This window comes from Pseudomonas sp. NFXW11 (assembly GCF_049887815.1).
Classification (GTDB): domain Bacteria; phylum Pseudomonadota; class Gammaproteobacteria; order Pseudomonadales; family Pseudomonadaceae; genus Aquipseudomonas.
Genome location: NZ_JAGEKI010000016.1, coordinates 1 through 53,167, shown reverse-complemented (window position 1 = coordinate 53,167; position 53,167 = coordinate 1). Strand labels below are relative to the sequence as shown.

General features: G+C 56.0%; 64 protein-coding genes and 2 pseudogenes. 54 read left to right on the top strand and 12 right to left on the bottom strand.

The features are described 5' to 3' along the window. Positions 1-227: 227 nt before the first annotated feature. Both J4P02_RS22730 and J4P02_RS22725 read right to left on the bottom strand, forming a co-directional pair. Positions 228-1,583, bottom strand: coding sequence for a hypothetical protein (locus J4P02_RS22730; RefSeq protein WP_426194458.1), 1,356 nt, complete (start codon positions 1,581-1,583; stop codon positions 228-230). Positions 1,584-1,647: 64 nt separating this feature from the next. Further along, positions 1,648-2,409, bottom strand: a complete 762-nt coding sequence (locus J4P02_RS22725; protein WP_426194456.1) for a S24 family peptidase — start codon at positions 2,407-2,409, stop codon at positions 1,648-1,650. A gap of 57 nt (positions 2,410-2,466) precedes the next feature. On the opposite strand from J4P02_RS22725, the gene J4P02_RS22720 reads away from it, so the two are divergent. The 12 genes from J4P02_RS22720 (at position 2,467) to J4P02_RS22665 (ending at position 11,466) form a co-directional block, all read left to right on the top strand. Continuing rightward, the gene (locus J4P02_RS22720; RefSeq protein ID WP_426194454.1) at positions 2,467-2,727 is read left to right on the top strand and encodes a transcriptional regulator; all 261 of its coding nucleotides are present in this window, start codon (positions 2,467-2,469) and stop codon (positions 2,725-2,727) included. 54 nt (positions 2,728-2,781) lie between these two features. Next, positions 2,782-3,399 carry a hypothetical protein gene (locus tag J4P02_RS22715; protein WP_426194452.1) on the top strand — a complete coding sequence of 206 codons (618 nt, stop codon included), beginning with the start codon at positions 2,782-2,784 and terminating at the stop codon, positions 3,397-3,399. A gap of 193 nt (positions 3,400-3,592) precedes the next feature. Next, entirely contained in the window at positions 3,593-4,351 is a 759-nt protein-coding gene (locus J4P02_RS22710; RefSeq protein WP_426194450.1) for a phage antirepressor KilAC domain-containing protein, read from the top strand. Position 4,352: 1 nt separating this feature from the next. After that, positions 4,353-5,324 carry a phage replication protein gene (locus J4P02_RS22705; protein WP_426194448.1) on the top strand — a complete coding sequence of 324 codons (972 nt, stop codon included), beginning with the start codon at positions 4,353-4,355 and terminating at the stop codon, positions 5,322-5,324. Continuing rightward, positions 5,311-6,111, top strand: coding sequence for a hypothetical protein (locus tag J4P02_RS22700; protein WP_426194446.1), 801 nt, complete (start codon positions 5,311-5,313; stop codon positions 6,109-6,111). Before J4P02_RS22705 ends, J4P02_RS22700 begins: the two co-directional genes overlap by 14 nt. Further along, complete coding sequence (locus J4P02_RS22695; RefSeq protein ID WP_426194444.1) at positions 6,104-6,691, top strand: DUF1367 family protein; 588 nt, start codon at positions 6,104-6,106, stop codon at positions 6,689-6,691. Before J4P02_RS22700 ends, J4P02_RS22695 begins: the two co-directional genes overlap by 8 nt. After that, the gene (locus J4P02_RS22690; protein WP_426194442.1) at positions 6,691-7,281 is read left to right on the top strand and encodes a recombination protein NinG; all 591 of its coding nucleotides are present in this window, start codon (positions 6,691-6,693) and stop codon (positions 7,279-7,281) included. The genes J4P02_RS22695 and J4P02_RS22690 overlap by 1 nt, the downstream gene beginning before the upstream one ends. Then, the gene (locus J4P02_RS22685) at positions 7,278-7,973 is read left to right on the top strand and encodes a hypothetical protein (protein WP_426194440.1); all 696 of its coding nucleotides are present in this window, start codon (positions 7,278-7,280) and stop codon (positions 7,971-7,973) included. Before J4P02_RS22690 ends, J4P02_RS22685 begins: the two co-directional genes overlap by 4 nt. A 175-nt stretch (positions 7,974-8,148) precedes the next feature. Beyond that, positions 8,149-9,063, top strand: coding sequence for a hypothetical protein (locus J4P02_RS22680; RefSeq protein WP_346625053.1), 915 nt, complete (start codon positions 8,149-8,151; stop codon positions 9,061-9,063). Between the two features lie 304 nt (positions 9,064-9,367). Then, positions 9,368-10,222: a putidacin L1 family lectin-like bacteriocin gene (locus J4P02_RS22675; RefSeq protein WP_426194437.1), complete on the top strand. Its 855-nt coding sequence runs from the start codon at positions 9,368-9,370 to the stop codon at positions 10,220-10,222. Positions 10,223-10,362: 140 nt separating this feature from the next. After that, a complete protein-coding gene (locus J4P02_RS22670) occupies positions 10,363-11,004 on the top strand; it encodes a hypothetical protein (protein WP_426194435.1) in 642 nt (213 codons plus the stop codon). 129 nt (positions 11,005-11,133) lie between these two features. Next, on the top strand, positions 11,134-11,466 hold the full coding sequence (locus J4P02_RS22665; RefSeq protein WP_305949609.1) for a hypothetical protein: 333 nt from the start codon (positions 11,134-11,136) through the stop codon (positions 11,464-11,466). Positions 11,467-11,791: 325 nt separating this feature from the next. Here the strand turns inward: J4P02_RS22665 and J4P02_RS22660 are convergent, their stop codons facing one another. Then, positions 11,792-12,727: a hypothetical protein gene (locus tag J4P02_RS22660; RefSeq protein ID WP_426194433.1), complete on the bottom strand. Its 936-nt coding sequence runs from the start codon at positions 12,725-12,727 to the stop codon at positions 11,792-11,794. Positions 12,728-12,900: 173 nt separating this feature from the next. Here J4P02_RS22660 and J4P02_RS22655 point away from each other — a divergent pair, with 173 nt between their 5' ends. Together J4P02_RS22655 and J4P02_RS22650 are read left to right on the top strand one after the other, a co-directional pair. Next, positions 12,901-13,230, top strand: coding sequence for a hypothetical protein (locus tag J4P02_RS22655; RefSeq protein WP_022639557.1), 330 nt, complete (start codon positions 12,901-12,903; stop codon positions 13,228-13,230). Beyond that, entirely contained in the window at positions 13,227-13,571 is a 345-nt protein-coding gene (locus J4P02_RS22650; protein ID WP_426194431.1) for a hypothetical protein, read from the top strand. Before J4P02_RS22655 ends, J4P02_RS22650 begins: the two co-directional genes overlap by 4 nt. A gap of 69 nt (positions 13,572-13,640) precedes the next feature. On the opposite strand, the gene J4P02_RS22645 is transcribed toward J4P02_RS22650, so the two are convergent. After that, positions 13,641-14,093: a hypothetical protein gene (locus J4P02_RS22645; protein ID WP_426194429.1), complete on the bottom strand. Its 453-nt coding sequence runs from the start codon at positions 14,091-14,093 to the stop codon at positions 13,641-13,643. Between the two features lie 66 nt (positions 14,094-14,159). Here J4P02_RS22645 and J4P02_RS22640 point away from each other — a divergent pair, with 66 nt between their 5' ends. The 10 genes from J4P02_RS22640 to J4P02_RS22595 all read left to right on the top strand — a co-directional run bounded on the left by J4P02_RS22640 (position 14,160) and on the right by J4P02_RS22595 (position 22,060). Continuing rightward, the gene (locus tag J4P02_RS22640; RefSeq protein ID WP_426194427.1) at positions 14,160-14,783 is read left to right on the top strand and encodes a putative metallopeptidase; all 624 of its coding nucleotides are present in this window, start codon (positions 14,160-14,162) and stop codon (positions 14,781-14,783) included. 32 nt (positions 14,784-14,815) lie between these two features. Continuing rightward, positions 14,816-15,277, top strand: a complete 462-nt coding sequence (locus tag J4P02_RS22635; RefSeq protein WP_426194425.1) for a DUF2280 domain-containing protein — start codon at positions 14,816-14,818, stop codon at positions 15,275-15,277. Next, the gene (locus tag J4P02_RS22630; RefSeq protein WP_426194423.1) at positions 15,264-16,565 is read left to right on the top strand and encodes a terminase large subunit domain-containing protein; all 1,302 of its coding nucleotides are present in this window, start codon (positions 15,264-15,266) and stop codon (positions 16,563-16,565) included. Before J4P02_RS22635 ends, J4P02_RS22630 begins: the two co-directional genes overlap by 14 nt. Continuing rightward, positions 16,562-18,025 (top strand): DUF4055 domain-containing protein, encoded by a 1,464-nt coding sequence (locus J4P02_RS22625; protein WP_426194421.1) that lies wholly within the window; start codon positions 16,562-16,564, stop codon positions 18,023-18,025. The genes J4P02_RS22630 and J4P02_RS22625 overlap by 4 nt, the downstream gene beginning before the upstream one ends. After that, positions 18,000-19,091 carry a minor capsid protein gene (locus J4P02_RS22620; RefSeq protein WP_426194419.1) on the top strand — a complete coding sequence of 364 codons (1,092 nt, stop codon included), beginning with the start codon at positions 18,000-18,002 and terminating at the stop codon, positions 19,089-19,091. Before J4P02_RS22625 ends, J4P02_RS22620 begins: the two co-directional genes overlap by 26 nt. Positions 19,092-19,121: 30 nt before the next feature. Then, on the top strand, positions 19,122-19,433 hold the full coding sequence (locus tag J4P02_RS22615) for a hypothetical protein (RefSeq protein ID WP_426194417.1): 312 nt from the start codon (positions 19,122-19,124) through the stop codon (positions 19,431-19,433). Positions 19,434-19,517: 84 nt separating this feature from the next. Then, the gene (locus tag J4P02_RS22610; protein WP_426194415.1) at positions 19,518-20,234 is read left to right on the top strand and encodes a hypothetical protein; all 717 of its coding nucleotides are present in this window, start codon (positions 19,518-19,520) and stop codon (positions 20,232-20,234) included. Between the two features lie 11 nt (positions 20,235-20,245). Next, positions 20,246-21,193, top strand: a complete 948-nt coding sequence (locus J4P02_RS22605) for a major capsid protein (RefSeq protein ID WP_426194413.1) — start codon at positions 20,246-20,248, stop codon at positions 21,191-21,193. Positions 21,194-21,244: 51 nt separating this feature from the next. Continuing rightward, a complete protein-coding gene (locus J4P02_RS22600) occupies positions 21,245-21,553 on the top strand; it encodes a hypothetical protein (protein ID WP_426194411.1) in 309 nt (102 codons plus the stop codon). 3 nt (positions 21,554-21,556) lie between these two features. Next, positions 21,557-22,060, top strand: a complete 504-nt coding sequence (locus J4P02_RS22595; RefSeq protein ID WP_426194409.1) for a DnaT-like ssDNA-binding protein — start codon at positions 21,557-21,559, stop codon at positions 22,058-22,060. 1 nt (position 22,061) lies between these two features. Here J4P02_RS22595 and J4P02_RS22590 read toward each other — a convergent pair whose 3' ends face one another. Next, the gene (locus J4P02_RS22590) at positions 22,062-22,370 is read right to left on the bottom strand and encodes a hypothetical protein (protein WP_426194407.1); all 309 of its coding nucleotides are present in this window, start codon (positions 22,368-22,370) and stop codon (positions 22,062-22,064) included. A 22-nt stretch (positions 22,371-22,392) separates the two neighbouring features. On the opposite strand from J4P02_RS22590, the gene J4P02_RS22585 reads away from it, so the two are divergent. The 11 genes from J4P02_RS22585 (at position 22,393) to J4P02_RS22535 (ending at position 30,639) form a co-directional block, all read left to right on the top strand. Then, positions 22,393-22,761: a hypothetical protein gene (locus J4P02_RS22585; RefSeq protein WP_426194405.1), complete on the top strand. Its 369-nt coding sequence runs from the start codon at positions 22,393-22,395 to the stop codon at positions 22,759-22,761. Beyond that, a complete protein-coding gene (locus J4P02_RS22580; RefSeq protein WP_426194403.1) occupies positions 22,758-23,414 on the top strand; it encodes a hypothetical protein in 657 nt (218 codons plus the stop codon). The genes J4P02_RS22585 and J4P02_RS22580 overlap by 4 nt, the downstream gene beginning before the upstream one ends. Beyond that, complete coding sequence (locus tag J4P02_RS22575) at positions 23,411-23,827, top strand: phage tail terminator-like protein (protein ID WP_426194401.1); 417 nt, start codon at positions 23,411-23,413, stop codon at positions 23,825-23,827. The genes J4P02_RS22580 and J4P02_RS22575 overlap by 4 nt, the downstream gene beginning before the upstream one ends. Before the next feature lie 72 nt (positions 23,828-23,899). Then, positions 23,900-24,553 carry a phage tail protein gene (locus J4P02_RS22570; protein WP_426194399.1) on the top strand — a complete coding sequence of 218 codons (654 nt, stop codon included), beginning with the start codon at positions 23,900-23,902 and terminating at the stop codon, positions 24,551-24,553. 3 nt (positions 24,554-24,556) lie between these two features. Continuing rightward, entirely contained in the window at positions 24,557-24,937 is a 381-nt protein-coding gene (locus tag J4P02_RS22565; RefSeq protein ID WP_426194397.1) for a phage tail assembly chaperone, read from the top strand. Between the two features lie 65 nt (positions 24,938-25,002). Continuing rightward, positions 25,003-25,251, top strand: coding sequence for a DUF1799 domain-containing protein (locus tag J4P02_RS22560; protein ID WP_426194649.1), 249 nt, complete (start codon positions 25,003-25,005; stop codon positions 25,249-25,251). After that, entirely contained in the window at positions 25,248-28,493 is a 3,246-nt protein-coding gene (locus J4P02_RS22555) for a phage tail tape measure protein (protein ID WP_426194395.1), read from the top strand. The genes J4P02_RS22560 and J4P02_RS22555 overlap by 4 nt, the downstream gene beginning before the upstream one ends. Positions 28,494-28,496: 3 nt before the next feature. Next, a complete protein-coding gene (locus tag J4P02_RS22550) occupies positions 28,497-28,835 on the top strand; it encodes a phage tail protein (RefSeq protein ID WP_426194393.1) in 339 nt (112 codons plus the stop codon). A gap of 11 nt (positions 28,836-28,846) precedes the next feature. Then, positions 28,847-29,599 (top strand): phage minor tail protein L, encoded by a 753-nt coding sequence (locus J4P02_RS22545; RefSeq protein ID WP_426194391.1) that lies wholly within the window; start codon positions 28,847-28,849, stop codon positions 29,597-29,599. Between the two features lie 2 nt (positions 29,600-29,601). After that, positions 29,602-30,366, top strand: a complete 765-nt coding sequence (locus J4P02_RS22540; protein ID WP_426194389.1) for a C40 family peptidase — start codon at positions 29,602-29,604, stop codon at positions 30,364-30,366. Between the two features lie 24 nt (positions 30,367-30,390). After that, positions 30,391-30,639, top strand: coding sequence for a hypothetical protein (locus tag J4P02_RS22535; protein WP_426194387.1), 249 nt, complete (start codon positions 30,391-30,393; stop codon positions 30,637-30,639). Here the strand turns inward: J4P02_RS22535 and J4P02_RS22530 are convergent. Both J4P02_RS22530 and J4P02_RS22525 read right to left on the bottom strand, forming a co-directional pair. Then, positions 30,625-30,840, bottom strand: coding sequence for a hypothetical protein (locus J4P02_RS22530; RefSeq protein WP_426194385.1), 216 nt, complete (start codon positions 30,838-30,840; stop codon positions 30,625-30,627). The two genes, J4P02_RS22535 and J4P02_RS22530, sit on opposite strands and share 15 nt — an antisense overlap. A gap of 84 nt (positions 30,841-30,924) precedes the next feature. Continuing rightward, positions 30,925-31,275, bottom strand: coding sequence for a hypothetical protein (locus J4P02_RS22525; RefSeq protein WP_426194384.1), 351 nt, complete (start codon positions 31,273-31,275; stop codon positions 30,925-30,927). Positions 31,276-31,520: 245 nt separating this feature from the next. On the opposite strand from J4P02_RS22525, the gene J4P02_RS22520 reads away from it, so the two are divergent. From J4P02_RS22520 to J4P02_RS22480, 9 genes and pseudogenes are all read left to right on the top strand, one after another. After that, positions 31,521-31,856 (top strand): hypothetical protein, encoded by a 336-nt coding sequence (locus J4P02_RS22520; RefSeq protein ID WP_426194382.1) that lies wholly within the window; start codon positions 31,521-31,523, stop codon positions 31,854-31,856. Further along, positions 31,853-32,236, top strand: coding sequence for a hypothetical protein (locus tag J4P02_RS22515; protein WP_426194380.1), 384 nt, complete (start codon positions 31,853-31,855; stop codon positions 32,234-32,236). Before J4P02_RS22520 ends, J4P02_RS22515 begins: the two co-directional genes overlap by 4 nt. Before the next feature lie 62 nt (positions 32,237-32,298). Then, positions 32,299-32,910 (top strand): tail assembly protein, encoded by a 612-nt coding sequence (locus J4P02_RS22510; protein ID WP_426194378.1) that lies wholly within the window; start codon positions 32,299-32,301, stop codon positions 32,908-32,910. Positions 32,911-32,969: 59 nt separating this feature from the next. Beyond that, entirely contained in the window at positions 32,970-36,428 is a 3,459-nt protein-coding gene (locus J4P02_RS22505) for a host specificity protein J (protein WP_426194376.1), read from the top strand. Further along, positions 36,425-36,763: a hypothetical protein gene (locus tag J4P02_RS22500; RefSeq protein WP_426194374.1), complete on the top strand. Its 339-nt coding sequence runs from the start codon at positions 36,425-36,427 to the stop codon at positions 36,761-36,763. Before J4P02_RS22505 ends, J4P02_RS22500 begins: the two co-directional genes overlap by 4 nt. 1 nt (position 36,764) lies before the next feature. Then, the gene (locus J4P02_RS22495; RefSeq protein WP_426194372.1) at positions 36,765-37,424 is read left to right on the top strand and encodes a hypothetical protein; all 660 of its coding nucleotides are present in this window, start codon (positions 36,765-36,767) and stop codon (positions 37,422-37,424) included. A gap of 58 nt (positions 37,425-37,482) precedes the next feature. Continuing rightward, positions 37,483-38,670 (top strand): hypothetical protein, encoded by a 1,188-nt coding sequence (locus tag J4P02_RS22490; RefSeq protein ID WP_426194370.1) that lies wholly within the window; start codon positions 37,483-37,485, stop codon positions 38,668-38,670. A gap of 41 nt (positions 38,671-38,711) precedes the next feature. After that, positions 38,712-38,801: pseudogene (locus J4P02_RS22485) on the top strand (glycoside hydrolase family 19 protein); the annotation flags it as partial. A gap of 398 nt (positions 38,802-39,199) precedes the next feature. Further along, complete coding sequence (locus tag J4P02_RS22480; RefSeq protein WP_426194647.1) at positions 39,200-39,394, top strand: tail fiber assembly protein; 195 nt, start codon at positions 39,200-39,202, stop codon at positions 39,392-39,394. A gap of 16 nt (positions 39,395-39,410) precedes the next feature. Here J4P02_RS22480 and J4P02_RS22475 read toward each other — a convergent pair whose 3' ends face one another. Then, the gene (locus tag J4P02_RS22475) at positions 39,411-40,529 is read right to left on the bottom strand and encodes an acyltransferase family protein (protein ID WP_426194368.1); all 1,119 of its coding nucleotides are present in this window, start codon (positions 40,527-40,529) and stop codon (positions 39,411-39,413) included. 50 nt (positions 40,530-40,579) lie between these two features. On the opposite strand from J4P02_RS22475, the gene J4P02_RS22470 reads away from it, so the two are divergent. After that, positions 40,580-41,200: a glycoside hydrolase family 19 protein gene (locus J4P02_RS22470; protein WP_426194366.1), complete on the top strand. Its 621-nt coding sequence runs from the start codon at positions 40,580-40,582 to the stop codon at positions 41,198-41,200. Continuing rightward, positions 41,197-41,712: a lysis system i-spanin subunit Rz gene (locus J4P02_RS22465; RefSeq protein WP_426194364.1), complete on the top strand. Its 516-nt coding sequence runs from the start codon at positions 41,197-41,199 to the stop codon at positions 41,710-41,712. The genes J4P02_RS22470 and J4P02_RS22465 overlap by 4 nt, the downstream gene beginning before the upstream one ends. Positions 41,713-41,761: 49 nt before the next feature. On the opposite strand, the gene J4P02_RS22460 is transcribed toward J4P02_RS22465, so the two are convergent. Then, complete coding sequence (locus J4P02_RS22460) at positions 41,762-43,309, bottom strand: sensor domain-containing diguanylate cyclase (protein ID WP_426194362.1); 1,548 nt, start codon at positions 43,307-43,309, stop codon at positions 41,762-41,764. A gap of 178 nt (positions 43,310-43,487) precedes the next feature. After that, a complete protein-coding gene (locus J4P02_RS22455) occupies positions 43,488-44,195 on the bottom strand; it encodes an SOS response-associated peptidase family protein (protein WP_426194360.1) in 708 nt (235 codons plus the stop codon). A gap of 113 nt (positions 44,196-44,308) precedes the next feature. Here J4P02_RS22455 and J4P02_RS22450 point away from each other — a divergent pair, with 113 nt between their 5' ends. Then, the gene (locus tag J4P02_RS22450; protein WP_426194358.1) at positions 44,309-44,602 is read left to right on the top strand and encodes a hypothetical protein; all 294 of its coding nucleotides are present in this window, start codon (positions 44,309-44,311) and stop codon (positions 44,600-44,602) included. 265 nt (positions 44,603-44,867) lie between these two features. Here the strand turns inward: J4P02_RS22450 and J4P02_RS22445 are convergent. Beyond that, positions 44,868-45,252, bottom strand: a pseudogene (locus tag J4P02_RS22445) (hypothetical protein); the annotation flags it as partial. Positions 45,253-45,430: 178 nt separating this feature from the next. Between J4P02_RS22445 and J4P02_RS22440 the strand changes: the two are divergent. The 5 genes from J4P02_RS22440 to J4P02_RS22420 all read left to right on the top strand — a co-directional run bounded on the left by J4P02_RS22440 (position 45,431) and on the right by J4P02_RS22420 (position 50,353). Further along, positions 45,431-45,748, top strand: coding sequence for a hypothetical protein (locus tag J4P02_RS22440; protein WP_426194356.1), 318 nt, complete (start codon positions 45,431-45,433; stop codon positions 45,746-45,748). A 1,687-nt stretch (positions 45,749-47,435) separates the two neighbouring features. Next, the gene (locus J4P02_RS22435) at positions 47,436-47,777 is read left to right on the top strand and encodes a hypothetical protein (protein WP_426194354.1); all 342 of its coding nucleotides are present in this window, start codon (positions 47,436-47,438) and stop codon (positions 47,775-47,777) included. Positions 47,778-48,257: 480 nt separating this feature from the next. Continuing rightward, a complete protein-coding gene (locus J4P02_RS22430; protein ID WP_426194352.1) occupies positions 48,258-48,773 on the top strand; it encodes a hypothetical protein in 516 nt (171 codons plus the stop codon). After that, positions 48,770-49,159 (top strand): hypothetical protein, encoded by a 390-nt coding sequence (locus J4P02_RS22425; protein ID WP_426194350.1) that lies wholly within the window; start codon positions 48,770-48,772, stop codon positions 49,157-49,159. Before J4P02_RS22430 ends, J4P02_RS22425 begins: the two co-directional genes overlap by 4 nt. An 843-nt stretch (positions 49,160-50,002) precedes the next feature. Further along, positions 50,003-50,353 (top strand): hypothetical protein, encoded by a 351-nt coding sequence (locus tag J4P02_RS22420; RefSeq protein WP_426194348.1) that lies wholly within the window; start codon positions 50,003-50,005, stop codon positions 50,351-50,353. Between the two features lie 69 nt (positions 50,354-50,422). Here the strand turns inward: J4P02_RS22420 and J4P02_RS22415 are convergent, their stop codons facing one another. Further along, positions 50,423-50,860 (bottom strand): hypothetical protein, encoded by a 438-nt coding sequence (locus tag J4P02_RS22415; protein WP_426194347.1) that lies wholly within the window; start codon positions 50,858-50,860, stop codon positions 50,423-50,425. 1,087 nt (positions 50,861-51,947) lie between these two features. On the opposite strand from J4P02_RS22415, the gene J4P02_RS22410 reads away from it, so the two are divergent. Continuing rightward, positions 51,948-52,532 (top strand): GNAT family N-acetyltransferase, encoded by a 585-nt coding sequence (locus J4P02_RS22410; protein WP_426194345.1) that lies wholly within the window; start codon positions 51,948-51,950, stop codon positions 52,530-52,532. A 95-nt stretch (positions 52,533-52,627) separates the two neighbouring features. After that, positions 52,628-53,020, top strand: a complete 393-nt coding sequence (locus J4P02_RS22405) for an MliC family protein (RefSeq protein ID WP_426194343.1) — start codon at positions 52,628-52,630, stop codon at positions 53,018-53,020. The last annotated feature ends 147 nt before the right edge of the window (positions 53,021-53,167 follow it).

The window sequence follows — 53,167 nt, the reverse complement described above, 5'->3', positions numbered from 1 at the left end:
ATCGGCCAGCTCGGCGTCCATCAGATTGTTAAAGAACGGCGCGGCTTTCGCTGCTGGGCCGGTATTGCGTTGGCTTGAGAGTGATATTAGGCATAGGCTAATTTTATGTAAATAGGTAATGCCTATTTATTTTCTGTTAGGCATGAAAAAGCCCGCATTAGGCGGGCTTTGGTAGTGCCAGCGATGGAAGGTCGCTCGTTACCGACGGTGGCAAGCTTGCAGAATTTCTAAGCCATGAGGCGGGCCGAAAGGTCACTGAGTAATGGCGCACCTCTTCCAGAAACACGCTGACAAATCTGTTGCGCGTCTTCACTGCTTGAGCTTATGAAGGAGAGAGCAGAGGCCTTTATGTTGGGGATTCTTGAAAAGTTTGAATCCCTGACCCTGATTGATCTCCAGGCACCCGTTTCAGCTGCAGAGTTTATCTGGACGATTAACTCAAAACAATCTTTGGGTAATAAAAGGTTATTAGTGATCTCGTCTAACTCATTGACATGTTCAATAAATGAGTTTGCCGTATCAAAATGGTTTGATCCTGCAAGATTGAGCAGATTCTTGGCTAGCAAGTCATAGAGGTTTTCTTGTGGTAGGCCAACTTTAAGAATCAACTTGCTATATGGGAACTTTTCTATGAAAGACTGGAATTCACTGAGGAGGTTTTCAGTAATAAAGAGAGCCATATCCTGTTCAACTATTGATCTAAAAAAGGAGGCAGGATGATCGAAAAGGGTCTCTGAAGATGAAGGGTTTTTATTTGATATCGCTTCTGAAAGTAGGGGCTTGATTCTTGAGAGGGTGACATTGTGAATATTTTTTAGAAGTTTTGCATTTGCGCATATGGAGGAGAAAATTATATTGTGGTAGTTTTTGTTTGTTATCTTTTTCTCAATCAATCGCAATTTTATTTCTGTGCAGATGTCTTCTCTGTCTATCCTGGCGAGGCCATTTATAAAGAACTCGCAATTGCGGAGCGTGGAGCTTTCTGATGTTAAATATTTATCAATAATTTTTTCTAATAAATAAGGGACTGCAGTTTCGTGTACGTTAGAGATTTCCTTTTTAACCGTCTCCGTTGTGGCCGAAATTAAATTAGACGGGAAAAAATTACTATCTCCGATGCGTGATAAAATTTCATCACACGCTTGGGTCGTCGAGAAATTAGGGTGGCACATGAATCTTGTGATTGACTCGTAGATTACAAATCTCGCTTCTTCAGCGCTACACCTATGCCCAGAAGGGTGAGCCGACTTATTTCTAAGGGTCTTGATTATCTGATAGAAATCATGATCGATAGCTGGTATTAGATTATTGGCTTTTAGCTGATCAAGGAGGTAGCTTTCAAAGATGTCTTGCTCGTTTTTTCTTTTTTCAATTTCCTGGCTGATGGATCTAGCCTTTTTGTTGATTTTTCCTAGTTCTTCGAGCTTTTTTGAAATGTCTTCGAACATTGCGATGAAGGTAAGTACAATGCATGCTCTATATGCTCCCGCCATATAGCAAGACATAGCTTCGCGCATGTAGTTTTTCATTTCTGTGTTTCGAATACTAGAAACTAACTCTTCCAAGTCTCTCAGGTGTGCCATTTACGATCCTTGTAATCGAATTTCTAATGAGTCTATTTTTAGGAAGGGGATAGTTTTCTTTGTTTTAGCGAGCAAACATCCCCCACCAGAACACATGGCCCAGGATCGAAATTTGCTGTTCCTGGACTTCTTGGAACGTGTAGTCCTCATCCGGGTGTTCGTCACGATTGAAGCTTCGCAGGCGCAGTCCAGTGGGTAGGCGATAGACCTGCTTCACACGAAGCTGGCCATTGTGGTTGATCGCATAGAGGTCGCCATCAACGATATCGCCGAGCGAGTTCTTGCCAGTGTTCACGCCGACCGTGGCGCCATCACGTAGCACGGGGAACATGCTGTTGCCGCGGGCGATCACGCACTTGGCATTGCTGAACTGCACATTGTTACGGCGCAGATCGCTCTTGAAGAAGCGCAGCTTGGCGGTGTCACTTTCCTCGATCACAAACCGGCCAGAGCCGGCTGCCAGCTCTACTTCGCGAAGGAAGGGGACGTAGACCTCGTCGTCGGGAAGGGGAGTCGCGTCGTCCCAGGTCTCGATGTTTGAAAGCTTGACGCCTGCCTTTGGTGAGGAGTCGTTGGTCGCTGGAGCTTCAGCGACGCTCAGAATATCTCCCATGCGCTCACTCAACCCCCAGTGCGCAGGGGTGACGACATCCGAGAAATACTCAATCAGCTCCATGAGCTTGGATTTATCGATGCGGCCCGTCTTTACCCAGCCTTGGACGGATGGGCCGGCCACGCCGAAATCTTCGGCGAGCCTCTTCTTTGTTACGCCTTTGGCGACCCGAGCTCGCTCGATGGCTGCGCCTAATTCTATTCCTGTAAGCATTGCCTAATTAAGCCTAGCTGATTGTTGGTTAGGCAATGGCTTGTTCGTGATTAGCTAATGCCTTATATTTGGTGCATGACAAACCGGAGTTTCCTTATGACACCAGCAGAAGCGGTTCGGAAGGCAGCCGGGATATTGGGCAGCCAAACAGCGCTGGCCAGCCGTCTTGATGTTCGAACCCCGACTGTTAGCCAGTGGTGTTCAGGAGATCGGCCCGTTCCGGCAGCAAGGGCGCTTCAAATCGAGGCGCTTACAGGTGGCGAAGTTAAGAGGGGGCAGCTTTGCCCTTCGTTTCCCTGGGGCGAGATGGTCGCTTGAGCGACTGTCCCGTTCATCTCCTCAGTACGTCCAGATTAGAAGAGAGCAGTCCCCATGGAAACGTCCAATCCAAGACACAACGCACAAACCCGTGACCAGGTGCTGGTAGCGCATGCCGCAAACCAGGTCGCCCGCACCAGCCTGAGTCAGGACGACTTCGCCCAGGCGTTGTGCCGGGAGATCTACACGAGCATTCCTGGGACACGGATCAAGGAGGCCAAGGTTCCAGACTTCGAGGAGCTTGCGCGCCTGAACGATGTGAGTGAGTTCGTGAAGGCCGCCGGCCGCTGGCTGAAGCGTGTGCAGCGCTGGCTGTCAGGCGATCAGGAAATTCCGTCCTGGCTGGAGGAGCCATGGGTCAATGCTCTGGAGCCTGAATTCCGCGACCACTGCATCAACGAGCTCGCCAGCCGTCACGGCTTGATAGGGGCTCGCCAGATGCAGAGTCAGCAATGTGCGAACAAGAGCTTTGGTGCATTGGTTCGCGCCCTCGGTGATGTTATCGACACCGGCAGCGAGGTTTTTGACGACCAGGTGATGAGCGAGGAAGACCTACCGCTCCTGCCGGCGTTTGCGAAGCAGTGTCGGCAGGTTGAGGCGCGGGCAGGGGAGTTGAGGCGTAAGGCTGAGCAGTTAATCGCTTCGACCCGGCCGTTGAAGTCCATTGCCTGATTTTTCCGCGCATGCGCGGGGTTTTGGGGGAATGAGCACAGTGAATGTCGTTGTGATTAACCGCTTTTGCAAAGCGCGCCATTCAAATAGGGGGCTTTACCGGGCCATTAAGAAGTAGAAGCCACCGAAAATCCAGGCACAAAAAAGCCGACGGTCGAGGTCGGCTTATTCGTAAAACTAGAGAGACCTGATTATGCAGAGCCAACCCAATTCGAGCAATACCCTCAGCAGTGCCGCGCCACGTTTTCAGAACTCGCAAAATGTGGCGCGGAGTATTTCGAGTATCGAGCTCCGCGACATGGTGAACGCCGCCCGCACTCAGGCCGGCGAGACGAAGGTCCGCAATGATCAGTTCATCATCCGGGTTCAAGACGAGCTCGGCGATGAGTTGGGGGAGTGCAAATTTATTGCACACCCCCAAAGCGGCGTTGAGATGGCTTGTTATGACCTGACCCTGGATCAGGGCATGCTCGTCGGGATGCGTGAGTCCAAGGCGGTCCGACGTACCGTCCTGCAAAAACTGAAAGAGCTGGAAGGGCCGCGCGTCATCGCGACTCTGCCGGACTTCACCAATCCTGCTGCAGCTGCTCGTGCCTGGGCCGAACAGTTCGAGCTTCGGCAGCAGGCCAGCCTGGCGCTGATCGATGCGGCACCGAAGATTGCTTTCGTTGATCGCTATGTCGACGCCACCGGCCTCAAAGGCTTCCGTCAGGTGGCCAAGCTGCTCAAGGCCAACGAATCGCGATTCCGTGAGTTCTTGCTGGACAGGAAAATCATGTACCGCATGGGCGGGGAGTGGCAGGCCTATCAGCCCCATATCGATGCTGGGCGCTTTGAAGTGAAGACCGGCACCGGGGGCAACGGGCACGCCTTCAATCAGTCCAAATTCACCCCCAAGGGCGTTAATTGGGTCGCTGGGCTGTGGGCTCAGTACAAGTTGGCCGAGGCCTGACATGCAATACACCATCACGATCAATCAGGTGAAGGCACTCGAGTGGGGGCTGAATTCTCAGCAGGCCCTGCTGTTCGCCTTTATCTACGGCTGCCCGAGCTGGACCAAGCCAATCAAGACTGATGACGGGATCTTTTTCGCGTTGAGCAAGGCCAAGATCATCGAAGAATTACCGCTTCTAACCGATAAGCCTGATACCGCATATCGCATGCTGAAGGCGTTGGAAGAGGCCGGCCTGATTGAGCTTTCCAGCACTTCGAACATTACCTTGTTTCGCTTGACCGAAAAGGCGATTGAGTGGAATCAGAAGGTTGATGGCTCGGAAAAATATCCGACCCCTCCAGAGCACGCAGCTCGGAGAAAAATCCGATCTACCTCGGATAAAACTCCGGGCAAGGTCGGAAAAAAATCCGATCCTGGATCGGAAAAAAATCCGACAAATCAGGATACCAACCATCAGGATACCAATCAGGAAACCAGTCAGGACTTGCAGAGCGGCTCCGGCAAGCCGGCCCGCAACCTGGTGCTGGTGGTGGATCGTACCAATACGCCACGGGTTGAGATCCCCGCTGACATGCCGGGCCCCAAAGACCAGTCCTGCAAAACCTTCAAGGTTTGGGCGAACTACGCAATGGCCTACCGCAAGCGCTACAGCACTTGGCCGGTATGGAACGCCAAGGTCGGTGGCCAGCTCGGCCAACTGGTCGATCGCCTCGGCGCCGATGTTGCCCACCACGTCGCTGCTCACTACCTGAAAACCAGCGACGCCTCCGTCCTACGCAAGTGCCACAGCCTCAACGAACTGCTCGCCAACGCCGAGAGCTACCACACCCAGTGGGTGACTGGTCAGCGCGTCAATGGCGCTACCGCTCGCCAGCAGGAGCGCACTGAGGCAAACCTTTCCGCCGCTGAGCAGGCCGCTCAATTGGTCCTGGCCAGGCGCCAGTCGGGAGAGCGCAATGAGTACCTTTGAAATGAACGACGCCCAGGTCGCCGGTCTGTCGGCTGCAATCGTTGCCACTGCTGAGGCAATGGGGCATGAGATGAGCCCTGGGACCGCGGCGATCATGGCCGAGGATCTGTGCGCTTATCCGGTGTTTGTTGTTCGTGCAGCGCTGAAGGCCTGCCGACATGAGGTGAAGGGCAAGCTGGTCATGGGCGAAATCATGCAGCGCGTCCAAGCAGCCGATGGGCGCCCGGGAAAGGATGAGGCATGGTCAATTGCACTTACTGCTGCCGATGAGATTGAGACCGTGGTGATGACTTCGGAGATTCAGCAGGCCATGACCGCCGCAGCGCCAATCCTCAGGTTGGGTGACAAGGTGGGAGCTCGTATGGCGTTCATGGACGCATACGCGCGCCTTGTGAAGACCGCCCGAGCTGAAGCGGCCCCTGTGTCCTGGTCTGTGTCCCTGGGTTTTGATCCTGGTCGCCGAGTTCTCGCTATCGAGTCAGCTGTCCGGATGCAGTTGATCACTCAACAGGCAGGCACCCAGTACCTGGCCGACCTGCGCATTGCGCCGATCACCTCTGACGGTCAGGCCATAGCCGGTCTGCTCACTGGTTCCCCAGTTGAAGCTTCACCCAGCCTGCGCAAGAAGCTTGCCGAGGTTCGTGAGATTGTCCACGCGGCCAAGGCCCGAAATGAGCGCATGCGCCTCAAGAAGGTCAAGGCTGCGCGAGTCGACACATATCTGCGCAAGCGCAAGGCTCGAAAGGCTATCGCTGCCGCTCTACGCAAGGAGGCCAACCATGGCTGAGCTCGCCCTTATTCGCACCGCCCAGGGCCTGGTGCCGGCCACCGAGGCAGACCGGGAAACCATCCAGTGCTGGAAGGCGGGCCAGGTCATACATGGCAAGTTCACCAAGATGAGGAACGCCCGGTTCCACGGCAAGTTCTTCGCAATGCTGGATCTGGCCTGGGAATACTGGGAGCCTGTCGGGGGCCTGATCCCGCGCCAGGAGATGCGTGGCATCCGCGGCCTGGCCAAGTTCTTCGAGGCGCAGAACGGAAAACCAGGGCAGCTATCGAATGCGGTTGATGCCTACATCGCCGGGCTTGAGCAGGCCCGCGCAGAGCGCTTCCCCGCTGTCGACAAGTCCCGCGAAGCCTTCCGCGAGTGGGTGACCATCGAGGCCGGCCACTTCCACCTGGTGCGTACTCCCGACGGCGTCCGCAAAGAGGCCAAGTCCATCAGCTGGGCGAGCATGGATGACACCCAGTTCGAGCCCCTTTATCGCGACGTCTTCAACGCCTGCTGGCGCCTGGTGCTGTCCGCGCACTTTGATACCGAAGGCGCTGCCCTGGCCGCGGCTGACCAGATCGGGAGTTTTGCTTGATGCGAGTAGCCCTGAAGGCCACCAAGACGCCCAAGCCTAAGAAGTGCAAGAACCCATCCTGCGGCATCAGTTTCGCTCCGCAGCGCCTGGGTCAGGCGGTGTGTAGTCCACGTTGCGGCCTGGCCATCAAGGACGTGAACCAGGGGCGCGCGCATAAGGCTCTGGCCCAGCTCGAGCGCCGGGAGATCAAGGCCAGCAAGGAAAGACTGAAGAGTAGGGCGGATCATCTCCGAGAAGCCCAGGCCGCCGTTAACGAATGGGTACGCCTGCGCGACGCCGATCTGCCTTGCGTCAGCTGCGGACGGCACCACGACGGCCAGTATCACGCCGGCCATTACCGAACCGTAGGCGCGAACCCAGAAATCCGCTTCGAACCCTTGAACGTCTGGAAGCAGTGCGCCCCATGTAACACGCACCTGTCCGGCAACTTGGTGAACTACCGGCTTTCGCTCCTGCTGCGAATTGGCGCCGAGAAGTTGGCCTGGCTGGAAGGTCCGCATCCAGCACGCAAATACACCGTCGAAGAGATCAAGGCCATCAAGGCCGAGTACCGCGAAAAGATCAAAGAACTGAAGAGGGCTGCAGCATGATCTACCCAGGCGTTCTAAGCGCAGTTGTTTCGGCCCTCGCCGCCGAAGCCATCGACAACACCAGTAAGCAGGCGTGGCAGAAGTTGTACAACTCGGCCGATGAGGAGGAGGGCGGTGATCTGGCTACCCTGGTTCGTTCCCGCGGAGCCGAAACCATCGACCGCACCCATGTGGATTGCTGGGTATCGGCCAGACTGCACCATGGACTAGAGCCTAAATACTGGAATGCGCTTGTGGCCAAGTACAGCACCCACAAGGGGCGGAAGGTGCAAGCCATCTCGGCATTGCAGGCTCTGATCAGTACCCCGGCACCGAAGCTGTTCCTGTTCAAGGCGACCACTGCCTGGGCCATTCCCCAGCTCAAGGGGGCGCGGCAGAAGGTGGCGACGTCCGTGTCGGTCGAGATCCCGCTTGATGCACCGGCGTGGCGCCAGGAGTCGATGGTGAAGGCGGCAGTGGCGGCCGGTCAGGCCAAGGCGAAGAAGGAAGAAACTCGCTCTGCCGACATGATTGTCCTGAAGGACAGCTTCTACGACATGAACACCTGGGATAACGACGGCACTCCGGAGTCGACCCGGCGCCGGTGGCGTCTGGATATCGGTCGAGCCGCAGACGATCTAGTCAATGAAGCCCTGGCACACGCTGCTGACATCCTGGAGGCCGAAGGCCTGCTGATTGAGCGGGCTGCGTAATCGTCTGTTGACATCAGTGAGCGGATGAGCGAAATTAATCCCATCCTGTTATTCCTGCGCGTTGTTGAGGAGTAGCAATCAAACCCGGCGAATATGCCGGGTTTTTCGTTTGCAGGACCGGATGGCATTTTGCTGGCAGGGAAGGTAAATTTCTGCCTCTTGCAAGGAGAGCGCCGTGTCTGAGCCGATAACCTTTACTTTTCCCCTCTCGTTCTACTACGAAAGCAAACAGCCAATTCCGATCGATGAGATCGTCAAATCCCTCCTTGCACTGGAGCGGCTTGCAGCTAAGGTTCCCCTGCTGCTTGGTGAGTTGAGTGGGACAGAAATCGATCTTCACTCGCTAAAGGTGGAGAAGATCGAGTCCGGAAGCCTTAAAGAGCTTCTGGAAATGTCTATCTCCTTCTTGTCAGAGGAGGACAAGAAGAAGTTTCAACAGTGGCTTAAGGGGACGAAAATGGGTCAGGCAGCGAAGGTTGCGGCGCTAGGAGGGCTGGCTTCTCTGGCGGTCCTGCTGATCGCCAGCCAGGCGATCACGGCTTACGACACATTCACCAAGACCGATACACCCAGTATCCAGGCGAACCATAACGTCATTATCAACATCGGCGCAGATGCGACTGGCGTGTCCAAAGAACGTCTGTCTCAAGCGATTGACGCCTCCATGACGGGCGACAAGAAGAAGGTGGTCTCAGCTGCATTGAACTTCGTCAGCCCAGCAGCGGGCGAGGATGGCGGTGGTCTGTACGTCGGCAAGGACAAGTCCTCAGGCATTTCCTTCTCTCACCAAGCTGCTACCGATGCTCCGGCACAAGCAGACTTCAGGGTCCGCGATGTTGATCACCGTTACGAAAAGGTTGAGGTAGAAATCAAGGTTCTTGACCGGGATAAGATTGAGTCAGGGTGGAAGGCGAGCCTACCAACGATCGCTGCTGATAAGCGACTGCCGCTCTACTTTGCTGACGGCTTGGAGCCCGGGAAAGCGGCAACTGACGCAAAAATTAAAGCGGATATCGTCGTAACGTATGCTCAGGATTTCAATCGAGGTTCTATGATCCCGAAAAGCATTTTGATTCAACGCATTTATTAGCGACCCCCCTACCAATCAAGGCCCCGCACTTGCGGGGTTTTTTTATTTCTGCTCCCCGCACCCTTTGCTCCGAGCTGCTAATACAGGTGGGCAAACAGGATTCAAGATACTGGTTGCATGTACAGTATTTTGTTGAGATAGTCATTCAACTCCTCGGGAGTGCAGGACGCGAGTGTCAGCTTGATGTCGGCGCTGATCTGCATGTCTCCGAGTGAAGGCCGCGAGCCTCGAGCAATCGCCTATGAGCGACATGAGTGCAGCCAAGGCTGTGCAAACAAATCATTCGACTTTATAGGTGAGCAATATGGCTACTTTTTCCGTTGCACCATTTACCAATAACGGCAACCCTGTCTTGCCGCCGCGTCACTTCATGGTTCCAGGCCAATATCTTGAGTCGCCGAGCAAGCGTTTTAAGCTGCTTCTGCAACCAGATATCAACCTTGCACTTTACGATAACGGCGCGCTGGCTTGGGTGGCTGACAACAACCCCTACACCACGACCAGCAGAAATCCCAATAACGATCTTGTGAACTGCTTTTATGTTCATACTACAGGGATTCTTGTAGACCACTCGCGTGGCCGGGCCTGGATGACCACAAACGGCGTTCCAGTTGGTGGTGACAAAGGGTCTGCGGAGCGTACATTCGTACAGGTCCAGGACGACGGCAATCTGGTGATTGTTGAATCGGTTCCGCTTTGGGCGAGTAATGCGGCCCTTCTCCCAGACTTTACCCAACCATCATTGGCCATTCCGGGCGGCACCACCCTGGAGGTCGAGAAGCGTTATGTTGTTGGCGGCACGACTATGGTGTTTCAGTCGGACGGCAACTTTGTGGTTTCGAACGGGCCTTTGGGAGTTCTCTGGGCCAGTTGGACCCAGAACAAAGGGGCAACGCGCGCGGTCATGCAAACTGACGGTAACTTTGTCATCTATGGCGCAAACAACACCCCACTCTGGTACACGGGTACAGCAGGGCAACCTGGTGCAGAGCTGAAGCTGCAGGCCAACGGGCGTTTATCCGTGGTTAAAGAACTCCCAGTTTGGGCACGATTTGGCTATACCCCTACGGTTCGCCCGCGTCGACGTGTGATCTACCCAGGTAGCACTATTGAAAACTGGAAGGTCAAGGACTTCACGTTTGATAACGTCTGGGGCTGAGAGTTCGCGTTCTTCAGGCCGCACTCGGGTGGCCTGAACAATCATCAGCAAGAAAGCCAAGAGCTTCAATTCATCGCCTTTGAGCGACATGAGAGCGGAATTCTCCGCGACAAATCATTCGACTCAATAGGGCAATCCAAATGAAAAAGACTACCAGTGTTTCCCTGCTCGGTTTGTTGGCGCTTTTTGGTGCCAGCATGAGTGCCTTTGCCGACACAGCAATGTCCTGGAACTTGGCAAGGGATGTAATTCTGGCAAAGGAGAGTGCCCCACAAGGTTCTCCTTGGTCGTTTATGCAGAACTCGTCTGGTGCGAACAAGGCCGAAAACTACGTCCCATTGCCGTACTTCAAAGCCGACTCATGCAGCAACCTCCCGGCTACATGCTGGATGGATCAAGTGTCTGGGGCACACGTGTCGGTTCACCTGAAACCTTACACTTACACTGCAAACGGCAGCTTTACCATTGCAGCTGGTGACGTGGCATTTCACCCAGGCCAGAACAGCCAGACGGTCATTCGCTGGGCCAGTCCTGTGGTGGGCGAGATCAACATTCTCGGGCGAGTCAGCAGCATTCACAACAGTTGCGGTGATGGCGTTTCCTGGTCTTTGAATCAGGATGACACGGTTCTTCAATCGGGTAGCTTGGTCAGAGGCAATGGCGCGGTCTTTTCGGTCAGCAAAGTGCCTGTCACCAAATCGTCCGCTATCTACTTGGTTCTCGACAAGAAGGCCAACTACACCTGTGACACCAGCACTATCGACATGCTCATCACCAAGTAAACGATGGTGCTCAGCCGTATCAGGCTGTAGTAGCCAACTGACTGAAAGCCAAGAGCTTCAACTCATCGCCTTTGAGCGACATGAATGCGGAATTTTCCGCAACCAATCATTCCATTCAAAGGTAACAAAATGAACGCAGTAACTATGGGTAAGCACTTCACTACACTGCACCCGAACGGGATTGTGGAGATTGTATCGGCAGCACAAAATACTGGTGGTCTGATCATCCAGACCGGCCTGATCGCCCCCTCGAACGGTACCGTTGATCTATATGTCGGGCCGACCGGTTCTTCCCTTGCTGATTCAGCAATCATCTTCTCCGCCAACGGTTCTCGTATCACGAATAGCAACTCGGAGGTTGTTATGCCGTACCCGATTCGCATCCCTGCGGGTAAGGCGCTGTGGACATACTCGTCTACTCCGGGTGGCGCAATCGCATTGACATGGGATTTGCTGGCTTAACGGTGCCTCCTGATCCATAAGCCTGGATGAAATAGAAAGCCCGGACCTGTACCGGGCTTTTGTGCCTCTGAGGAAAGCCGCTACCGAAGTGGGAGTTTTCCCGGATGTCTTTCGGATTCCCTGCAGCGAGGGCAGCCTCACGGAAGGCCTGGACACTGATAAGCCGGTAAGTGCAGTGCAACTGGCAACGGAAAAACACCGGCAGCCCGCGCACCCTTACCTCATCATCGCTGTCGGGGTGGCGCGAGACTGGTCCTGGCGAGATCTGGGCAGTCGGATGCCAGAGGTGAAGAAACCTCTGGCGAAAGGAAAGTTGGCTATGCAGCTAGCCTTCATTTACGAAGGGGCCGAATTGAACGTTTACCACATGCACTCGTTCCTCGTTGTCGTTTGCCCCTAGGTTTACTGATACTCCTCCTCCGAGTTGTTTCGCCTTGATGGAAAGATCGACATTTCTGTCTTCGGAGAACGAAGTATTTTCCTTGAGCTCTAGGGAAGCGTCGGTGCAACCACCGTGCTCTCTAGCGAACAGAACTGCTTTCCACGAGGGTTCGAACGCCAGCCAGAAGAACCCGCTGCGATCTAGTGTTCTCGAGGTACTCCATGTACAGCCATTGAGATTGAATACTCTGGTATCCAATGTGCCGCTTGCATGCTGCGAATTGCTCCCGTAACCCGCCTCTGCTGCTGCGATGGGACCAGCATCTATTGAGCCGCCAGCTTTGAGGAGGCTGCCACTTCTGTTGGAAGTGTTTTTTGTGATGCTTATTCGAGTCGCTCCAAGAGATACCAGGAGTCTTATGAGCTCAGATTCTCTTTCCTCCAGCACGTGAGCATCGTAGCCCTCACTTGGTATGTACAGATGCTCGGTTTCGGCTCCAGAGAAGTCTGCAAGAGGGTGCCTCCGGTAGGATTTTCCAACCATCGGATGACCAGGCTGAAAGCGGTAACCTTCAGACTTTGCCTGCTTTGGAGAAAAGGTGGCGTTATCGACATATGCAGCGAGCAATCGCTCCTTCTCTGCATGAGCTTCTTTGTCTTCATCCTTGTCACCGGATACAACGCTAGCAAGAGAGGGCATTGCGCTGACTGCAGCTAGAACAAGTGAGGTCGGAAGTATGGAGAGCGTTGGTGTTAGCGGTGAGATATAGGACAGTCCCGGGTGCTCTCGCCCAGGCATGGTGAAGTTTTGAGTTGATTCACTGCCAATCGACTTAGGTTTGGCCAGGTACTCGTCAATGATGTGAATGGTGTCCAGCATATTCAGCTCCATCTCAATACTTGTGGGTCACGGACAGCCATCGTAAACGATGATGATAATTGGCGCGTAATGAGTCGGTTGGAGACGGCTGGCCGTAACCCTGAGTGGAAGTTTCTTTTTATGGGCCTAGCAGAATGCGGGGCCTTTTCATGTCCAGCTTCGGAGTCGAGCGCATGGAGTTTCTGTACCGCCTGCTCGACAGGCTTGATACGTGGTTTACCGCGGGGTTGGTTGGCGCATTCGCCGCGAGCTGGTGGCACCGCGACGACCTGGTAGACCGAAAGGCCTGGGCCGTATTCATTTTCTCGGGCGCTGTCTGCGCCCATTACCTGACCGGACTGGTGAGTGCTTACCTGGGAGTGGTTGAGCCCCGTAGCGTTGCCGGTATCGGTTTCTTGCTCGGCACCTTCGGTGGCTCGTTGATCGCCGCTATCACCCGGGCAATCAAAGCTGCTGACCTTTGGGCGTTCATTCGTTCGAAGTTCGGGGGAGGTGGCACATGATCCTGGAACACGTTGCAACGTGGTCGGCTGGACTGATCGCGCTATGGGCGACCTGGTGCTGCTTGAGCGAGAAGGTCCGCGATGGGGTGCTGGGGAAGTTGATCTACGCGACTATCGCCCTGAGCGGCTACGCGCTCCTGGTGCGCAACGACAGGCTGATCATGTCCCAGTCGGTGGCAGAGGCGACCCTGTACGCCTCTCTGGCCCTGGCCGGCGTTCGGCACGTCTTCATGGCCACGTACTGGCAGCGGGTGAAGGTCTGGCTGTGCAGGGCGCTGAACTGCGAGCACTGTCTGCGCTGTAATACGCGCAAGGACAGTGTCGAGCGCAGGAAACCATAGGTCACGACACGTTTCGCGAATACTCAAACTGTGTCGCGATATTCAGATGCAGGGGTACTAAATTATTGTTTAGCTCGTCCAGTTCATCGCTGCGTTGACAGCTAAGCCGTAACCCTTGCTCAACACTTCGCCAGCCAGCTCTTTCAGTTTTCCGGTGGCACCGTCCGCGGCTGCAGCTGCCAGTCTGCCGCCGAGTGTTTCACCGCCTACGCTCTGAGGTACAGCCTTTAGAACCTCCAAGGCTTTGGCGGTTAGGGTGCATGACTCAAAGGTATAGCGGTATGACGAGATGTGGCGGGAGACAACATACCCAGACTCGATCAGCCACTGAATTGTATTGTCGAAAAACTCAAGCGGTTCACCGCCCTGGGACAGTTCGTCCTCGTTGAGTGGCTTGTCGTAAACCAAGGCATCAGCAAACTGCATTACGTGCAGATCAATGGCAATCGGGAAGCTTTGATACAGCTTCGAGAAGACCAGGCCAGTCAGTTCGTCAAATCGTTCGATATTTGAATCTGCCATTTTTAACTGATGCTCCCAGTAGGTTGTTTCGTTCTAATGTCGAAAATTTAAAGTTTGAGGTGGAGCATGGGAAGGCCGCATCCTCCGACATCACTCCTTGAACTTTCGGATTTGTCTGGATTTGGCATTCGCTTGGTCCCAGGGCCTGAAGTGTGGAGTTGGATTCAGCTTGAGATTCTCGCCGACACCGGCAGCATCCACAACGAAGATCATGCCCACCTACTGGATGCAGGCATCCAGGTCATGTGGGCATCATCGAGCTTCGAGAAGCAGGGTCGAACAGTCCTGGGCCAGGCCGAGCAGGTAGCGTTCCGCGCTGGTGGTTGGCAGAAAGCCCGGATGGAGCAACAGATGCGTGATTGGTTCGGCGAGGTGCCGGCCTTCATCATCACTCTGGCTGCCGACTACTGTGCTCAGTGCAGCGACCTTGAGTTCTGCGCGCTCATTGAGCACGAGCTCTACCATATCGCCCAGGCGACCGATAAGTACGGTCAGCCGGCATTCACCCAGGAAGGCGCACCCAAGCTGAAGTTACGCGGACACGACGTCGAAGAGTTCGTCGGTGTGGTCCGCCGCTATGGTGCGAGCCCTGACGTTCAGGCCCTGGTAGACGCTGCAAACAATCCTGCTGAGGTGGGGAAATTGAACATATCGAGGGCCTGCGGAACCTGTCTGCTCAAGTCGGCCTGATCCTTGACAGGACCTTGACGGAATAAACCCATATGGCAGCCCTGAAAGATGAGGTGAAGCGCTTCATTGTGCAGGCGTTGGCCTGCTTTGATACGCCAACGCAGGTAGTGCAGGCGGTCAAGGAAACATTCGGGCTTGATGTAACTCGACAGCAGTGCGAGTTGTACGACCCCACCAAGTATGCCGGGCGTGATCTTGGGGTGAAGTGGAGGACGGTATTCGAAGATACCCGCAAGCGCTTCCGAGAGGACACGGCTGATATCCCGATCGCCAACCGCGCGTTTCGTCTCCGCGGCCTGGCAAGGATGGCCGAGAAGGCCGAGAGCATGCGCAACCTGGCCCTGACCGCCCAGCTTTACGAGCAGGCCGCCAAGGAGTGCGGCGATATGTACGTCAACCGCGCCCGCAAGGAAGAGCCGGACGACGAGCCGCTGATCCCGACCCGCATCCAGGTCGACGTGGTGGATGCGAGGAAGCCGAATGCCGAGCCTTAACATTCCTCAGGCTCAGTTCCTCACGCTGCCCCACAAGTTCCGCGCTTTTGTTGCTGGCTTTGGGTCGGGGAAGACCTGGGTAGGTTGCTCCGCGCTGAGCAAACACTTCATGGAGTGGCCCGGCGTCAACGCTGGCTACTTCGCGCCGACCTATCCGCAGATCCGGGACATCTTCTATCCGACCATGGATGAAGTGGCCTACGACTGGGGGCTGAAGACCAAGATCAACCAGGCGAACCATGAGGTTCACATCTACAGCGGACGGCAATGCCGCGGCACTGTGATCTGCCGGTCGATGGAGAAGCCGCAGACCATCGTCGGCTTCAAGATCGGCCACGCCCTGGTGGATGAGCTGGACGTGCTGACGTCGATCAAGGCACAGCAGGCCTGGCGCAAGATCATTGCCCGGATGCGCTACAACCTGCCGGGCCTGAAGAACGGTGTAGACGTCACCACGACGCCTGAGGGCTTCAAGTTCGTCTTCCAGCAGTTCGTGAAGCAATTGCGCGACAAACCGGCGCTCAAGGAGATGTATGGCCTGGTCCAGGCCAGCACCTTCGACAACGAGCTGAACCTGCCCGACGACTACATCCCGTCGCTGATGGAGTCGTACCCCGAGCAGCTGATCAGGGCCTACTTGAATGGCCAGTTCGTCAACCTGACCTCGGGCTCGATCTACCACGCCTACGACCGCAAGCTGAACCAGTGCTTCGACACGGTCCAGGCTGGCGAGCCGCTGTTTATCGGGATGGACTTCAACGTCGGCAAGATGGCAGCAATCACCCACGTCAAACGCGACCAGGGGCTGCCCAGGGCCGTCGATGAGCTGATCGATGGCTACGACACGCCGGACATGATCCGCCGCATCAAGGAGCGCTACTGGCAGCACGACGGCAACGACTTCAAGAAGACATGCGAGATCAGGATCTACCCGGATGCTTCGGGCGACTCGCGCAAATCGGTCAACGCCAGTATGACGGACATAGCCATGCTCAAGCAGGCCGGCTTTTCGGTCATCGCACCCGCGGCCAACCCGCCGGTCAAGGACCGAATCAACGCCATGAACGCCATGTTCTGCAACGCCCAGGGCGAGCGGCGCTACCTGGTGAACCCGTTTACCTGTCCGACCTACGCCGACGGCCTGGAGCAGCAGGTATGGGCGCCCAACGGCGAGCCCGACAAGTCACAAGGAAACGACCACGCCAACGATGGCGGCGGGTACTTCATCCACAAAGAGTTCCCGATCGTGAAACCGATCACCTCGCTGAATATGGGATTCGCCCGATGACAGACGTCACCTTCACCCGCCCCGAGTATGACGCGGCGCGAAACCGCTGGCGCTTGGTGCGCGACGTCTGCAAAGGGTCGGAAACCATCAAGGCTGCCAGCGAGCGATACCTGCCGCGGCCCAATGCTCACGATAAGAGCAAGGAGAACCTGGAGCGTTACAGCGGGTACAAGCAGCGCGCAGTGTTCTACAACGCCACAGGCCGGACCAAGCACAGCCTTGTGGGGGCAGTCTTTCGCACCTGGCCGACGCTGACGATTCCAGGGGCTCTTGATTACGTGGCCAAGGATATCGATGGCCAAGGCGTGAGCATCTATCAGCAGTCTCAATCGGTGATTGGGCATCTACTTGAGGTTGGCCGCCACGGGCTCCTGGTGGACTACCCGCAAGTAGACGGCCAGGCCGTGAGCCTTGCTGACATGACCTCAGGTCGGGTTCGCGCGACCATCAGTAGCTATCCCACTGAAGCGATCATCAACTGGAAGACCCGCAAGGTAGGCGGCCAGCACCTGCTGAGCCTGGTGGTTCTACGCGAGCAGGTCGACGTTGATACCGATGAAGGCTTCGGCAGCAAGCAGGTGGTTCAGTATCGCGTGCTGCGACTGGATGCTGCGGGTATCTACACCCAGGAAGTGTGGGAGGAGGGCTCAGGCAAGGCAGCAGTTGTGGTTCTGCCGTTCACTCCGCTGAACGGGGCCGGCCAGCCCTGGAAGGTGATCCCTTTTCAGTTCCTGGGCAGCGAGAACAACGACGCGAGCATCGACGACTCTCCGCTGTACGACATGGCCGAGATCAACATCGGGCATTACCGCAACAGTGCCGACTATGAGGATGCGGCTTACCTGATGGGCCAGCCCCAGGTGTACATGGCCGGCCTTGATGAGCAGTGGGTGAAGATGCTGGAAGAGAAGGGGATCTACTTCGGTTCCCGAGCCATTCTGCCTCTGCCTCAGAGCGGTACCGCCGGAATTCTCCAGGCCCAGGCCAACACCATGATCAAGGAAGCCATGGACACCAAGGAGGATCAGTTGATCGCTCTCGGCGCCAGGCTGATCGAGCGTGGCAGTGCGGTGAAGACCGCCACCCAGGCCGACAACGACAGCGCTGCCGAGCACAGCGTGCTGTCCTTGATCGTGAGCAACGTCAGCGAGGCTTATTCGCAGTGCCTGGAATGGATGGGCGAGTTCCTGAACGTCGCCGGCGAGTCGCTCTACAAGCTGAACCAGGACTTCACGCAGATCAGCCTCGACCCGACGATTCTTTCTGCACTGTTCAACGCTGTGCAGGGTGGCCGGCTGCCTGAGGCTGACTTCTGGCAGTACCTGCGCGACCGCGGCGTTATCGATCCGGAGAAGACCGACGACGAGATCCGGGATGAACTGCAGACTGCTGAAGCGGGCCCGCAACTGGATGACCTGACCGGAGGGGCTGGCGATGGCGGCAAACCAAGCGATCCTTGATGCCACCATCCGGCATGCCGTGTTCCTCGAGCAGTTGAAGTCGGGGGAAGTCGAAAAGTTCGGCCCCTTCCTCAAGGAGATCGACAGGTCGATCCGTGACCGCCTGGCTCGCGTGGACCTCACCGAGTACACCGCCCGGCGCCTTGAAGTGCTGCTGCAGGAGGTCGACAGCCTGCTGCTGGGCATCTTTGACCGGTACAGCGAGAAGCTGAATCTGGACCTGGTCGACATCGCCAACTATGAGGCGCAGTTCGAGGCTACCAGCCTGACACGGGCGGCGCCGGTGGGTGTGTCCTTTGAGGCTGCTGTCCCAGGCGCTGCAGTGATCAGAACGGCGATCCTATCCAATCCGCTCAGTGTGCGCGGTGTGGATGGCGGGAAGCTGCTCAAGTCGTTCATTGATGGCTTCACCGCCACCGAGCGGCAGCGCCTCACCGGTGCGATCCGGCAGGGCTTTTTCGAAGGCCAGACCAACTTCCAGATCATCAAGAACATCCGCGGTACCAAGGCGCTCAACTACAACGACGGCATCCTGGCCACGACCAACCGTAACGCCGGCGCCATCGTGCGGACCGCGGTGCAGCACGTCGCCACCCAGGCGCGCATGGAGACGCTGAAAGAGAACTCCGACGTCGTCCAGTCGGTGGAGTGGGTCAGCACACTGGATTCGAAGACCACGCCTCAGTGCCGAACGCTCGACAAGCGCCGGTTCAAGCTGACTGAGGGGCCTAGGCCACCGATCCACCTCAACTGCCGCTCGACGGTGGTGGCGGTGACCAGGTTCAGCGCGCTGTTCGCTAAGGACGCCACGCGAGCTTCTGTCGGTGGGGATGGCCCGCAGCAGGTAAGGGCCGACCTTAGCTATTACGAGTGGCTCAAGCAGCAGCCGTCGGCGTTCCAAGACAAGGCTATTGGTCCTAAGCGCGCAAGGTTGCTCCGCGAGGGCGGTCTGAGCGTGGAGCGCTTTGCAGAGCTGCAGCTTGATCGCAACTTTACACCCCTGAATCTTACGCAAATGAGGGCTTTAGAGCCGCTGGCGTTCGAGAGAGCAGGACTGATAATGTAGACCAATCTCAAGGGGATAAGGCATAGGGACATGTTGGCAAATTTAACGGCGCAAGAGCTTGTTCAAATCATTAATAAATTTGAAGAGGCGGTACGATTTATAGACACTCCTCAGGTAACAGTAAGGAAGGCGAGAGAGATATTTGCGATCACCGCGCATGCGCAAAAGGAGGAGCGACTCGAGAATATGGAGTTGGTCATGATTTTTCAGCTTTTCCTTAATCACCCTTTTCTTCAACAGTCCGTTCAGAAGAACTTAATTCTTACTGTGATCAATGAAACATATGGATATCGGCCCTATTCCGTCGATGCTATTTCTTTAATGCACATGACTAAGGTTTAGGGCTTTTTATTCGAATAACCCGCTGCGGCGGGTTTTTTTATGCCCGCAGGCAGGGCCTGCACCTACGTCTCCGGGAGACACCCAATGCTGAAATTCCAACTGGATACCCTGGAAGGGGTAGACGAATCCGTGCGCGCTTTTTATACCGAGAAGGACGGCAAGTACGTCCTGGGCATTGAAGGGTTGCCACAACCAGAAGACGTATCCGGCCTGAAGTCGAAGGTTGAAGAGTTGCTAGCCGAGAAGAAGGCCGAGGCTGACAAGCGCAAGGCTGCTGAAGAACAGGCTCGCCTGGAGCGCGAAGAAGCGCTGCGCAAGTCCGGCAACGTCGAAGAGCTCGAGAAGTCTTGGTCCGAGAAGTACAGCCGCCGCGAAGCAGAGCTGAATGGCCAGCTGGAGTCGGAACGCAGCACCCTGCAGGGCCAGATCCGGGATCTGACCGTAGGGCGCACGGCTACCGAGATCGCAACCACCCTGGCCATCCCAGGCAGTGCAAAGGCACTGCTCCCTCATATCGAACGCCGGCTGAGCGTCGAGCAGCGCGATGGCAAGCCAACCGTCGTGGTGCTGGATGCGGCCGGCAAGCTCTCCGCAACCACGCTGGAAGAGCTGAAAAATGAATTCACCAAAGACCCTGCGTTCGGTCCTCTGATCGCAGGCAGCAAGGCATCAGGCGGCGGGGCCGGCGGTGCTGGAAATGGCGGTGGGGCCGCTCTGAAACGCTCTGAAATGTCCTCTGTCGCCAAGCGTGAGTTCATCACTGCAAACGGCCAGGACGCCTACCTGAAATTGCCCAAATAATGGAGTAACCCATGGGGACTACCGTCACCTCGGACATGATCGTTTACAACGACCTTGCCCAAACCGCTTACCTGGAGCGCATCCAGGATGTGATCGACATCTTCAATACCTCCTCCAACGGCGCCCTGGTTCTGGACAACGAACTGATCGAGGGTGACCTGCGCAAGCGCGCCTTCTATAAGCTCGGCGGTTCCATCGCTCACCGCGACGTGAACTCGACTGCCGCGGTAGCCGGTCAGAAGATCGGCTCTGGCGAAATGGTCGGGGTGAAGGTGCCGTTCAAGTACGGCCCTTATGAGACCACCGAGGAGGCCTTCAAGCGCCGCGCGCGGTCGCCTGAGGAGTTCTCCGAACTGGTGGGTCAGGACTACGCCGACGCAGTGCTGGAGGGATACATCCAGTACGCGATGGCTGCTCTGAAGGCTGCTATTGGTGCCAACGCCAATATGGTCACCAAGGCCAGCTTTGCCTCTGACGGCAAGAAGGCGCTGACCAAGGGCATGCGCAAGTTCGGCGACCGCTTCGGCCGTATCGCGCTTTGGACCATGGACTCGGCGACCTACTTCGACATGGTCGACCAGGCCATCACCGAGAAGGTCTACGAAGAAGCCGGCGTGGTTATCTACGGTGGCCAGCCCGGCACCATGGGCAAGCCGGTTCTGGTATCGGACACCATCCCGACCGAGACCATCTTCGGCCTGCAGGCTGGCGCAATCAAAATCACCGAATCCCAGGCTCCAGGCTTCCGCTCGTACCCGATCAACACCCAGGAAAACTTGGCGATGGGCTTCCGCGCTGAAGGTACCTTCAACCTGGACCTGCTCGGTTACAGCTGGAAGGACACTACTGGCGGTGTGAACCCGAATTTGGCTGCGATCGGTACTGGTGCCAACTGGACCAAGTACGCCACCAGCGACAAGGTCACTGCCGGCGTGCTGATCGATCTGTCCGCGCCTTAATCAGCGCTTTCCTCAATAGGCGGCTCGCCCTGGGTCGCTTTGGAGATACCCATGGAATTGACCTACTCTGCGCAAACCACTGATTTCGATCCTGACAAGCGCTATCGCAACCCGCAGTACTTCGACAGGCCGGAGGCCGGCGTAACCAAGATCGTGGTGGTGGGGCAATGGCCGAATGTGGTCGATGCTTACAAGGCCCTCGATGTCGAAGTGGACATCGTCGAAGCGGGCGCCTCTAGCGAGACCGATCCTACCAAGATGGGCGTCGCAGATCTGCGTGATTGGCTCACTGCCCAGGGCATTGAGTTCGATCCGAAGGCGCCCAAGGTCGAAATTGTGAAACTCATTCCAGCGAGCTGATTTATGGCACTCATAGTCGAGGATGGTACCGGTAAGCCTGACGCCGAAAGCTACGCATCCGCCGAGGATCTGGCCATGTACGCCGTGAAGTTTGGCATGACCATCCCCGCCGAGGTGCCTGCCCAGGAAGCATTGCTTCGCCGCGCGGCTCTGGCAATGGATGGCATGACCTGGAAGGGCCGCAAGACCAGTGGCGAGCAGGCTCTGGCCTGGCCGCGTCGGGAAGTGCTGTTGGATCAGGAGATCAAGCCTAACAACTACCTACCGGCGCGGATTCAGTACGGCCAAATGGCTCTGGCGGTCGAGATTTATCAGGACGACATCGACCCGATCGAGAAGCGCAAAGGTGCGGTAACCCTGGAGCGTGTCGAAGGGGTGGTAACTCGCGAGTACGCCACCATCCCGAACACCAGTGGCCGGCTGTTACCGGCGGCGCCGGACCGGCCGAGCGCCACGCAGTTTGCTGACTACCTACAACGGCGCGGGTTATTTGCGGTGCGGGCCTAAATCAACACTTCACCATTTGCCCATTTTTATAATGGGCATAAACATTGAACAAATCGTCCTCGCTATCACCAGATAAAAGGTTAGTCAAAGTGGCAAAGTCGCTTGAGTTGAGTGGGACAGAGTGTTGAGTAAGTTTTGCTATTAGGTCGTCGGTGAACTCTTCTGCTCGTGTTCCAGCTAATACGGTGCGAATTGCCAGTATTAGGGCGGCTCTCGCTGGGCATTCGTCGACTCTACTGAAGTCCGCCAATGCATTATTTAGGCGCTCGGCAGCCTCAATCAATAACAATGCTTTTTCGCCATTAGTCATCAAAGGTCCTTAGGGTAGCCAAATGGCATTCTACGAAGAAATGGCCATTATGGCTCTGGAGATGATCACAGAGTTCGGCCAAGCCGTAACCATCCGCAAGATCAAGCCCGGTGAGTACGACCCTGAAACAGGGTTCGCCGGGCCCGACACCATCACCGAGCAAACCACCCAGGGCATCCTGCTCGACTTCACAGGACTGGAGTTCCAGAACAACAGCCTCATCAAGCAGGGCGACAAGAAGCTCAAGGTCGCCGCCCAGGGGCTGGAGTGGGCGCCGGATCTGCTGAACAAGGTGATAATCCAAGGCCGCACCTGGTCTATCGTTCCGCCGCTGAAAGAGATCAACCCCGCCGGTACGCCGATTCTGTACGAGCTGCAGGTGCGGTCATGAACCGCTATGCGGGCAAGAACGGCAGCTTCGCCGAGAACATCCGCCAGTTCGCCGAGCAGGCCCAGGCCGGCATTGATGCCACCTTTCGCGAGATCGTGATCGAGATCGGCAGCAGCGTGATTCGCATGTCGCCGGTGGGCAATCCGGAGGTCTGGGCCGCCAACGTGGCGCTCCGTGCGGCCAACACGCGGGCAGCTGACGACTACGACTTCAAGGTCTCGGTGCGCAACACGCTGATCAACCTGGACGAAAGCAACTTCACCAAAGCCGGCAAGCTGCGCCGCGGCGTGAAGTACGCCAAGCCCCTGACCAAGACCGAGCGCGACCAGAGCTTCAATGTGAACGGGCTGGTGGCCGGCAAGGACTATGTAGGCGGTCGCTTCAGGGGCAACTGGCAGTTCTCGATCGATACGCCGGCTGATGGCGTGCTCGATCAGGTTGATCGTTCCGGTAACGTCAGTATTGCGGTGTTGAAAGCTCAGGTCGAAGCACTAACGATTGGGCAGACGGCGTACATCGTGAACAACCTCCCGTACGGGATCGCCCTAGAATATGGCCACAGCAAACAGGTTCCTCCCGGCGGCATGGTTCGTACGACTCTGGCCCGTTTTCAGCAGATCGTCGATGAAGCCATCAGGAACAACCAGGTATGAGTCACAACATCATTGCCTCGATCTTCGAGGCGCGTGTTATCGCCTGGGCGAAAGCCAGGGTTCCACCGCTGAAAGTGGTTGTCGAGAACGAGGCCTACACGCCAAAGGACGGAGAAACCTACCTCCGTACCTACACGCTGCCGGCGGACACTGCGAGCAACACCCTGGGCGGCGATCATCGGCTGTACACCGGTGTCTTCCAGGTCAGCGTAGTAGTGTCATCGGGTAAGTACCGCGGTCCGGCCGGCGGCCTGGCTGGCGACATCAGCGCGCTGTTTCCGCTGTATGAGCGGAACGAGAAGGCCGGCTTGACGGTGGTCACCATGACCCCGCCAGGCCAGGGCCCAGGCATTCAGGGCGACACCACCTATACCGTCCCCGTGTCCTTCCAGTACCGAGCCGACACCAACTGATTCTGCCCATCGGGCAACCCAACGAACCCGCCACTGAGCGGGTTTTGTTATTTCTGAAGTGAGGAAAACCCAATGGCATACCGAATTCCCAACGGCGGCAACTTCCAGCATGCCGCGACCTACGCTCCGGCTTTGGCTTTCACTGCAATAACCAACGCTTCCGAGGCGGTGGCCACCGTTGCAGATGCTGATCTTGCCGCTGGCGATATCGTGCTGCTGACCTCCGGCTGGAGCAAGCTGGATAACAAGGTGGTGCGCGTGAAGGCGGCCACCAAGGTGGCGATTACCCTGGAAGGGATCGATACCACCGATACGCAGCTGTTTCCGGCTGGCAACGGTGCTGGGACCATGAAGAAGATCCTCACCTGGGTACTGATTCCGCAGGTCACCGACCTGGCTTTCTCCGGTGGGGAGCAGAACTACCTCGACGTCACCTTCCTCGAGGATGACCAGGGCAAGCAGATCCCGACTGACAAGTCGGCGGCGAGCATGGTGCTGACCATCGCAGATGATCCGGCCCAACCCTTCAACGCGGTGCTGATGTCGGCTGATGCGGGCAAGAAGGTGCAGGCTGCACGGCTCAACCTCCCGGGCAATGACACTCTGCTGTACGGGGCCTACACCTCTTTCTCCAAGCAGCCAGCGGTGTCCCGTAACAACCTTCTGACCCGCACCGTCAACCTGGCGCTGCAGTCCGAGCCAACCCGCTATCTGACTTCGGTGTAACCCATGGCCAAGTTCTCCCTGATCCAAAATCCAACCTTCAAGGCCGACGTGCTGATCCCGCAGCTGGGCGGCGAGCCGGTGAAGGTCGGGTTCGAGTTCAAGTACCTGGACCGGACCGGCCTGGCCGAGCTCTACGCCAAGTGGGGCGAGCGCCACAAGGCCCTGGGGTTGAAGGCTGACGAGATGGACCTGAAAGCCTTCACCGCAGCCCAGATCGACCTGCAGGTGGATCAAGTGAAGGCTGTGGTGGCCGGCTGGGACTTCGAAGAAGAGTTCAACGACCAGAACATCCGCGTCCTGGTCTCCTCGATTGTCTCGGTGCCCAGCGCGGTACTGGCGACCTATTCCGAGGCCTTCAACCAGGCCCGCCTGGGAAACTCCTAAGCGCCGCGCGTGCCCTCTATCAGCAAGAGCCTTTGGCTGAGGAACTGAAGGTCTTTGGCTTTCGGGTGGGCGACCTCACGGGCGATTGCGAGGTCTGGCCGGACAACTGGCCTGCCTTCACCGTCTTCGAGGCAATGGGCACCCAGTGGCGGGCGGGCGCGTGCGGCGCTACCGGTCTGGACTACGGCGTCCTGCCGAGCGTCATTCGAATGTGTGGCGTGCCGGCCAGTTCCAGGCAAAGCATTTTCAGTGACATCCGGCAGATGGAGGCTGAGGCCCTGGCCGTTATGGCTGAACAGAGAGACAACAAATGAGCACTACCTTCGCTTCGCTTGGCATTGCGGTTGAGTCGTCTCAGGCGGTCAAGGCTGCCGATGACCTGGATAAACTGGTCGACGCGGCCGAAGGGGCGGAGAAGGCCGTCGACGATCTCGGCAAGGCTGGGGAAGGTCTGGCCAGCACCGGCAAGAAGATCAGCCAAGCGGAAGCGGAAGCTGCTCAGGGCATCGATAAAGCGACCAGCGCGAAGGAGCGCCAGGTCGACGCCAGCCGCAAGGCGGGGGCAAGCGCGGCCAGTGAAATCGCCATCATCAGCCAGCTCGACAGGGCGATGACTGGCAATCTCGACAGCATGGAGAAGCTGGTCCAGGCGGAGGGGTTGCTTGAACGAGCCCGCAAGGGTGGCCTGGTCACCATTGAGCAGCAAGAGGCCTACCAGGAGCGTCTAGGCAAATCCTTCGACAAGATCGAGAAGGCCGAAGCCAAGGAGGCAGCGCAGAAGCAGCGCCTGATCGACGCCGAGAACCGGCAGATCGAGGCGCTGAAGCGTACGGTCAACAGCATCGACCCGGTGAATGCAAAGCTGGCCAAACTGGAGGCGCAGGAAAAGGCGGCGAACGAGGCGTTTCAGCGTGGAGCAATCAGCGCTGAACGCTACAACGAGGCACTGGCCAAGATCGGAAAGGATCGAGCCGGTATCACCGCTACAGAGACCGCATTCGACAAGCTGAAGCTCGGCACCCGCCAGGCTCAAGAAAACGTCATGCAGCTAACCAATGCCCTGCAGTCTGGGGATTGGGGGAGCGGTGCGCGGGCGGTTGCGCAGCTTGGTGCTGGGGCAGGGGCCAGTGCTGCAAGCTTTCTCGCGCTCGCGGCGCCTATTGCCCTTGTGACTGCCGCAATCGGTGCTCTTGCATACGCCTATTACAAGGGCAGCGAAGAGCAGGATACCTTCAACAAGTCATTGATCTTAACCGGCGGATCGGTTGGGCTTACCGCCTCCCAGCTTGGCGTTATGGCCAAGCAGGTCAGCGATACGGTCGGGACAACGGGACAGGCTGCGGAGGCTCTGACTACCCTGGCGGGTAACGGCAAGATTGCCGGAGAGAGCTTTCTGGAGATCACCCAGGCCGCCGTGTCGATGCAGGAGGCAACAGGCAAAGCGGTGGGCGACACGATCGCCGAGTTTGTGAAGTTGGCTGATGAGCCCGTTAAGGCTTCTGCTGCGCTCAATGAGCAATATCACTATCTGACTACGTCGGTTTACTCGCAGATCGTTGCTCTCGAAGAGCAGGGGCGACACGCGGAAGCGGTAAAGCTGGCCACCGATCAGTATGCGGATGCGATCAACGACCGGACGCCCAAGATTCTGGAGAACCTCAGTCTCTGGGAGAAGGGCTACAACCTGGTCGCAAAGGCTGCGGACAATCTGAAGAACGCAGGGCGTAGCCAATCCAACGCCGAGCGAATTCAAACTGCAAAGGAGGCTCTTGAGCGCCTTGAAACTCGAGGTGGCAGCGAGAGAATACCCGGCGAGGACCCTGTCTACATTGGCGAGAAGGGAAAGCAAAGTCTCCGCGATTACATCAAGGGATTGGAAGTAAAGGACGCAGCAGAGACCGATTACGCTAAGAGGCAGAAAGAGCGTAACGCGATCATGGAGGCCGGTCAGAAGGCGATTGATAAGCTTGATGCGAGAAAAAAGGCCACCAGATCTAACGCAGACAAACGCAAGGATGAGCTGGAGGATCTGGAAAAAGAGCTCTCAGCTCTCCGGATGTCTGATCCGACCAATAGTCGCTTGACCAAGGAAAGTGTTGATGGTCAAAAAGCGGCGATTAACAGCAAGTACAAGGACACGAAGACTGCCACCGGCGCGGTAGACCTGACGGCCTTCAACAACTCGAAAAACGACCTCACCGGCATCCTGTCTGAGTACAAAAACGCCCAGAAGGAACTGGACGCGGCGCAGAAGGCGGGACTTGTGTCCCAGGCCGACTACCTGCTCAAACGCCAGGCTATGATCGGCAATGAGCGGGACGAGGTCACCGCTGCTTACGAGGCTGAGATTGCGGCACTTGAGGCTGCCAAGGGCAAGGCCAGCACCTCCGCCGCCCAGCGCATCCAGCTCGACCAGAAGATCGCCGATGCCCGCGCCGCAATGGTCAAGGCTCAGCAGGATGCTGACACCGAGCTGAGCGTGCTGACCAAGAACGAAGAAGGCAGGCTGAAGAAGCAGGAACTGGCGGTCAAGACCTACACCAGCGCCCTGCAGCAGCAAGTCGACACCTTACGCGAGCAGGGTCTGCGTGCTGCGGCTGGGCTTGGCCAGGGTGACCGCCAGAGGGATCTGACCAACCAGCAGAACGCAATCGACGACCGCATCAACCAGCAGAAGCTGGACCTGGCCAACCAGTACGGCGATGGCTCCCGGGGCATGAGCCTCGATGAGTACACGCAGAAGCTGCAGGCGCTGGAAACCACTCAGCAGAAGCTGCACGACACCGTGGTCAGCAACTACGACGATATGTCGGCTGCCCAGGGCGATTGGACAAATGGAGCGTCCTCAGCCTGGCAGAACTACCTGGAGTCGGCGCGAGATGTTGCCGGCCAGACCAAGAGCCTGTTCACCAACGCCTTCAGCTCGATGGAGGACGCAATCGTCCAGTTCGCGATGACGGGGAAGCTCTCGTTCGCTGACTTCGCGAAGTCGATCCTCGCAGATATGGCCAGGATTGCTACTCGCCAGGCCAGTTCTGCGGCGCTCAGCTCGCTGTTCGGCATGGCTGCCTCTGCTGCCGGATCGTACTTCGGCGGAGGGGCGGCCTCAGCCGGCTCAACGCAGGCCGGGTATACCGGGGTCGACTTCTCCAGCTATCAGGCCAATGGCGGTGCCTGGGGCGCTGGCGTGCAGATGTTCGCCGATGGCGGCGCCTTCACCAACTCCATCGTCAGCAAGCCAACTGCCTTTGGGATGGCTGGCGGCAACACTGGCGTCATGGGGGAGGCGGGCCCTGAAGCGATCATGCCGCTGACCCGTACCGCCAACGGCAAGTTGGGTGTTGCAGCCGTTGGAGCTGGAGGTGGCGGGGTAAACATCAGCCTCAGCATGCCGATCGTCCTGAGCGAGCAGGAGGCCGGCCGACCAGACGGTGCTGAGTTCGATGCCGAGCTGTTCCAGCGGAACATGGAGTCGCGCACGCGGCAGATTGCAGCCGAAGAAATCGCCAAGTCTTGGCGCCAAGGCGGCGTAAGCAGCCGAAACCTAAAAGGATGATCTATGGCACTCGAACGATTCACCTGGGCGACTGAAAAGGGCGCCGAGGGGGAAGTCACTCAGCGCGTCCGAACCAAGCAATTTGGCGACGGATATGCCCAGTCGGTCGAGGACGGGATCAATAACAGGTCCCAGTCCTGGCCGGTGACCTTTACCGGGCTGAAGCCCCGCATCAAGGAGATCATGGCGTTCCTTGATCGGCACAAGGGGGCAAAGGGATTTCTCTGGGAGCCGCCCTTGGGTGAGCTCGGCCTATACAAGTGCAACGGCTACAAGCCGGTTCACCGCGGTGGATCTGCTTACGCCATCACCGCCACCTTCGAACAAACCTTTCACCCCTGAGATAACAGCCCATGGCACTGATCACGGACATCCAGAAGCTGGAGCCCGGCGGCGAGATTCGCCTGTTCGAAATCGACGGTACCGAATACGGGGCCGATTACCTGCGGTTTCACGGTCACGCTGTCCCGCACACGCCGGAAGAATTGCTGGCCTATGCCGGACCGGAAGAGGATCTGCCTGCCAAGTCGATTTGGTGGCAGGGTGCTGAATACGCGGCCTGGCCGGTGCAGATCGAGGGTATAGGCTCCAGCAGCGACGGCACGGCCACAAGGCCGACCTTTGCCGCCGACAACGTGAACGGGCGAATCACCGCGCTGTGTCTGGCCTTCGATGACTTGCTGAAGTTCAAGCTGACGATCCGCGAGACCCTGGCCCAGTACCTGGATGCGGCGAATTTCCCAGATGGAAACCCAACTGCCGACCCAACCCAGGAAGCGCTTGAGATCTGGTACATCGACCAGAAAACCAGTGAAGACGGAGAGGCCGTTGTTTGGGAGCTCTCTTCCCCGGGAGAGATCGACAACCATGGCCTGCCAGGCCGGCAGATGACGACGTTTTGTCATTGGGCTATGACCAATGGTTACCGTGGGCCTGATTGCGGTTATACCGGCGCTGCAATGTTCGATGACGAGGACAGACCCACAGACGACCCGGCCAAGGATCAGTGCAAAGGCTGTTTGTCGTCCTGCAAGTTGCGCTTCGGCGCCAACAATGAGCTTTCTCACGGCGGGTTCCCGGCCGTATCTCTGATTGCCAGGAGCTGATCATGCGCAAGCACATCTTGAGCGCGATACAGGCGCATGCCGCAGCTGAGTACCCAAAGGAGTGTTGCGGCTTGGTCCTTGCGGTTGGACGGAGGCAGCAGTACTTCCCCTGCCGAAACATTTCGATCGAGCCGAGCGAAGAATTCCGACTTGACCCGGAGGACTACGCCGCGGCGGAAGACCTGGGCGAGGTGATCGGCATTGTTCATTCGCACCCGGACGCCACCAGCAGGCCATCACCTCGGGACCTGGCCATGTGCGAGGCCACGGCGTTGCCCTGGCACATTCTGAGCTGGCCTGAGGGTGACCTGCGCACGGTTACCCCGTCGGGCTCTACGCCGCTTCTCGGGCGCCCGTTCGTGCATGGCGCCTGGGACTGCTGGCAGGTTTGCGCGGACTGGTATAAGCGGGAATGGAGGCTTGAGTTCGAGGCTTTCAAGCGGGAGGACGGTTGGTGGGAGAAAGCCGACGGGCCCAGCCTCTACGAGCAGGCCTACGAGGCTGCAGGCTTCTATCGAGTGGACCAGCCTCAACGCGGGGACATAATCGTCATGGCCGCGGGGCGCACGGCTCACCCTAACCATGCAGGGATCTACCTCGGTTCAGATCCTGCGCTACCAGGTGAGGCTGCCGAAGTGTTCGGGCCTGGGCCTTTCCTGCTGCACCACCTGTACGGCAGGCCGTCGGAGATTATCGTTTTCGGCGGCCCATGGCTGGACCGAGCACGCCTGATCCTCAGGCACAAAGACGCACAACCAACAACATAACGCGGCACTGCCGCAGGGGGACACATGCAAGGCAGCCAGAACTATCTTGTAACCATCCAAGATCTATTCACCGTCTCCAGCAAGGCAATCTTTGGTGCCCAGACGGTTGTCGCAATTATGGATGGCGACACAGAGGTTGATCGCTTGATTTTCAATGGAAGGGTTGGGCCTGGGAGCGGTGGGTACAATCGTCGCTACATCGGAAAGCCGGGACTCAGAGCAGAGAAAGCCTTCGGCCCCGGCACGATTGTGATGGCACTAACTATGAACTGAATCGGAGTGTACGAAATCATCCGTTCCAGGTTTGTGAGATCCGTAATGCACCTTGAACCCATCACCGGCTTTTAGTGCTTGTGAATCAGCTTCATCTTTGCTTGCGAAAACGCCCTGAAGGCTCCACGGCGCATGTCGTACTACGCCCCAGCCGAGAACCCATCCTGTGTTGATCGGATCTTTTGGTAGTTCCTTGCTCATTTTGACCTCCAGGTCATAAACGCGCCGAGATTGGCGCAATCCCAGTCCTTGGGCTTGCAGGCGAAGGACTGGAGAACTTCTTGGCTACTCTAGACAGCGATCTGCGTCTCGCTCATCGTAGAAATCGTTTATGTTTTTGACGTCTTTAGAGAACTGCTGGGTGAGGTAGGGGTAAGAAAGATCACCTACTCGACAGTACCAGTACTTACCAGAGGGGCGCTTGACTCTAAACTCAACCGCGTCGTTCTCCTCATCTGGATGGCTCTCAACGAAGCGGTACCCTATATGTTCAATCGTTTCTAGGCGTTGGTGAGGACTGAGTAGCGGGGTGATTTTGTTATAGAGGTCTAATTCACTAAAAGCTGCCTCGAAAGAGAGATGGCGGCCATTTCCATCGACTACGTAAACTCTGAAAAATCTTGCTTTTTTTGCCATTCCGGCGATCCTTTTTAGGCTAGAGACAAAAAGCTACTACGCGCCGCCACTTCCCAGCTACTGGCGTTCCATCCACACTGGATGATCGTTCAGGAGCAGTTGCAGAGTTTTTTACCGGCTCAGAGGTAAAGCAGCAGAAAGCCCAGCCCCGCGCTGGGCTTTTTGCATCTGATCCTCAGTGAAGTGGATGCCTGGTCAGGTACGGGGTACAGTCGTGTATTCAGGATGAGAATGAGTGGCTAGGTATGCGGAAGGTGTTTTCAAGGATTGGGATTTTGTCGATTTTGGCGCTATCCGCCAATAACGCACTCGCGGCTAAACCATCTGACGAGGTACTAAGTTACTGTACTTCCGTCTCGGAAATGGCTGGCTCTATCATGAGGAATCGTCAGGATGAAGTTTCCATGGCAAAGATGATGAGAGCCTCGGCAGGGGATCCGTTCGTTGACGCGTTAGGGGCGGAGATTATTAAAGATGCCTACAGCACCTCAGCCTTTCGCGCTGAAGAGAACAAAAAAAGAGCAGTAAGCGAATTTGAGAATAAGTGGTTTTCGATATGCCTGAAGGCGAAAGACAAATGAGAACTATCAGCCAAGTCTCAAGCCTTACCTTACTTTCAACCCTTTCTTTGGTAGCGGTGGCGATGCTGGCGGGGTGCATGGCTCCGACCATGAATGAGGCGCGCCAGACAGGGCCGTATAAGGTGCTGGTCTCGAAGAAAGCCGACGCCGCGTTGGCAAAATGTGTCCAGTACGAATGGCAGAACCAGCCGATCTTCGGCGGCACGCCTGGGGCAACGCTTCAGCCGGGGCGTGACACCGGTTATACGGTGTTTACTGAGGGTTCTCAGTACTTCGCTGATATCCAGCCAAAGGGCTCAGGCTCTGAGGCAAAGTATTACGTAGTGGTTGGCAACTGGATTGCCAACAAACGTCTGACCGCGTTACAGGGCTGCCTGTAGCGGCACATTAAATTGTTCAGGGCTCGCTTCGGCGGGCCTTTTTATTGCTTGGAGAAAAGCAAATGTCGGCACTTGCCATCAATTATCAGCCCATGACTACGATCCTGCTCTATGGCCAACTCCGACAGTTTGGGCGGTCCTTTCGGATGGCAGTGAGGACCCCAGCCGAGGCGGTGAAAGCCCTGTGCGTACAGATTCCCGGCTTCGAGCGCTTCTTGTCCAACGCCAAGTCCCGTGGGCTTGAGTTCGCTGTATTTCGCGGCAAGACAAACCTGGTGGAGAAGGAACTTGATTTTGCGGGAGAGGGCGATATTCGCATTGCTCCAGTGATGACCGGCAGCAAGCGCGGTGGTGCCCTGCAAACCATCGTGGGCGCAGTTCTGGTTGTGGTCGGCCTTATCATCACTGGTGGGACTTTCGGTGCTGGCGCGCCATTTGGTTCAGCGTTGATCATGACGGGCGGGTCGATGATGCTGGGCGGCGTTATCCAAATGCTCAGCCCTCAACCTGGCGGCCTCAAGACCAGTGCCGCACCAGAGAACACACCCGGCTACGCCTTTGGCAGCGCAAAGAACACCACCGCCTCGGGCAATCCGGTACCGCTCTGCTACGGCAAGCGCCGTGTAGGCGGAGCGATCATCAGCGCCGCCATTTACGCAGAAGACCAGATGTAGTTGTCGCCTGCAGCATCGCAGCCGCCCATGAGGCGGTTTTTTATTGCCTGGAGGAAAGCATGGGCGCAGCACAACGCATTGAGATTCACGGCGCCAAGGGCGGCGAAAAGAAACCCAAGACACCGACTGAGGCTCCGGACAGTCTGCGCTCTGTAGCCATAGCCAAAATGCTGATTGCGGCGGGCGAGGGCGAATTTGAAGGCGTACCGACTGCGCGCGATATCTGCCTCGACAACACCCCGCTGCAAGACCCTCAGGGCAACATGAACTTCCCGAACGTGAAGTGGGAGTGGCGTACTGGAGCGGTGGACCAGGCCTATATCCAGGGCATCCCATCGGTCGAGAACGAGACGACCATCAGCACTGAGTTGCGCAGCGGCACCCCGTGGGTTCGTGCGATCAACAACATCCAGCTTTCGGCCGTGCGTCTGCGCTTTGCCTGGCCGATGCTTCAGTCCATTGATGCGGCTGGCAGCATCAACGGCTACCGGATTGCCTACAAGGTCGAGTTGGCCACCGACGGCGGGGCTTATCAGGAGGTCCTGAGCGAGGCAGTGGACGGTAAGACCACCAGTGTTTACGAGCGTACCCGGCGTATCAATCTGCCGGCCGCTGCCAGCGGCTGGCTGCTCAGGGTGACCCGCATCACCCCGAACCAGAACAACAACAAAATTGCCGACACCATGCAGATCGCGGGTTTCACCGAGGTCATCGATGCAAAGCTGCGCTACCCGAACACCGCGCTGCTCTACATCGAGTTTTCGGCTGAACAGTTCCGCAGCATCCCGGCCGTCACCGTGGAGACCAAGCTGAAGAAGGTCATGGTGCCGGCCAACTACGACCCAGTGGCCAGGACCTACTCCGGTATCTGGGACGGCAGCTTCAAGTTGGCCTGGACTGACAATCCAACCTGGATGACCTACGACATCACTGTCAGCGACCGCTTCGGTTTGGGCCGGCGCATCAAGCCGTGGCAGGTGGACAAGTGGGAGCTGTACCGCATCGCCCAGTATTGCGACCAATTGGTGCCAGACGGGAAGGGCGGAACAGAGCCGCGTTTCATCTGCAACTTGAATCTCCAGAGCAAGGCCGATGCCTGGACGCTGTTGCGCGATATCTCCGCCATCTACCGCGGCATGACCTATTGGGCCCAAGGGCAGGTTTTTACCCTGTCCGACATGCCGCGCGACGCCGACTTTGACTTTGCCTACACCCGAGCGAACGTCATCGACGGCAAGTTCACTTACTCCAGCGCATCGGAGCGCACCCGGTACACGCGCGCTCTTGTCAGCTACGACAACCCAGCTAACAACTACGACACCGACGTCACGGCAGTGACCGACCAGAAGCTGCAGCGCCGGTATGGCGACAACCCGCTCGAGATCAGCGCGATCGGCTGTACCCGCGAATCCGAGGCCCAGCGCCGCGGCAAGTGGGCGTTGCTCACCAACTCCAGGGACCGAGCGATCACGTTCAAGGTTGGCCTGGACGGGCGTATTCCGCTGCCTGGCTACGTCATTCCCGTTGCTGACGAGCTACTGGCCGGCAGGCCTGTAGGCGGGCGTATCGCGGCGGCGAGCGGCAAGGTGGTCACCCTGGACCGTGATACCCAGGCCAAGGCCGGCGACCGGCTGATCCTGAACCTGCCAGATGGTAAGTGCGAAGGGCGCACCATCCAGGTGGTCAACGGCCGGCAGGTCACTGTCACCACTGCATATTCCGTAGTACCTGAGCGCGAACTGGTGTGGGCGCTGGATGCTGATGACCTGGCGATCCCGCTCTACCGCGTCACAAGCGTGGCACGGCCGGAGCCCGGCGTGTTCGAGATATCAGCCGTTCAGTACGACCCGAGCAAGTTTGCGCACATCGACACCGGCGCCCGACTGGAAGAGCGGCCGATCAGCGTGATTCCAATCACCGTCGTCCCGCCGCCGGCGAGCGTCACCCTGACATCAAGCTTCGCAGTGGACCAGGGCATCGCGATCAGCACCATGAACATCTCCTGGCCCGCCGTGGGTGGCGCTGTGGGCTACGACGTGGAATGGCGTAAGGACAGCGGCAACTGGATCAAGCTGCAGCGCACGGGATCGACCTCGGTCGATGTAACCGGCATTTACGCCGGTGCCTGCCTGGCCCGAGTACGTGCTGTCAGCGCGTTCGATATCTCGTCGATCTGGAAAAGCTCCGATCTGACCCTGCTCAAAGGTAAGGAGGGTTTGCCGCCGGCGGTGTCGTACCTGACTACCACCAGTGAACTGTTCGGAATTGGCTTGAAGTGGGGCTTCCCAGCGGGCGCCGAGGACACCCAGCGCACCGAGATTTGGTATGGACCAGGCAACAGCCTTGAGGCTGCAACGAAGCTGACGGACCTTGCCTATCCACAGTCAGATTTTCTTCTGCAAGGCCTGGCCGCTGGCGCGCAGTTTTTCTTCTGGGCTCGCCTGGTCGACCGTACCGGCAACGTCGGACCTTTCTATCCGGTCGTGAATGGGGTGATGGGCCAGGCCAGTTCGGACGCATCTCCGATCCTCGACTACCTTGCCGGTAAGATAGGCAAGACGGAGCTTGGCAAGGACTTGCTGAGCGAGCTGGATGGGCTGCAGAACCAGATCGATGCTCTCGATGGGCTGAAAGGGTATGACCCGGAAGCGACCTACCTGAAGGGCCAGATGGTCGTTGAGGGCGGCCGCATCTACCAGGCGCTGAAGGACGTGCCGACCAACAACCCACCGCCGAGCCTGACGTACTGGCTCGATGTTGGGCAGTCGGTTGAAACGGCCAATGGCCTGGCCCAGCAGGTGGCGACCAACACCGCCGATATCACGGAGCTCGACGGCGTGGTCACGGCGCAGGCCAGCACTACCAATGCCTTGCGTGCTTCCTGGCGCGAGGACGACGGTTCTGGCGATCTGGCTGATGCTATGCGGGGGTTTAACAGCGTTGCGGCCATCGTCACCGAGGAGAAGGTCCGTGCTTCAGAGATTGAAGCCGAGGCCAAGCGGACGACCAAGCTACAGGCTACGGTCGGCGAGAACACAGCGGCGATTCAGGAAACGTCCTCGGCACTGGCCAACACCAACGGCCAGCTTGAAACGCTGTGGTCAGTGAAGATGGAGACCACAGCCGGCGGCCAGAAGTACGCGGCCTCGTTCGGCCTGGGCCTGCAAGTAGATCCGTCCGGTGTGTCCTCGCAGTTCGTAGTGCGGGCCGACACTTTCATGTTGTTGAACCTTGCCAATGGCACGCCCGTGTCGCCGTTCTCGGTGAGCGGTGGGCAGACATTCATCCGTTCTGCGTTCATTCAGGACGGCACGATTACCAACGCCAAGATCGGCAACTACATCCAGTCAAATAACTATGTCCCACAGGTATCTGGTTGGAAGCTGTTCTTCGACGGGACGTTCGAAATTAATGGGGTCGTTCCTGGGCAGGGGAGAACAATGCTCACCAATCGTTCTTTGCGTGTTTGGGATGCCAACAATAAGAAGCGTGTGCAGCTTGGAGATCTTAGCGAATGAGCTATGGGCTGCGAATGTGGGGAGCAGATGGAACTCTTCAGTTTGATACCTCAACTTCGACCTATCGAATTATTATTAATGAGGTTGTTGATTCTAGTGGTTGGCCTGCGAACTATACGAAAGTTTATAAGGTTCCAGGGTGTAGTCCGGATAACTCTGTCGCAATGGTGATTCCGCTGACCAACATCCCTCAGGATTTTGATGTTCCGCAAAATCGACAGCTGGAGAGCAGTATGGGTGTTGGTGAGGCCTATGTCAGAAATTTCATTTCAGGTGAAACAGTAGGATCTCGGAGCACGGCAATAATGCGTTTCATTGTGATGAGGTACAAATAGGGTGGCAGATAGGTATGGATTAGAAGTCACGAATGACGATGATGTTGTATCAATTGACTCGGAGTTTAATCGGCTGTGCATCTTTCATCATGGGCGCTACGACGGCAGCGGGACTCAGGCCTCTGTGGCTTTTCAGCACCCAGTTAAAACAGTTGAGCCCCCTTTGTTTTTTGTGAGACCAGATAGTAACGTCAATGGCATTAGCCTTGGAGTTATCTATGGCGGAGAACCTGGCAACTGGACGTCTTGTGCGATAGCCTCCGAAAATCCTCACGGGCAAGTAGTAGTTGCTGCGTTCGATTCGCAACCAATATCTGACTATGGCCTTCGGTTATGGAGTGCGGATGAGAAGCTGATATTTGATTCTGGCGCCCCGACAATGAATTTCACGCGGCTCTTTCAGCGTTGGACCTATACCCATAGCGTGAAGGGGCCGACTGGTGCATACACAAACTGGTACTACGTGCCGCTCGACTATCAGTTTGGAGATTATTTTATGGTGAATAACTTGAGAATGCTGGCGATGGCAAATAATCAAACTGGAAGGGTCGTTCAGATGCAGTTTGACTTTGCTTCTAACGCACTGCGCATCGGGCTAACTGCATTCCAAAATCCATATGCGTTCACGGCGTGCGCAGTATTCGGAAAACCCGTGGCCTAAACTCGAAAAAGTTAAACAGCTGCCGCTTTCGAGCGGATTTTTTGCCTGGAGAAAACATATGGCCTGGCTTAGAGCCGGAACAGTAGCCGTGACAAGCGGCTCAACAACGGTCACCGGAACCAATACTGGGTTCGCTGCTAATACCCGAGTCGGTGATGCATTTATCGGCCCAGATGGCCGTCAGTACGAGCTGCAGAATGTCGCCAGCGATACGGTGATATCCCTGGCGTCCCCATACCTTGGCCCGACAGCTGCAGGCCAGTCGTATGCCGTCATGCCTGTGCAGGGTTACCAGAAGCTGTTGGCCGACCAGGTGCGCGATTGGACGGGCCAGTACGGGCAGAAGATGGCTGCGCTTGGCTCCACGGGCAACTATGACGTGTTGCCGGTGGCGAAGGGCGGGACAGGTGGAGCTGATCAAGCCAGCGGCAGGGCTGGCCTTGGGCTGGGCAGTGCAGCAACTGCCTTGCTCACCGTAAATTCAACTGACGCTACCCCTGGCCGAGTGTTGAAAGTTGGAGACTTCGGTGTTGGCAGCACTGCGATTCCGACGACTACAAACCTGGGAGCGATACCCGTATCTGGCTCCTATCGATTTGGGCCAACCGCTACTGATAAGCCAGCGGCAGCGCAGTACGGATCGGTTTCGCATACTGCATATGACCAGCCGACAGGAAACTGGGTGCAGTTTGTTCTCGGTACTTCGCCAGCGGTTGCTCTTTTTCGATCAAGTGTTAACGGTACAAAGACGGGCTGGCTTGAGTTCTATCACACCGGGAACACGACCCGCGGCTCAGGCGGCGCGTTATCCGCGGCGTCGCCGATTGTTCGCATTGCAAGTGTTTCCGACAGCCAGCGCCTTGACTTGCAGGAGCAGACTTTCGAACCTGCCGGCGCATGGGGCGTTGCGAACGATGAGGCACGCGGCGCAACTGTTGAGCGACTTGCTGTCGGCGAATATCGGGTGATGGGTAGCCTGGGCCTTGCTCTTGAGGGCTGGCGCACTCAAGACCCGTGTTCGCCCTACGGTGGCCGCACCCTTGGTATTTCTGAGAGCCAACAGGATGACGACGGCACAGTGATCATTCGACTATTCAAGCAACGCTGGACGCTGTCCGAGGACGGCGAAATGATCCCCGGCCGCGGGGCTCCGCTTGACGTACCGCTCAACAGTTGGATCGACGTGCGTCTGAACATGCCGAAGACGGAAGAAACACCCGCACCGCCAGCGCCTGAAGCTAAGTAACCACCGCTATCGAGAGGGATTTTTTTGCTTGGAGAAAAGTAATCCCGATCACTGAGCAGCAGTTGCTGCAGATCCTCCCGAATGCCCGCCCAGTCGCGGGCGTTTTTGTTCCTGCGCTCAACCATGCGATGGCTCGCTAGAAGCCGCATATGCCACAGTCCTGAATCCTCTAGCGACGACTGGCACCTCCGTGGCCACAGCCTGATCCAGCTCACCGGCCGCTGGAGCTATCGCGCCGCCGTTGGTGGTTTGGGCGGAGAGGGCGGAGCTCCTGAGGTTACTGTCATTTATGAATATGCTTGAGGTGGCTCAAATGAAATATGCTCGCATTTCTGACGGGATGTATTTGAATTTTTTGAAACGGATGGCGACATCTCTGAGATGTTTCACAAGGATCTTATTTTGGTTGAAGTTCCAGAAGGTGAAGTTGTAGGAGAAGGGTGGCGTTATATGGATGGAGAATTCTTGGCGCCCATGCTACCGACGAATTGTCAAATAGCAAAACGTGCCGCGGATCAAAAATCAGTTGATGGAATGGGCCTCTTTCAATATCGAGGCTTTGCACGATGCCATTGATCTTTCAGAGGCAACACCAGATGAAATCGCTACCTTGAAAGAGTGGAGGCAGTATCGAGTTAAGTTAAATCGCATTGAGTCCAGTCCAGTCCAGTCCAGTCTTGGCTGGCCGAATTCTATTTCGTGGCCTGCTCCACCAGTGAAATAGTTGGTTTTAATGTGTGCTATGCATCATTAACTTTCTCTAGGGGGTTTGATGATCTTGCATATAGTATTGTCTTTGATATTTTTCTTGAGAGTTTTATTGCTGTCGACTCAATTGGCTTGAATGCTATCGCGACCAAAGTAGAACAAAAAACTGATATCAGTATGGTTGATGTGGCAGTGATCTCAGGTGAGATGTTAAATTCATTCGCCTTTACAATAAACCAAGAGCTTATCGAGAAAAGAACCAGTATGTGTGTCAGGTAAATTGGAAATGACAGAGCCCCTAGCCAAGTCGATATTTTCATGCTGAAAAACGAGCGCAGAACTTGGCAGAAATGAATGCAAAATACACAGATGGCTGCACATACAGGAAGGAGCAAAGCGTTATCTGCTAATTCTCTCTTGCTAGCGACGTAGAGTGCTAGAGTTAGAGCTACTATCAGCAGGGTATTTACAATCCTTCCTTTGTTCCAGTTTGAATGTGATTTTGCAGTTAATTGAGCAATTATCATTCCGTAGGCAAATCCAGAGAAGTGCGACTCATAAATTGTCGCGACGGCTAGAAATATTGCTGGCACGGTGAGTTGTGCGTATTTGTTTTTACCGCATAATAATAAAATTCCTAATACGATGAAAGAGCCCGCCAACTCAAATGACATCGTCCAGAGTACCGGGTTAAAGCTTGGAGTAGCTAGAGGATCTATGAATATTTCGTAAAGGGAATATCTAAAAACCTCTGTTATGCTTGTTGTGAAATGAAAAAATACCGGAAGCCAATCTTTGTTTCCTGTTATTTTTGCAGCTTCAATGTTGTAAAATGCATTTAGGTTTAGTAGCGCGTAAGTTAGAAGGCAGGAAAATAAAACCGGTATTGCCAATCGTGGATATCTGCGCACTGCAAGATCGATAACTCTTCTTTTTGATGTGTTTCGATAAAATCCAATGGATAAAACATATCCAGATAAAACAAAAAATATGCTTACTGCAAGCATTCCATCTGCAAAAAATATTCTCGGTATCTTGAAATTTTCCGGAAGTAATGGTCGCAGATGCGAGACAAGCACAAATATAGCTGCCCACCCACGCAATCCATCAAGGTGATTTTCACGAAGATCATAACCGAATCGAGTTGTCATTAAAGTCCTCACGCACTGCCCACAAACATATCACGAATCCAGGTGTTTTTATGTCAATCACCGAGCAGCAATTGCTGCAAATCATCCCCCAAGCCCGCCAAGTCGCGGGCTTTTTTGTGCCTGCGCTGAATGCGGCAATGGCGCGCTCCAAGATCGACTCGCCAGTGCGGATGGCTGCATTTATTGCACAGGTCGGGCATGAGTCAGGCCAACTGACAAGAATGGTCGAGAACCTGAACTACAGCGCCCAGGGGCTTTTGACGACATGGCCAAGCCGCTTTACCGCTCAAACAGCGGCAGCCGTGGCAAGGCAGCCTGAGCAGATCGCAAACATCGTGTACGCCGGCCGCATGGGGAACACGCTGCCAGGGGATGGCTGGAAGTATCGAGGGCGCGGCCTGATCCAGCTCACCGGCCGCTCGAATTATCACGCCGCCGCCGGCGGCCTGGGTTTGCCCCTGGAGGAGCAACCCGAGCTTCTGGAGCAGCCAGAGCAAGCCGCCCAGTCCGCCGCCTGGTGGTGGGCCGCTCACGGCCTGAACGAGCTGGCCGACGCCGGCCGCATCCAGGACATCGGCAGTGTCATCAATACCGGCTCGCCAGGCCGCGTACCGAATGGTGCCACGGAGCGGAAGGCGCTGTATGACCTGGCGCTGAAGGTGCTGGCATGAAGGCCCCGGTCTGGTTGCTGCCCACCCTGGCCCTGGTGCTAGGGCTCGCCCTAGGCGGCTGGTGCGCATGGACATGGCAGACCAATGCTTACGACAAGGCCTTGGCCGAGCAGGCCGCGGCGTACAGCACAGATCGCGAGCAGGCCGCCACGGCCGTGATCGACTGGCAGGAAATCCAGCAGGACGCTCGCCGGGCGCTGGAGGACCGCCTGCAGGTGAATGATGAAACTCACTACAAGGAATTGCGCGATGCTCAATCGAACCAGGTTCGTCTGCGTGACAAGCTTGCTACTACTGAGTTGCGGCTGTCAGTCTTACTCAACGCCACCGCCTCGGGTGGTAGCTGTGGGGTGCCAGCCACCGCCGGCGCCAGCGGCCTGGTTCATGGAGCAACGCGAGCCGAACTTGACCCAGCGGCTGCTCAACGAATTGTCGCCATCACCGGAGACGGTGATCAAGGATTAATCGCGCTTGCTGCATGTCAGACCTTTGTCAGGCAGGCACTACGGTAAACCATCAGCTACTCGTGTGGACCTAGAGTCGGTAGATTGAGGTTCAAGACTAATTTGAAATAACTGTCCTATTCTTTCCATTAGTTTTTGCGATGTATAGCGCTTTGTCGGCAGTATCTATCAGGCTCTTAGAAATGCCTAAATCCCTTTCAGAGAGTGCGCTAATGCCAATGCTGATGGTGACCACGCCCAATGGGGACTTAATATGCTCAATCTTGTTTTTTTCTAGGTCAATTCGTATTTTTTCAGCTAGAAGGAAAGCTCCAATGTAGTCTGTGTTTGTAAGTATGATGGCAAACTCTTCTCCTCCGTATCGAGCGGCAAGATCGCCGCTCCGGTTTACGTGGTTTTTAATTGTTGTTGCTACACTCTTTAAGCATTCGTCGCCCTGTACGTGGCCGTAGTGATCGTTGTAAAGTTTGAAGAAGTCAATATCAATTATGATAAGGGTCGTGTCGTTGTTTTTACGTTTTTTTTGGCTAATTGCAGCTTCTAAAAACAAGTCGAAATGACGGCGATTGGCAATCCCTGTTAGCCCATCTTCGAGTGCCATTGATTCAAGTTTTTTATTGGCCTCAATGTAGGTTTTTTGGGATATTTGTAGCTCTCTTTGTGCTTGGATTTGTTGCTTAATCAACTTGATTAGTTGGTGGCCTATTAGGCTAAGGATTAATAGCAGTATGGTAGAAATTACCAGGCTGGCAAAGGACTCGCTTCGCCAGTCGGCTAGTATCTCATTTCTGTCAAATGCGGCAATGACTACTAGCGGGTACCCATTGATGCGTCGAAAACCTATTACCCGCTCTAAATGGTCTATAAAAGATTTTATAGTTGCGGTTCCTGAATCTACGTCAGGCTTCAATAGTGCGAATACTTCCCCCTTTGATATGTCTAGGCCGACTTCCGATTCGTGGAATGGTTTGCGAACTATAATATTTCCACTTGATGTAACCAGGTTTATGAGTCCGTTTTCCCCCATGTCTACACCATCATAAAGACCGAGGAAATAGTTAAGATAGATCGTGGCTATCGCAACCCCGGCGAAACTTCCGTCATCATGGTTGATGCGGCGCGATACCGTCATAATCCATTCATTTGTTGAGCGGCTGCGAATGGAAGGGCCAAGGTAAGGTCCTGGGTCCGGATGGTCTCGATGATAAATAAAATAGTCACGGTCTGAGTTGTTGGCGCCGACGGGGATGACACCATTTGAATTCAGTATCCAGTCTCCTTGCTCGTCATAGATAAAGAAGCCATGGATTTGAGGTAATCGTTTTTGTTGCGATTTTAGTAGTCCCTCTAATTTTTTTAAGCTGCCTTCATTGTTGTCTTCAGATTCCAGGTGCTCTTTCACACTTAATAATACCGAGTCCGCTTGGGTTAGAGTTGCCTCGATATTGGATGATAATGTCTTCGAGAGATTTGACATCTCTGTTTCTTTGTCGTGCAAATGATATTCCAAGGAGTTGAATACCCCCCAGGCGCTTATCGCTATTAGTGAGATGCACACTATAGCGACGAAGAAAATTACATGACCAACCTTGAGTTTGGCATCAGCCCACTCAGTGGTAAAAATTGAGGCTTTTTTTGTGAGCATTGCGTCCAGTCCTTAGACTCATCAGGGCACGCGTCGAGTTTAGGCCAAAGCGTTGAGTTATGAGGGCGATTCGTGCCGGCGCGGAGTGGAGGTTTTGGGATTGTGTTCAGACTGCAGGACGCCGTGGTGGATCTGGGGCGAGCGGCTTCTGGTCGTGACCTTATCGGCTTGTCAATGATCAGCCGTTGTTCACCACATTACCCCCGGCGAGCCTAGCTATAGGCTCGATGAGTTCTGGCCCGTGATTTCTAACGTTACCTACCGCAGTGCTAACCCTGAACCACTCGAAGGCCTTGGCGACCTCGCCCTGGTGCAGAGCCATCTGTTCCGCGCGTTCCTTCGGCGTGGCTGGGTCGAGCCACTCCCGAGCTAGGGCAGGCGAAAGGACCACCGGCCGGCGGTCATGGATATCGACCATCCCCCCTTCGCTATCTGCTGTGATGATCACAAAGCCTTCGTGCTCGCTTCGATCTTGGCCAGGCAGTTGTCCGATTGAGGCGCAGAGGATGGGGGAACCGCTCCGGTGCCGGATCAGGTAGGGCTGCTTCTTCGGGCCGCCTTCGTCAACCCACTCGAACCAGTTGTCGATTGGGCATATGGCGCGGTGCGGCCAGATCTGACGGAAGAATGGGCCGTGGGCCACCTTCTCAACGCGGGCATTAATCGGCGCGGCCCGGTCAGTCGCCCAGTGCGGCCGCCATCCCCAGGTCACCGGGTCTGCATAAAGCATGTCGTTGGCGATATGGAAGAGTGCGAGCTGCATCGTTGGCGCCGCATTGTAGCGCCCCAAGGGTTGATCACCGACGTTGTTGACCAGGGCCCCGGGCATGCTCAGGGCTGCGACGAAGTCGTGGATGCCGCGGTACTGGGAGAGTCGTCCGCACATTGCTTTGCCCTCGCGTCGAGAGGGTAAAGCATAGTCCCACCTGTCGCCTTTTCTTCACTGGCACGCTGAGTGGTGAAATACTGTATTTACATACAGTATTGGTGTGGCCCCCTATGAATTTCCTAATCGTTCGCCGCAGGGAGCGTGGCGTAGCAATACCTGCCGAAAGGCTCCGAAAAATCCAGCCGGTGAAGGGCGACGTTCACATCGTTGAGTCTCACAGCAAGGCGCTTGGGAGAACCTGTGTCGAGGCATGGATATTTAAAAGTGGTCCAGGTCCTGATGTTTTCCCACGACTGCTGGATGCGAAGATCAATGGCATGGCCCAGCTCGGCCTGAACATCAGCGGGCTGGAAGAAGTCGACGGGGCGATGTACGCGCAGTCGTGGTGGTGTCGCGTTGAGTAGCAATGTGGGAGCGGGGGCATTCGGTGGACGCCAGGGATGGTATCCTCGATGCCTATCAGGCTTTGGATGTGAGCCAGCGTCGAGAAAATAGTACAGCAGGAAGTACATCCGAATCACGTCGTTACGGGTCAACCAAGAAAACATTGGTGTTTTTCAGCTGAGTTAGACTCCGGCTTCAGGCACCATCTATATCAAGGGCTTGCACGGTTTTTTTGAGCGAGCCTTACTCTGAACCGCTCCGCAATTTCAAATACCGCTCCGCAATTCACTTGGTGGGCATGACCTTTTTGCCCTTTCGATTGTGGATGTACTGCTCGGTCATAATCACCGTCGTATGCCCAAGTTGATCTCTGGCTTGCAGGATATCACCGCTGGATTCTGCCTTGTCGGTGGCCGGTAAGGTAGAACAGATCAAGTGCGTCGCGAAGAGGCTGCTCTGCGCACTCCCAAACGCGCAATAGCAGGTCATCCTCGATATATACATCCCTGCCAGTTTCACGATTTCCTTTTACCCCAGAGCAAGGGTTAGCCAATGAGGTGTATCCAGTCTCCCTGGCGAAATTCCAGATCGCGCTGAGAAGTGCCTTTTCACGATTCGCTCTTACTGGCGCAGTCTTTCCTCGATACCTGAGGTGCTGTCGAACATGCTGTCCGCTCGGCCTTGTCATTCATTCCAAGTCCTGGGCTCTCGGGTCGGATGGACTCTTCTGGACCGGTCCTGTCGGAGTGTGACCAGTCCGCTGAGTTTTACGACTCAGCTGGCTTGGGCCGTGACGGTTTTGTTGAACTTAGGTAACTTGACATTTTCCCTTCACGGATGACGGATTCATGCCAAGAACGAATCGTATTGCAAAAAATGCCCTGAGCATCTCGCTGCTGGGCCTACTAGTCACTAGCACATTGGCCTTGGCGGAAACTAAAAAGGTGACCGATCTATTAAGCAGTGGCTATGAGATCAAAGCCGCCTACCAGTCGCCAGCAAGAGTCGGCACGGTTCACTTTCTAATCTTGCAAAAAGGCTCGTCTGCGTTCCAATGTATGAGCTACGGCTCCGAATTAAGGCCGAAATTCTTCGACTATTCCAACACCTACTCTTGCGCAGAAGTTCAGGATCTGATTCCCGTCCAGCCTAACCTCGGGCAATGAACCAAAAGTGCATTTACGGTTATGGGTAACGCTGGATTTGGTCTAGGCCGCGCAGATTCGGCAACGTCATTCATGGCCTCGGCCCCCTGTAGATCAGGTAGGCCATGGAGAGGATGGGGATGATCATCAGTAATCCGATTCGACCAGGTCGTCCTCGCTTAACGGAGGCGGCATGCGGTTGTCGTATTCGAGCTGCGCCTTGCGTAGTGCTGACATGATTGCCTCCAGAGTGGCGGGTGCTGGTCCAACAAAACTCGGCTGCACTCATCCGCTCCGCTGGTTGCCGATCGGCGCGGAGGGGAGTACACGCGTGCGCTGTCTAGGGGTGGGATTTGCTTTTCTTGCCAATGAATTTCTGAGCCGATTTGCAGTCGAATATCCTGCCCTTACTGGCTTTCAGGACATTCAAAATGAAGCGCGCAGCAATCATTCTTTTGGCTATCTCAGGCTCCCTCTTGTTGGGAGGTTGCGTGCCTGTCTGGGACGACGGAGGAGGGTACGGCCGTGATCGTTACAGGGGCTATGATCACGATCGCAGATATGATCAGGGCGATGACAACGATCAGGGTTACTACCACAGGCATGACCGCCGCGATGGTGATCGATGGCGTGATCGCAATCGCGATCGTGATGACAGGGACGACTGATCACCTCAAGGCTCACAAGCAGCTCTCCTGCGCACCCTGGTGTTAGTGAGCACCAGGGATTGGGCCGTTAACGACTAGCTATCGTGGTGTTGGTTGTTCAGATGCACCGGGAAGGGGATGCAATTGAATTGCTAAGTCGCTTCGCTCACCGCCCGCTGGAGCTTGAGGAGCAGTGCTTTGGGAAGGCTGATTTCTGGCCCGGAACTATCCAGGTAGCCCTCAGGCAGTGCTTTGAAGATTTCCTGTGCCGCTGCTTGGATGGCCTCGAGTTGCTGGCGTGGCGTTGTCGGCCAGCATGTATGCGAAGGTGGCCTGGCATATATTGCCGGGAACTCTGCAAGCAGTTCTGCTAATTGCCGTTTGGGCCTACAGCCTGCGACTGCGCAGAACCGGTTACTTCAAGTAGATTGCCAAACTCGAAGCCCAGCCCCGCGCTGGGCTTTTTACATATGGCGCTGACTCGATTCCTCAAGCCATTAACTCGCCTCGGCGGAGTTTTGGTGGTTCTTGTCGATAGAAGTAAATTGCCTTCAAACCTATGACCGCGTTGACCATTTTAGTGTTGTGTGTCAGGGACCTAGGGGTAAGGAGTTCGAATATCGATTGGCTGAGGGTACTTCTCTGGAAGACATGGAGTTTCATGCTGCATGGCTGCGAGGAGTAATAGGTGAGCGGATGCACGACCTACTGAATCTGGACAAATGAACCAAGCACGTCCATCCCTCTGGGGCTGGGACGAGGAATGGCTCAGACCCTGCCCGTGAGCGGTTTTGTTGTTTCCGGAGCACCAATGGAGCCGACGGATCTTGGTCCAGGTGCGGCCACCTGGCTGGGTGGCACGAATGGCTCATATTTTACTGGTTGCATATCCAGTATTTTGCTGAAATAGTCATTCCACTCCTCATGTCCAAAGGCAGCAAAAGTCAACTTGCTGCTGGCCCGCTGGATCGAGTGAAAGCCCTGAGCCTCGAGTAATCGCCTTTGAGCGACATAGATGCGGAAATTTCCGCAATCACTTATTCGACTCAAAGGTGAAAATCATGGAACCAGTAGCACTCGGCCAGAAATTCATTTCTGCCAACGTCAAAGGTAAGCAACAACTCATCGCACCCTCTGCGAACCTTAATGGAATCGTTCTGCGTACTACCCAGATCATAGGCAGTAGCCTCTCGTTTATTACCACCGGTACAACGGAACCTTCTTATTGGAATGGTCCGGGTGTTCCAGTGTTGCTGATGCTGTCGTCAAGTTCAGAGAAACTCCAGTATCCAGTCTACCTACCTCCTGGTAACGGCCTCTGGGCTTCTGAGAATAATGGCCAACTTCTGGTCTTTATTACTTATGATCTCTTGCCTGCGCCGAGTGCGCAGGACGTGGCCTAGCCTCTATCAAGTAGCCACCTGGCTATCCGTTAGGCCTACTTGCACGATTTGCTAAAGCCACGAGCTTCAACTCATCGCCTATGAGCGACATGAACGCGGAATCCTCCGACCAATCATTCGAATCAATAGGTGAAAAATGAGCGCAGTAAAAATGGGTAAGCACTTCGGTAACCTGTTTCCGAAGGGTGTTGTACAGATCGTCTCGCCAGCCGAGAACGTGAACGGCCTGATGTAACCACTGGCCCGGCCATGTGCCGGGCCTTCTTTGTCTTGGGAGTACTCCCAGGTCAGCAATATCAGTGCGCAGGCACTTTTCGTAAAACGTCCAATGGCTGCAGGCGTTTAGCCATTAGTACAAGCGTGCTAATCGACCCTGGCCAACCACCGCTCGTATAGTTCTTCCTGGATCACAGAAATCGGGAAAGGACCTCCATGGGTTACAGACTTCTATCCTCCGGTCGATGGCTGGCTATCTTGGCCATGGCCTGCAGTACCTCGGCCATCGCCGAACAAGCCTCGGGTGACTATTGGATCATCTATGGCAAAGGGGAGCGCCTGCACAACGAGGTGTACGTCGCCGATGCCGCTGGCATCGTGCAAAAGCCGGGTGGCGTGCAATCGGCGCAGGTCATGCAGCTGTTCGAAGACCCGGCCTTCCCGACCCTCGTTGCCTATGAAGTGCAGGTCAAATGCAAGCAGCGCCAGATCCGCCTGGACAGCGCCCGGGCGATACGTCGCTTCGACGGTGCGGTGAAGGATGTGAAGACCAATATCCACGGTTGGGTCGCACCGAAGGACTACTGGTTGCAGCGCACCTTCGCCTTCGTCTGCGCCCCCGACAATCGTGCGCACAACCAGATGTTGCCGATCGGCAAGATGCCGGCGGTGCGGATGGTCGCCACCGTCCAGGCCATGTTCATCCAGTTGATTGGCGTCCAGGCCAACAGCCAGGCGGTGCAAGAATTGGACGACATGTTGGGCAATAGCGCCCGATGAACACACGCCCACTACTGCTTCTCGGCTTGCTGCTGCCGACTCTGGTCGGCTGCATCCCGACCTTGCCGGAGTTGCGCGCCAGCCATCAATGGCAGGGGCGCGACGCCAAGCAGGCCATCGACTTCTTCGGCCCGCCCTGGCGCATGGAGCCGCTGCCCGGCGGAGGTGGGGTGCAGTTGGGCTGGTATCGCGACACCACCTATGTACGCCAGGAGGTGGTCGGCAGCACCGCCCAGATGCAAGGCAATGTGATGGTCCAGACCAATTATTGGGACGACGTGAGCCATCCTGGCGGCTGCACGATCCTAATGACGGTGGATAAGGCGCGGCAGATCAGCGACTTCTCCACCAAGGGTCGCTGCAACGGCGTAAACCTGGCGCCGTAGCAGCCCAGGAGCAAAGCCGGCGAAGACTTGTCGAAAAAGTGCCAAAGGACCTGGAGTTTTGCCACGGTAGGAGTAGCGCGAGACTGGATCAGCAAGATCGATGCAATGGGACGTTGACGCTGGAAAAGCCCGCGGCAGGCAGCACGGAAAGACGCACTTACCTATACCGGGCCTCTGCAGTTACAGGGGGGGGCGACGTTCCACACTATTGCTCCGAGCAGGGAGTGCAGCGAGTCCTATTCTTTTTGCTGCGACTATGGATCCTGCTTTGCGTGGCCTAGTCACAATCATCGCCCTAGATGGAGTCCGAACGGATAGGAAACAGGCATAAGCGCCGAGCACAACGGTACGGATCCATACCCAACCTACGGCCATATCGGTTGGGAGTTCTAATAGCTCCCTACGCGAGCTGGCGGCGTAACGCCCAAGCTCGCCCCGCGTAGGTAAGCCCAATGGATGCCTCCAGTATCACGCGTTCCATGTGGGTAAGCTCGAAGCGTGGTCAACTATTCCGTATGAGGTGTTTGTGTCAGCAGGCCAAGGTGTGTACTGGTCGCCAGAAAACGATAGGGCGTGGATTATGATGACCTACGATATTCAGCCCTAGGCAGCTCTTTGTGCTCTGAACTAAAGGAACTAGTTCCAGGCTGCGCTCAATCGAAGAGCCTCGGCATGCGCCGGGGGTTTTTCTTTTTGACTATGTCCGACCCAACACTGGCCCTTTCTTTGATCATTCCCGCGGAGTCGAGCGCATGGTCATGTCCCAATCGGTGGCCGGAACCTGTGATGCCGAGGATTGAGTTACCCTACGAGAACTTCAGCCATGTTCTTTAGGTAACTTGCGTGCTGCGATTCGAGGTTTTCAGTAATGGGCAGCCTATCGGTTGGTCCGATCTGGAGCTTGGCGACCCACCCATGGGGGTTGCTTTTGGTGTTTTTGTTCCTGGCCCCGGCTACTTCAGCATCCAGGAGCAAGTCAGGGCTTCTACTCAGCATGATCAGAGGCACTTCAACTTTAGGGTGCGTATGGTTGGCGGGGAGGAGATTCGTGCTTCTGGCGCATCCATCGCTGATTACTCGGCTGATTGTGGGGCGGATGCAATGGAACTCGTCGTTCTAGGTATCGAGTACCCAGCCTATGGCGAAATCTTTCCCGAGCACGTTGAACGCTATAAGCGCCAATTTGATGCATAGGTGCACATCAGGCTATTGAGGGCTTTGGAGGGGTGGGGTGCCGCAGGTAAATGCGGCACCATCGGGTCTTTATTTCTTGAAGATCACGTTGGCGCTGACTATCAGTTGGCCATTGATCGTCACTTTGCAGTCACGCCCAATCTCGGTCTTTTCATCTGTAGCAAGTACAGGGTTGCACTGCAGAAACACCTTCTTGCCCTGATAGTCCCGAGTAATACCGGTAGTTGTCGTACTGGCAGGTTCTTTCATGAACTTCCGGTTCCATGGGCCAAAGTAGATCTCTGGTTCACCGCCGCCGAAGAAGCCCGACTCGGGAGTGGCGCAGAGGGTGCCCTCCATCCTTTCGCCATCAATGAAAGTTGCGTCTGTGTAGCAAGAGATCAGGCCTTTGCCCGTGACCAGATCGGTTGGCCCCCTATTCACCCACGTAGGTGCAGCTACACATCCGGAAAGGGTTACTGCGGTAAGCGCGAGCGCCAAGAGAGAAACGCTTTGTACGCGGAGCATGGAATAGGTGTCCTTACATTTGAAAGGGCGCATTAGATACCGGCAATTGGCCATTATTTCAAGTCAGTGCCTAAGCGAAGTTTCCAGGTCTCCAGGAGTTCCTATTGCTCGGACAACCAAGCAGCAGTGCTTCGTCGATAAGGATCTGTTAGACCTGCATACCGCTCAAGCCGCTATTCATGCGGAATACAGCAAAGAAGACCTCCCGATCCATCAGCTACCGGCCTGGATTACAGCGCATTGCCGGGTGTGATCGGAATGTATGGCGTGCCGGCAGGCTTCTGCCGCGCCACTTCTATAAAGAGTACATTTTCTTCAACTGCGCCGGTGTTAGTGGAGGAAGTTTCAGTGTCCGCCTGACCTCGATCCGGTTATTTTCGGTATGCACATTAAGCGGATAATAACTCGCGCCATACTCAAAGTTGCCTTCGCAGGTTTGTACAAGCCATGTGCTACCGCGGACGCCGTTGTACCCTGAACTGGATAGGTACTGGTCCAACCGACTTACACAGTCATTTTGGAAGTCCGCTCTTATCATGCGCTCCCATTCCTCGGAGATGACATCGTTGGCAGTGCTAACGGTTGATGTCAGCAGTAAGGTGATGGCAAGAGCTACATGGTTCAGTGAAGGCATTACGGCAAGTCCTTTGCGCTAGCGGTTCTACGTTCGCACTGTTACGTGTGTGGTTTTTCGGTAATAGCCAGTACACATAGCGGCGTCGAATAGGAAGGTGCAGGAGCTTATCGAGCAGTTGCAAAATCTGGAACCGACTTTACAAGCCCTTGCCACTTATGAGCATGAGGGCGGCGGTGTTGCCTGATAGCGGGAGTGGTCTGATTTTTAGTCTTGGTTGAGCGCCCTGAGTCAATGCGCCTGTTAGGGCCATAGCGCTCCGCGTTCCTCGCCAGCTATGTAAACCCTGACCGCTCAGGGTGTTACAGGTTACTGCGGAAGCCATTCCGGAATCGTTTACCGGTGGTGCCCGGCCTACACTTTTCCAACAACTCGGCGATGTCGCCCACTGTGCGACGAGGTTAGGATTGCGCCGGAAAATCGCGCAATCAGGCTCCCAAGGAGTACGGCCCCATGCAACAAGGACAGTGCCCGCGTTCCTCTACCGGGTTAGTGGCCAGGGAGATCACCCTGGCAGATGCGCCAAGGGTGCAGGCGTTCTTCGTCGAGAACCCGTCTTACTTCCACATCGTGCATGGCTGTGATCCGCAGCCCAATGAAGCCCAGGATGAGATCCAGGACAGCCTGCCGCCGGGCTGGTCCTTTACCTACAACTGGAAGATCGGCTACTTCGACCCGCAGGGCCGGCTGATGGCGATGGTCAGCGTGGTCAGTGATCTGCTGGCCAAGACGGTCTGGCACATAGGCCTGTTCATGGTGGCGACCTCGCAGCAAGGCACCGGCCTAGCCCGGCAGTTGCATGACGAGCTCGAGCGTTGGGCGGCCGAGCAGGGCGCGCAGTGGTTGCGGTTGAGCGTGGTATTCGACAACGCGCGGGCGCAGCGCTTCTGGAATGCCTGCGGCTATATAGAGGCGCGTACCCGTGACGGTATCGAACTGGGGCAGTTGCGCCATCAGGTACGCATCATGGTCAAATCCTTGACCCAGGCATCTCTGGAGCACTACCTGGAGCTGTTGCCCCGCGACCGTCCGGAATAACCAGCCCACCCTGAGGCTGCTATCAGAGTTCGGGATGAACTTAACCCGCATCAGCCAGTCCCATTGGCCATCATCGATTGACTGGGGGAAACACTGTGAAGATTCGTCTCGTACCGCTCTGCGGCGCCCTTTTGCTGGCGACTCTGACGCCCTTGGCCCTGGCTGCTAAGGCACCCGCTGCGCCCGAGGAGCCGGCCTACCAGACCCAGGTCGCGCGCTATCAGTGCGAAGGCAATGTGCGCATCGATGCGGCCTATCTGAATATCGACAATGGCACTTCGTTCGCCACGCTCTACTACAAGGAGCAGTTGATTCCCATGCATATCGCCCGCTCCGGGTCCGGGGCCCTGTATGTGGCCGACGACGAGCAGAACAGCTTCCGCTGGCACACCAAGGGCAAGCAGGGCAGCCTGTCGTTCCTCGAGGCCGATCACACCGCCAAGGAGCAGTTGCTGCTCAAGGACTGCAACCAAGTGGAGCCCCAGTAACAACCTGCGCACTTTGCCCAAGGCAAAAAAAAGGTTCTTCACGGAATCCCGGGAAACTCAGAAACAAAAACGCCGATTTGATAGATGATGTTCGTGCGAGCAAACAGATCTAAAAAACCGGCGTTCTTATGCGTGATATTAATACTT

Excerpts from the sequence above, each read along its gene's own strand:
- J4P02_RS22730 (WP_426194458.1), bottom strand. The coding sequence starts at position 1,583 with ATGGCACACCTGAGAGACTTGGAAGAGTTAGTTTCTAGTATTCGAAAC.
- J4P02_RS22725 (WP_426194456.1), bottom strand. The coding sequence starts at position 2,409 with ATGCTTACAGGAATAGAATTAGGCGCAGCCATCGAGCGAGCTCGGGTC.
- J4P02_RS22720 (WP_426194454.1), top strand. The coding sequence starts at position 2,467 with ATGCCTTATATTTGGTGCATGACAAACCGGAGTTTCCTTATGACACCA.
- J4P02_RS22715 (WP_426194452.1), top strand. The coding sequence starts at position 2,782 with ATGGAAACGTCCAATCCAAGACACAACGCACAAACCCGTGACCAGGTG.
- J4P02_RS22710 (WP_426194450.1), top strand. The coding sequence starts at position 3,593 with ATGCAGAGCCAACCCAATTCGAGCAATACCCTCAGCAGTGCCGCGCCA.
- J4P02_RS22705 (WP_426194448.1), top strand. The coding sequence starts at position 4,353 with ATGCAATACACCATCACGATCAATCAGGTGAAGGCACTCGAGTGGGGG.
- J4P02_RS22700 (WP_426194446.1), top strand. The coding sequence starts at position 5,311 with ATGAGTACCTTTGAAATGAACGACGCCCAGGTCGCCGGTCTGTCGGCT.
- J4P02_RS22695 (WP_426194444.1), top strand. The coding sequence starts at position 6,104 with ATGGCTGAGCTCGCCCTTATTCGCACCGCCCAGGGCCTGGTGCCGGCC.
- J4P02_RS22690 (WP_426194442.1), top strand. The coding sequence starts at position 6,691 with ATGCGAGTAGCCCTGAAGGCCACCAAGACGCCCAAGCCTAAGAAGTGC.
- J4P02_RS22685 (WP_426194440.1), top strand. The coding sequence starts at position 7,278 with ATGATCTACCCAGGCGTTCTAAGCGCAGTTGTTTCGGCCCTCGCCGCC.
- J4P02_RS22675 (WP_426194437.1), top strand. The coding sequence starts at position 9,368 with ATGGCTACTTTTTCCGTTGCACCATTTACCAATAACGGCAACCCTGTC.
- J4P02_RS22670 (WP_426194435.1), top strand. The coding sequence starts at position 10,363 with ATGAAAAAGACTACCAGTGTTTCCCTGCTCGGTTTGTTGGCGCTTTTT.
- J4P02_RS22665 (WP_305949609.1), top strand. The coding sequence starts at position 11,134 with ATGAACGCAGTAACTATGGGTAAGCACTTCACTACACTGCACCCGAAC.
- J4P02_RS22660 (WP_426194433.1), bottom strand. The coding sequence starts at position 12,727 with ATGCTGGACACCATTCACATCATTGACGAGTACCTGGCCAAACCTAAG.
- J4P02_RS22655 (WP_022639557.1), top strand. The coding sequence starts at position 12,901 with ATGGAGTTTCTGTACCGCCTGCTCGACAGGCTTGATACGTGGTTTACC.
- J4P02_RS22650 (WP_426194431.1), top strand. The coding sequence starts at position 13,227 with ATGATCCTGGAACACGTTGCAACGTGGTCGGCTGGACTGATCGCGCTA.
- J4P02_RS22645 (WP_426194429.1), bottom strand. The coding sequence starts at position 14,093 with ATGGCAGATTCAAATATCGAACGATTTGACGAACTGACTGGCCTGGTC.
- J4P02_RS22640 (WP_426194427.1), top strand. The coding sequence starts at position 14,160 with ATGGGAAGGCCGCATCCTCCGACATCACTCCTTGAACTTTCGGATTTG.
- J4P02_RS22635 (WP_426194425.1), top strand. The coding sequence starts at position 14,816 with ATGGCAGCCCTGAAAGATGAGGTGAAGCGCTTCATTGTGCAGGCGTTG.
- J4P02_RS22630 (WP_426194423.1), top strand. The coding sequence starts at position 15,264 with ATGCCGAGCCTTAACATTCCTCAGGCTCAGTTCCTCACGCTGCCCCAC.
- J4P02_RS22625 (WP_426194421.1), top strand. The coding sequence starts at position 16,562 with ATGACAGACGTCACCTTCACCCGCCCCGAGTATGACGCGGCGCGAAAC.
- J4P02_RS22620 (WP_426194419.1), top strand. The coding sequence starts at position 18,000 with ATGGCGGCAAACCAAGCGATCCTTGATGCCACCATCCGGCATGCCGTG.
- J4P02_RS22615 (WP_426194417.1), top strand. The coding sequence starts at position 19,122 with ATGTTGGCAAATTTAACGGCGCAAGAGCTTGTTCAAATCATTAATAAA.
- J4P02_RS22610 (WP_426194415.1), top strand. The coding sequence starts at position 19,518 with ATGCTGAAATTCCAACTGGATACCCTGGAAGGGGTAGACGAATCCGTG.
- J4P02_RS22605 (WP_426194413.1), top strand. The coding sequence starts at position 20,246 with ATGGGGACTACCGTCACCTCGGACATGATCGTTTACAACGACCTTGCC.
- J4P02_RS22600 (WP_426194411.1), top strand. The coding sequence starts at position 21,245 with ATGGAATTGACCTACTCTGCGCAAACCACTGATTTCGATCCTGACAAG.
- J4P02_RS22595 (WP_426194409.1), top strand. The coding sequence starts at position 21,557 with ATGGCACTCATAGTCGAGGATGGTACCGGTAAGCCTGACGCCGAAAGC.
- J4P02_RS22590 (WP_426194407.1), bottom strand. The coding sequence starts at position 22,370 with ATGACTAATGGCGAAAAAGCATTGTTATTGATTGAGGCTGCCGAGCGC.
- J4P02_RS22585 (WP_426194405.1), top strand. The coding sequence starts at position 22,393 with ATGGCATTCTACGAAGAAATGGCCATTATGGCTCTGGAGATGATCACA.
- J4P02_RS22580 (WP_426194403.1), top strand. The coding sequence starts at position 22,758 with ATGAACCGCTATGCGGGCAAGAACGGCAGCTTCGCCGAGAACATCCGC.
- J4P02_RS22575 (WP_426194401.1), top strand. The coding sequence starts at position 23,411 with ATGAGTCACAACATCATTGCCTCGATCTTCGAGGCGCGTGTTATCGCC.
- J4P02_RS22570 (WP_426194399.1), top strand. The coding sequence starts at position 23,900 with ATGGCATACCGAATTCCCAACGGCGGCAACTTCCAGCATGCCGCGACC.
- J4P02_RS22565 (WP_426194397.1), top strand. The coding sequence starts at position 24,557 with ATGGCCAAGTTCTCCCTGATCCAAAATCCAACCTTCAAGGCCGACGTG.
- J4P02_RS22555 (WP_426194395.1), top strand. The coding sequence starts at position 25,248 with ATGAGCACTACCTTCGCTTCGCTTGGCATTGCGGTTGAGTCGTCTCAG.
- J4P02_RS22550 (WP_426194393.1), top strand. The coding sequence starts at position 28,497 with ATGGCACTCGAACGATTCACCTGGGCGACTGAAAAGGGCGCCGAGGGG.
- J4P02_RS22545 (WP_426194391.1), top strand. The coding sequence starts at position 28,847 with ATGGCACTGATCACGGACATCCAGAAGCTGGAGCCCGGCGGCGAGATT.
- J4P02_RS22540 (WP_426194389.1), top strand. The coding sequence starts at position 29,602 with ATGCGCAAGCACATCTTGAGCGCGATACAGGCGCATGCCGCAGCTGAG.
- J4P02_RS22535 (WP_426194387.1), top strand. The coding sequence starts at position 30,391 with ATGCAAGGCAGCCAGAACTATCTTGTAACCATCCAAGATCTATTCACC.
- J4P02_RS22530 (WP_426194385.1), bottom strand. The coding sequence starts at position 30,840 with ATGAGCAAGGAACTACCAAAAGATCCGATCAACACAGGATGGGTTCTC.
- J4P02_RS22525 (WP_426194384.1), bottom strand. The coding sequence starts at position 31,275 with ATGGCAAAAAAAGCAAGATTTTTCAGAGTTTACGTAGTCGATGGAAAT.
- J4P02_RS22520 (WP_426194382.1), top strand. The coding sequence starts at position 31,521 with ATGCGGAAGGTGTTTTCAAGGATTGGGATTTTGTCGATTTTGGCGCTA.
- J4P02_RS22515 (WP_426194380.1), top strand. The coding sequence starts at position 31,853 with ATGAGAACTATCAGCCAAGTCTCAAGCCTTACCTTACTTTCAACCCTT.
- J4P02_RS22510 (WP_426194378.1), top strand. The coding sequence starts at position 32,299 with ATGTCGGCACTTGCCATCAATTATCAGCCCATGACTACGATCCTGCTC.
- J4P02_RS22505 (WP_426194376.1), top strand. The coding sequence starts at position 32,970 with ATGGGCGCAGCACAACGCATTGAGATTCACGGCGCCAAGGGCGGCGAA.
- J4P02_RS22500 (WP_426194374.1), top strand. The coding sequence starts at position 36,425 with ATGAGCTATGGGCTGCGAATGTGGGGAGCAGATGGAACTCTTCAGTTT.
- J4P02_RS22490 (WP_426194370.1), top strand. The coding sequence starts at position 37,483 with ATGGCCTGGCTTAGAGCCGGAACAGTAGCCGTGACAAGCGGCTCAACA.
- J4P02_RS22480 (WP_426194647.1), top strand. The coding sequence starts at position 39,200 with ATGGAATGGGCCTCTTTCAATATCGAGGCTTTGCACGATGCCATTGAT.
- J4P02_RS22475 (WP_426194368.1), bottom strand. The coding sequence starts at position 40,529 with ATGACAACTCGATTCGGTTATGATCTTCGTGAAAATCACCTTGATGGA.
- J4P02_RS22470 (WP_426194366.1), top strand. The coding sequence starts at position 40,580 with ATGTCAATCACCGAGCAGCAATTGCTGCAAATCATCCCCCAAGCCCGC.
- J4P02_RS22465 (WP_426194364.1), top strand. The coding sequence starts at position 41,197 with ATGAAGGCCCCGGTCTGGTTGCTGCCCACCCTGGCCCTGGTGCTAGGG.
- J4P02_RS22460 (WP_426194362.1), bottom strand. The coding sequence starts at position 43,309 with ATGCTCACAAAAAAAGCCTCAATTTTTACCACTGAGTGGGCTGATGCC.
- J4P02_RS22455 (WP_426194360.1), bottom strand. The coding sequence starts at position 44,195 with ATGTGCGGACGACTCTCCCAGTACCGCGGCATCCACGACTTCGTCGCA.
- J4P02_RS22450 (WP_426194358.1), top strand. The coding sequence starts at position 44,309 with ATGAATTTCCTAATCGTTCGCCGCAGGGAGCGTGGCGTAGCAATACCT.
- J4P02_RS22440 (WP_426194356.1), top strand. The coding sequence starts at position 45,431 with ATGCCAAGAACGAATCGTATTGCAAAAAATGCCCTGAGCATCTCGCTG.
- J4P02_RS22435 (WP_426194354.1), top strand. The coding sequence starts at position 47,436 with ATGGAACCAGTAGCACTCGGCCAGAAATTCATTTCTGCCAACGTCAAA.
- J4P02_RS22430 (WP_426194352.1), top strand. The coding sequence starts at position 48,258 with ATGGCCTGCAGTACCTCGGCCATCGCCGAACAAGCCTCGGGTGACTAT.
- J4P02_RS22425 (WP_426194350.1), top strand. The coding sequence starts at position 48,770 with ATGAACACACGCCCACTACTGCTTCTCGGCTTGCTGCTGCCGACTCTG.
- J4P02_RS22415 (WP_426194347.1), bottom strand. The coding sequence starts at position 50,860 with ATGCTCCGCGTACAAAGCGTTTCTCTCTTGGCGCTCGCGCTTACCGCA.
- J4P02_RS22410 (WP_426194345.1), top strand. The coding sequence starts at position 51,948 with ATGCAACAAGGACAGTGCCCGCGTTCCTCTACCGGGTTAGTGGCCAGG.